The sequence below is a fragment of the Pseudomonas phenolilytica genome, from assembly GCF_021432765.1.
Taxonomy (GTDB): Bacteria; Pseudomonadota; Gammaproteobacteria; order Pseudomonadales; family Pseudomonadaceae; genus Stutzerimonas; species Stutzerimonas phenolilytica.
Map to the genome: position 1 here is coordinate 2,834,094 of NZ_CP058908.1, position 57,125 is coordinate 2,891,218.

Below are 57,125 nucleotides of genomic sequence, written 5' to 3' on the forward strand. Positions count from 1 at the left end.
CGCCAGCACCGCGCAGAGCGCGGGGATGAGCAGGCAGCCGTCGGGCTGAATTTCGATGCCATGCGCACGCAGGTGCAGCAGGCCTTCACGTTGCAGCTGTTCCAGCAGCGGTTGCAGCGTTGCGTAGCGTTCCTGGAACACGACGCCGGCGCGTGCCTGCAGGCTGACGAAGTCCAGATAGCCATCGCACAGCAGTTGTTCGGTGATCGCCCGCAGCCCACGATCGACACTGGCAGGCAGCAAGCCGCGGTCGGTAGGAAGCTGGGCCTGGGCGAGTGCCTGCCGGTAATCCGCGATCGACGTGTGATTGCGCACATAGAGATCGCCGACCCGGCTGACCGCACCGGCGCCCAGACCGAGATGGTCGAACTGCGCGAGCGTGGTGTAGCCGCCGACATCATGGCGAAGACAGCCAAGCTCTTGCGCCATCGTCAGTTCGTCGTGGGGAAGGGCAAAGTGGCCCAGACCGATGAAGCGGTAGCCGGCCGCGGCGAGACGCTCGATACCGCAACGGTGCAAGACCTGGCTGACATCGGCGGGCGCAAGGCTGAGGCGCCGCGAGGCGGGGGCCGGCAGTTGCCGGTAATCGAACATCGAGACGCGGTCGGGTTGCAGCTCGATGATCGAATCGAGCTTGCGGGCGAAGCTGGTCGGTGTCTGCCAGGAACGGCCGTAGCCGAGGTCAACGTTCACCGAGAGGTAGTGCAGCGTGCGTGCCGCCTCGATCAGCGCGCGAATGCGGCTGGTGCTCTGGAAGTACTCGACGGAATTGCCCAGATCGGCATGCAAATCGGGGACGCTGACGCTCAACTGGTTGAAGCCCAGTTCACGCAGGACGCCGACCAGCGGCCAGTCGGCATGGGCGAGTTCGACCTCGACGCTGAATTCGTTCGGCTCATGAGGGTTGAGCTCGAAGCGCGATTGCACATGGCCGATCAGCCGACGCAACTGGTCGAGACTGGCGCGGCCGGCGTTGAGCTGCAGACGTTCGACGCGAGGATGCTCGCCGAGGTGGCAGGCGTGCAGGTCGATTTCGCGCTCCAGATCGGCGATGTAGAGCGTCAGCTCGTCGTGCGGCAGCAGCGGCAGCTGTACGGCGAGGGAAAGGGGGCGCTGTGCCTTGCGGCTGTCGCGCAACGCGCGCAGCAGGTCGAGCGGTGCGATTGCGGTGGTGAAATCGGCGGTTCGCGGGTAGCCGCACTGATGCGGGTCAAGTTGCCCGTAGCGTTGCATCAAGTGGTCGTTCCAGCGTACAGAGCCAAACATTTGAGCCTCCGAACGGCGCGTATGTATTGGCAATGTGGTCATAGAAGCCTCTTGGAGCGTTGATAAGGGTCAAGACCTAGTTGATTAGTGGGTTAAGGGGTGACGCAATGCACCAAAGGCAGTCGTCGCGGCCAAGCAAGCTGCCTTTGGCGTTGGGTGTTACTTCTGGCTCAGCACCCACTCGGCGAGAATCTTCGCCTCTTCGTCGGTTACCGCGTTTGGCGGCATCGGGATCGGGCCCCAGGTGCCCTGAGAGCCGTTCTTGATCTTGCCGGCGAGCATGGTGGCGGCGTCCGCCTGGCCTGCGTACTTGGCGGCGACTTCCTTGTAGGCCGGGCCGACCAGCTTGGCGTCGATCGAATGACAGGCCGCGCAGGCCTTGCTCTTGAACAGCGATTCGCCGTCCTGCGCCAGCGCCGGCTGCAGAGCCAGAGCGCCGCCGAGGGCGAGCATGGAGATCACGATTTTTTTCATGGGTATTTCCTTTGGGTTATGACGGTCGCGATTTCGCTGACTCAGCGAAATCGCGACGACTCCCAGGTCAGGCACCTGGGAGCCTCGCTGCAATTGTCCGTCGCGCTTTAAGTGATATCTAATGAATACAAATGCAGCTTGATAACAATATCGTTGAATCATTGTGGCTATTTGTCGCACCACAACGGTGCAGGCCCGCGAAGCGCACGACCGTTCCTCTCGCCAGCCGCCCGCGGTCGTGAAAAAATCTTACTATATCAATGACATACATCTCATCGGATCTCGCATGCTGGCTGCCGTGAAGCGCTACACCCTGCTCGTTGCTGGAACGCTGGCGCGCTGCTTCCCACGTACAGCGGCACATCTGCGCAACGAGGACGAGCTGGTATTTCGCCGCTGGGGCAAACCGGTCGCAGCACCGGCCGGTGGCAAGGCAGGGAAAGCACGCAAGGGGAAAGGCAAGCAGGACGCAGGCAAACCTGCGAAGAGTCCGCCGGCACGCCAACGAAGCGCGCGGCCAGTGGCTGCCGATGGTATCTACGCGTCCGGTGAGCTGCCGGTCAGCGCGGCGCAGATCGAGGCTATGCGCGAACAGGTTGCCCGCGCGGTGGCGGCCGGCGTCATCAACATGCCGTCGGATGAGCAGTGGGCGATGATTCTCTGCCGCAGCCCGCTGACGCGGATATTCGCCGGGGCGGGTTCGGGCAAGTCCACCACGCTGGTACTGCGGGTCGTGTTCATGCTCTGTCATCTGGGCATCGAACCGGCGCGGTTGACGGTGATTTCCTTCACCAATGCCTCCTGCGCAGAGCTACGCGAACAATTGCTCAAGCTGCTCGGGTTCTGGGGATTTCCTTCCGATGCCGGGCAGGCGCGCGAATGCGTCCGTACCTTCCATGCCGCGATGGGCATGCTGGCGCGCGAGGTGCTGGGCCGCCAGCAGTGGTTCGAGCAGCTTGACGACAAGGCCGCGTCGGCCGACCAGCCGGACAATCCGTTGGCCGCCGCGCGCCTGCGTCCTGCGCAGCAGCGGCTGCTGAAGCAGGCCTACCAGCGCTGTTACAGCGCCGAGGAGGCATTTCGTCGCCAGGTGCATGAGCTGCTCGGGCTGCCGGCTCCCGCCGAGCCGGCCAACGGCAAGCGTGCGACCGCGAGGGCACCACTGGATGGCTTCAAGCTGGCGGGAGAATTTCGCGCGTTACCGCTGTACGAGGCGTTCCACGTGCAAACGGGCTTCATCGAAAGCATCGGCTTGCGCATCGACCGGCTGCAACCTGGCGCGCTGCAGTGCGCGCCGCGCGAGCGGCTGTTCATCGAGGCATTGATGGCCTTCCATCGGCATTTCGAGGCCTGCTTGGCCGAACAGGGCCTGCAGACGTTCAATGGTGCCTTCGTGCAACTCAGCGAGCGCCTGACCAGCGGCGAAGGCATCGCAGCGGAGCAGCTGGCGCCATTCACGCACCTGTTGATCGACGAGTTCCAGGACATCTCCCCGCAGATCGTCCAGTGGCTGCAGGCGCTGCATCGCCGGGTCGCGCGCGACGGCAAGGCACCGAGCCTGATGGCCATCGGTGACGACTGGCAGTCGATCTATGGCTGGCGCGGCAGCTCGCCGGAGCTGTTCATGGACTTCGACAAGTATTTCCCGCGCCGCGGCAGGGCGAAGGGCAGCAAGACGCTGCTGCTGGACACCAACTATCGCTCCATCGAGCCGGTGATTCGCGATGCCGAGGCCGTGCTGGCGGGCGTCGCGTTCAAACAGGCCAAGGCCAGTAAGGCGGCCAGACCGATGCAGCCGGGCGATCACGGAGTGAAATTGGTGCCGCGCTTCGACCTCAACAAGGGCTTGGCGCAGCTGATCGAGCAGATCAACGCGCAGTGTGCCCATGCGGCAGAACGCCAGAGCCGCGAGCGCACCGCGGTGCTGCTGCTCAGCCGGCGCAACGAGCCGCTGCGGCAGATCCAGGCGCAGCTGGACCGCAAGCTGCCGGTTAAGGCCTACACCATTCACCGCGCCAAGGGTTTGCAGGCCGAAGTCGCGATCATCGTCGACGATTGCCTGCCCGCGGAGAAACACCCGCTGCGCAACGCGCTGTATGCCGCGTCCGGCTTCTTTCGCAACAGTTACGACCAGGCGCAGGCCGATGAGAGCCTGCGTCTCGCGTACGTGGCGATCACCCGCGGCGTCAGCCGGGTGTTCTGGTACACGCGCAAGCCCCAGGGCGCCACGACACTGTTGCGCCAGCGCGGCTAGCGCAACAGCAGCGCAACTACTGTACCGGCCAGCAGCAGTGACAGGCCTTTCCAGAACAGCAACGGGTTGCGTTCCAACAGCGGCGGGCGGGCGCGGTTGAGAAAGGCCGGGTTGGGCTGGCGCAGCTCGAAGACGAACTCCGACAGCTCGGCATAGCGCCGCGCCGGATCGGGATGCAGCGCCTTGCCCAGCACTTCGTCGATCCACGCCGGGATATCGCGCTGCGCATGGCGCAGCGGCTGATAGCGCAGGCGCCGCTGTACTGCGCGGCTGCGTGCCCTGGCGACGTCGGCGCCGTAGGGCAGGCGGCCGCTGAGCAGCTGATAGGCAATCACCGCCAGCGAATACTGATCCGAACGCGGCGTGCCGGCCTCGCCGAGAAAGTATTCCGGGGCGGTATAGGCGGCGGTGCCGAGCAGGTTGTCCTGCGTGCCCGGCGCATTGCGCTCGGCCAGCCCGGCGACGCGGGTCGAGCCGAAATCGATGATCTTCAGCGTGCCGGTGGCGTCGATCATCAGGTTCTGCGGGCGCAAGTCCTGATGCAGCATCTCCAGGCGGTGGAAGGCGCGCAGGCCGCGGGCGATCTGCTCGACGATGCCGCGCACGGTTTCCAGGTCCGGCTGTGGATGGTCGAGCATCCACTGCGCCAGCGTCTGGCCATCGATGAATTCGCTCACCGTGTACAGGTAGCGGCGCTGCCGCGGTGGCGGACAGGCCTTGACCACATGAGGATTGTCCAGGCGGCGGGCGATCCACTCCTCCAGCAGGAAGCGCTCCAGATAGGCCGCGTCGCCCCGCAGATCCATCGACGGCGTCTTCAGCACCACTTTGGCGCCGCTGGCTTCTTCGACGGCCAGGTGCACATGGCTGCGGCTGCTGATGTGCAGCTCGCGAACGATGCGATAGCCGTCGAACTGCATGCGCGGCTCCAGCAAGGGCGGCAGCGCCAGTTCGCCGAGTTGCCGCTGCACGTCGTCGACGGCCTGCTCCGGCAGGCTGTCGATGCGTACCAGCTGTGCGGTGAGGTTGTCGTCGCTGCCGTTGGCCAGTGCCCGCTCGACGATCCGGCGCGCCGCCAGGTCGAGGTCGTCGCCATGCTCGGCGACGAGCTGCGCTACCTCCCGTGCGCCGATGTGCTCGTAGACGCCATCGGTGGCGAGCAGGAACAGATCGCCGACCGCCAGCGGCAGGGTGCGGTAGTCGATCTCCAGGTGCCGGTCGATGCCCAGCGCGCGGCCGAGGTAGCTGGTATCCGCCGACACACGCACGCGGTGATCCTCGGTCAGCTGTTCCAGGTTGCCGTCGCGCAGTCGATAGATGCGCGCATCGCCGACGTGGAACAGGTGCGCGCTGGCGGACTTGAGCACCAGCGCGCTGAAGGTGCAGACATAGCCGCGGTCGCGGTCATAGCGGTGCGGGCTGTGGCGGGTCTGCGCATGCAGCCAGGAATTGATCGCCACCAGTACCCGCTGCGCCGACTGCTTCACCGACCAGGCGTCGGAGGTACAGAAGTAGTCGGAAAGAAAGCTCGCCACCGCGGTTTCGCTGGCGATATGGCTGACCTCGCTGCTGCTGATGCCATCGGCCAGCGCGATGGCGATGCCCTTGCTGGCGAGCAGGGCGTCAGCGGGCACGCAGGCGCCGTGAAAGTCCTGGTTGGCCGGTTTGCGTCCGGCATCCGAATGCTGGCCGAGGGAAATGGCGAGTTGGCTGGGCATCTTCATCTGCGCAAAAGCCCCGGCGCGCATGCGAGCCGGGGCCTTCGTTCACTCCAGGGTCAGTAGACGGTGCGCTTGGGTGCGGTGCGCACGTGGGTGGTATAGAGCGTCAGGCCGGTGAAGGCCAAGCCGCCGACCAGGTTGCCCAAAGCGGTGGGGATTTCGTTCCAGAGCATGTAATCCATCACCGAGAAGTCGCCGCCCATGATCATCGCCGAGGGGAACAGAAACATGTTCACCACCGAATGCTCGAAGCCCATGAAGAAGAACAGCATGATCGGCATCCACATGGCGATGACCTTGCCGCTGACCGAGGTGGAGATCATCGCGCCGACGACACCCATCGACACCATCCAGTTGCACAGCATGCCGCGCAGGAAGATGGTCGCCCAGCCTGCCGCGCCGAACTCGGCGTAGCCCAGGGTGCGTGCCTCGCCGATATGCGAGATTTTCTCGCCGATCGGCCCTGGCTCCGTGGAAAAGCCCATGGTGAAGACGAAGGCCATCATGAAGGCCACGGTCAGCGCACCGCCGAAGTTGCCGAGGAACACCCAGCCCCAGTTGCGCAGCACACCGCCGACGGTTACCCCGGGGCGACGGTCGAGCAGGGCCAGCGGGGTGAGCATGAACACCCCGGTCAGCAGGTCGAAGCCCATCAGGTAAAGCATGACGAAGCCGACGGGAAAGAGCATGGCGCCGATCAGCGGTGAACCGGTCTGCACGGTGATGGTCACCGCGAACACCGCGGCGAGGGCGAGGATCGCCCCGGCCATGAAGGCGCGGATCAGGGTGTCGCGGGTAGACATGAAGATCTTCGATTCACCGGCGTCCACCATCTTGGTGGCGAACTCCGAAGGGATTATGTAGGACATGGCGGATGCTCTCGAGTAGTGGGCAGAAACTTGCAGGTTGTGGGTTGTGCCGCGTCGCCGGCGGCGGATTCAGGCGACGGCGATCTCCACGGCATCGCCATTGAGGCGCACCGGCCATACCCGCAGGCTTTGTTCGGGGTATTCCAGGCAGCTGCCATCGGCCAGGCGGAAGTGCTGCTTGTACAGCGGCGAGGCGATCACCAGCTCGCCCTTGAGGCTGCCGACGATGCCGCGGCCGATGACGTTGGCGCCGGACTTGGGGTCGCGGTTGTCGATGGCGAACAACTGCTCGCCTTCGGCGTTGTCAGGCAGGTGGAACAGTGCCACCTGGGCGCCTTCGTGCCAGGCCACTACACCGGAATTGGCGACCAGATCGGCGCGGCTGCACAGTGCCTGCCAGGCCGCCGGGGCTGCGGAACGGGAGTCGAGACGAACGACGTTGGACTGGCTCATCAGAGCACCTCCTGGGTAAGTGGGATGAGGTGAAGTTCGCTGGCGCGTACCGGCCGACGCTGGCCGCGCTCCTTGACGAAGTGGATGTCGGGGTCGGCGCGGCCGTCGTTGACGAAGGTGCGGAAGCGCTTGAGCTTTTCCGGGTCGCTGATGGCGTTGGCCCATTCGCACTGGTAGCTGTCGACCACGTGCTGCATCTGGCTCTCCAGCTCGGCGGCCAGCCCCAGGCTGTCGTCGAGGATCACGGCCTTGAGGTAATCGAGGCCGCCTTCCAGGCTCTCGCGCCAGACCGAGGTGCGCTGCAGCTTGTCCGCGGTACGCACGTAGAACATCAGTACGCGGTCGATGGTGCGGATCAGCGCCTCGTCGTCGAGGTCGGTGGCGAACAGCTCGGCGTGCCGCGGGCGCATGCCGCCGTTGCCGCAGATGTAGAGGTTCCAGCCTTTGTCGGTGGCGATCACGCCGATGTCCTTGCTCTGCGCCTCGGCGCATTCGCGGGTGCAGCCGGAGACGGCGAACTTGATCTTGTGCGGCGCGCGCAACCCCTTGTAGCGGTCCTCCAGGCGCAGCGCCATGCCGACGCTGTCCTGCACGCCGTAGCGGCACCAGGTGCTGCCGACGCAGGACTTCACCGTGCGTAGGCTCTTGCCGTAGGCGTGACCGGTTTCGAAGCCGGCGGCGATCAGCTCGCCCCAGATGTCCGGCAGCTCGTGCAGCTGGGCGCCGAACAGGTCGATGCGCTGGCCGCCGGTGATCTTGGTGTAGAGGTCGTATTTCTTCGCCACCTGGCCGATGGCGATCAGCCCCTCCGGGGTGATCTCGCCGCCCGGGATGCGCGGTACCACCGAGTAGGTGCCGTTCTTCTGCATGTTGGCCATGAAGGTGTCGTTGGTGTCCTGCAGCGGAATCAGCGCCGGATCGGTGATCGGCTGGTTCCAGCACGAGGCCAGGATCGAACCCACCGTCGGCTTGCAGATGTCGCAGCCGACATGGCCGCGGCCGTGTTTGGCCAGCAGTTCGGCGAAGCTCTGGATGCCCTCGACACGGACGATGCCGTAGAGCTCCTGGCGGGTGTAGGCGAAGTGCTCGCACAGGCTCTTGTCCACCGCCACGCCGCGCGCGGCCAGCTCGGCGTCGAACACCAGTTTGAGCAGGGCGCTGCAGCCGCCGCAGCCGGTGGCCGCCTTGGTGATGGCTTTCAATTCGCCGAGGTCGGTGACGCCGGCGTCGACCTGGCAGCACACCGCGCCCTTGCTGACGTTGTGACAGGAGCAGATGGTCGCGCTGGCCGGCAGGGCGTCCGGGCCAAGGGTCGGAGCGCCCTCGGTCTGCGGCAGGATCAGCGCGGACGGATCGGCCGGCAGCTTGATGCCGTTCTGCGCGTACTGCAGCAGGGTGTCGTAGTAGCTGTTGTCGCCTACCAGCACCGCGCCGAGCACGGTCTTGCCATCGGCGGATACCACCAGGCGGCGGTAGCTGGCGCTGGCCTCATCGATGAAGCGGTAGCTGCGCGAGCCCGGCGTTGCGCCGTGGGCATCGCCGATGGAGCCGACATCCACGCCGAGCAGCTTGAGCTTGGTCGACATGTCGGCGCCGTAGAAGGGCTCGTGCGGTTCTTCGGCCAGCTGAGCGGCGACACTGCGCGCCATGCTGTAGCCCGGGGCGACCAGGCCGAACACGCTGCCGTTCCAGCTGGCGCATTCGCCGATGGCGAAGATCGCCGGGTCCGAGGTGCGGCATTCGCTGTCGATGACGATGCCGCCGCGCGGGGCAATCTCTAGCTCCGCGACTCGGCCGAGCGCGTCCTGCGGGCGGATGCCGGCGGAAAACACGATCAGGTCGGTTTCGAGAAATTCGCCGTCGGTGAAGTTCATCCGCCAGGCGTAGTTCTCGCCGGCGACGATCTCCTGGGTGGCGCGCGACAGGTGCACGCCGACGCCCAGCGCCTCGATGCGCGCCTTGAGTGCGGCACCGCCTTCGCCGTCCAGTTGCACTGGCATCAGGCGCGGAGCGAATTCGACGACATGGGCTTCCAGACCGAGCGACTTCAGCGCGTTGGCCGCTTCCAGGCCGAGCAGACCGCCACCGACCACCACACCGCGCCTGGCGCTGCTGGCGGCCGCACGAATCGCATCGAGGTCGTCGAGGGTGCGGTAGACCAGTCGCGCACTGCCTTCGGCGCCAGTGATCGGCGGCACGAAGGGGTAGGAGCCGGTGGCCAGGATCAGTTGGTCGTAGGGCTGGCGGCCGGCGCTGGTGACGACTTCCTTGCGCTCACGGTCGATGCCCAGCACCTGAACGCCCAGATGGGTGTAGACGCCGTGGCTGCTGTAGTAGTCGGCATCGCACATGGCCAGCGACTCGGCGTCGCGGCCGCCGAAGTATTCGGACAGGTGCACGCGGTCGTAGGCACGCTGGCGCTCCTCGCCGAACACATGCAGTTCGTAGCGGGAGAGGGCGCCGCGCTCGATCAGCTGTTCGATGCAGTGGTGGCCGACCATGCCGTTGCCGACGATGACCAGTTTTTTGTGCGTGAGCGGAGTGACGGTAGAACTCATGGCCTTTCCTCAGTCGAGCTGCTGCGGCACTGGGCCGGCAAAACGCAAAAAGGCGCCTGGAGCTGGTATCAGCTCCAGGCGCCTTTGCCTGGTTTTCGTGAAGTTCTTGGGGGTAGTGGATCAGGCGTCGTTGCCTGCCGTTACCCGGTCCCACGCCTGCTGGCGGGCGGTCGCCGCTGACCGCCTGGGACGACCTGCCTGATTCGGGCAGGTGTTGCCTGGGTATTTGCAGCTAGCGTGCCAAGTCATCTGAAACCGCGCTCCGGCGCTGGCGCAGTGCCGGAAAGTGCGGTTCAGCGGGGTGCGCGGCCACTTCGCTGCGCGGGCGGAGGAGTGGCCGGCGAGATTGCACGCCGGCAGCGCGTTGAACCAGAAGGGTGCGGCGCGGTGCACGCATTCCCCGCTTTGGGGCGATGGTGACGGCTCGGCTGCGCAGGTGCGGGGCGACGGTCGGGAAACGTGGCTCAGCGCGGTGTTGCGCTTTCCGGCTGTCGGCTTGCCGGGCGCGCCTGCGGCTTGGCCAGCAGCAATTGCGCTGTGCCGATGCTGCGTTCGAGGAAGCCGCCCTCGCAGTAGCAGAGGTAGAACTCCCAGAGCCGGTAGAACTGCTCGTCGTAGCCCAGCGTTTCCAGCTCGCTGCGCGCGCGGCGGAAGTTCTCGTGCCACAGGCGCAGGGTGCGCGCGTAGTGCCAGCCGATGTCTTCCAGGTGCAGCAGGTTCATGTCGGTTTCGCGGCCGACCAGCTCGGTCATCCGCTGTACCGAGGGCAGCGCGCCACCGGGAAAGATGTAGCGTTGGATGAAGTCGACGCTGCGCCGCGCCCGCTCGTAGCGCTGGTCGCGGATGGTGATGGCCTGCAGCAGCATCAGCCCGTCGGGCTTGAGCAGGCGCGCGCACTGACGGAAGTAGGTCGGCAGGAAGCCGTGGCCGACGGCCTCGATCATCTCGATGGACACCAGCTTGTCGTACTGGCCGTCGAGGTCGCGGTAGTCCCTGAGCAGCAGGGTGACGCGCTCCTGCAGGCCTTCCTTCTCGATGCGCGCCTGGGTGTAGGCGAACTGCTCGCGCGACAGCGTGGTGGTGGTCACCCGGCAGCCATAGTTGATGGCGGCGTACAGCGCCATGCTGCCCCAGCCGGTTCCGATCTCCAGCAGATGATCGGTTGGCTTGAGTTCGAGCTTGTCGCAGATGCGCTCCAGCTTGTTCAGCTGGGCCTGCTCCAGGCTGTCGTCGGCGTGCTCGAACAGCGCGGCGGAATACATCATGGTCGGGTCGAGAAAACGCTCGAACAGCGCGTTGCCCAGATCGTAGTGCGCCGCAATGTTGCGCTGCGAGCCGGCGCGGTTGTTGCGGTTGAGCCAGTGCAGGCCCTTGAGCAGCGGACGACCGAGCAGTGCCAGGCCGCCTTCCAGGCCATCGAGCACCTCGAGGTTGGCGACGAACAGACGGACCACGGCGGTCAGGTCCGGGCTGCTCCAGTAACCATGGATATAGGCTTCGCCGGCGCCGATGGAGCCATTGCTGGCGATCAGGCCCCAGGCGGCGCCGTCATGCACGTGGATTTCGGCATGGATGCCGCTTCCGGCGCCGAAAATCAGGCAATCGTCACCCTCGAACACGTTCAACTGGCCGTGACGCAACTGCGCCAGCTGGCGCAGCACGCTGCGACGCAGCAGACCGCCGGCCAGTCCCAGGGCGGTCGCCGGTGTGGCTTTGACGCTCAGGCTAGAGCTTTTCATGGCGAGACTCCTTGGCCGCGACGGTGGCCACGGCATAACGGCCGGTGGTGGGGTGGTGGGCAAAGAACGGGGTGCGCTTGATCGCCAGCCGCAGCGCCTGCCAGTAGATGGCGAGCAGCGTCTTGCCGGTCATCCACGGGAAGCGCAGCAGGTAGCGATGCACGGCGGCGCGCGAGAGTGCCTCGCGCTTGAGGCCGAGGGTGGCGTCGAACAGCTTGTGCTCGTCCTGCCAGTCCTCCATGTGTACGCCGATGGCCTCACCCGGTGGGTTGAAGCGCATGCGGTATTCGAGGTTGCCGGGCAGGAACGGCGACACGTGAAAGGTCTTCGCCACGTTGCAGCGCAGGTTGGCATTGCCGCTGGCCGGCAGCACATAGTGATAGCGCTCGCGCCAGGGCGTGTTGCTGACTTCGCAGAGGATCGCCGCCAGCTGCTGCTGCTCGTCGAAGCAGTAGAAGAAGCTCACCGGATTGAAACTCAGGCCCCAGCTGCGCGGCTGGGTCAGCAGGCGTACCGGCCCGTTGATCGCGCGCCCCAGCGCCTCGCTGACACGTTGGCGCACCGCATCGGCCAGCGGCATGCCGCGCCGGGTGAACTCCGGCAGGTAGTCGGTTTCGCGGAAGGCGAACGCAGCGAAACGACCGCGGCCGCACAGCGCGGACAGCCCGAGCACCGCGTCCTGCTCGGCAAGGTCCAGATAGAGCAGGCCCATGCGGTAGTGAAAGGCATGCGCGCGCGGGGCGAAGCGGCGGTGCTGCACCCAGCCGTGGTACAGCGCGCTGTAGACGATGGCGCCGCTCATAACGCTTCACCGAAGGCCGCCGCCACGCGCAACGCGCTGACCACGCCGTCTTCGTGGAAACCGTTGCCCCAGTACGCGCCGCAGTAATAGCTGTGCTGCGCACCGAGCAGCTCGTCGGCACGCGCCTGTGCGGCGATGCCGTCGAGGCTGAATTGCGGGTGGGCATAGGTGAAACGCGCGAGCACCTGCTCCGGGTCGATGGCGGCGGTCTGGTTAAGGCTGACGCAGAAGGTTTCCGGCGCCTCGATGCCCTGCAGGATGTTCATGTTGTAGGTCACCGCGGCCGGCTGCTCGCTCGGGCCGCCGAGCCGGTAGTTCCAGCTCGCCCAGGCGCGCTTGCGGCGTGGCAGCAGGCGGGTGTCGGTGTGCAGCACCACGTCGTTGTCGGCGTAGCGCAGCGCACCGAGCACGGCATGCTCGGTCGCCGTCGGCGCGCTGAGCAGACGCAGGGCCTGGTCGCTGTGGCAGGCAAATACCACCTTGTCGAAGCGCTCGGCGCCGGTCCAGGTGTGGATCGTCACGCCCTGCGCATCGCGCTGCACCGAATCCACCGGGCAGTTGAGGCGAATGCGCTCACTGAATGCGCGCGTCAGCGGTTCGATGTAGGCGCTCGAGCCGCCCTCGACCACGTACCACTGCGGGCGCCGGCTGACCGACAGCAGGCCGTGGTTCTTGAAGAAACGCACGAAGAACTGCAGCGGGAATTCGAGCATGTCGCTCAGCGACATCGACCAGATCGCCGCCCCCATCGGCACGATGTAATGGTCGATGAAGCGCTGGCTGTAGCGCCCCAGGCGCAGGTAATCGCCGAGGGAGACGTGCGCGCCGATGCGACCGCTCTGGTAGTCGTCCAGCGCTTCGCGGTTGAAGCGCAGGATGTCACGGAGCATGCCCCAGAAGGGCGGCGAAAGCAGGTTGCTACGCTGGGCGAACAGCGTATCGAGATCGTGGCCGTTGTACTCCAGGTCACGCCGGGGATCGCATACCGAAAAACTCATTTCGGTCGGCTTGTAGGCCACGCCGAGCTGGTCCAGCAGGCGGATGAAGTTGGGGTAGGTCCAGTCGTTGAAGACGATGAAGCCGGTGTCCACCGCGTAGTCCTGGCCTTCCAGGCGCACGTCCACGGTATGCGTATGGCCGCCGATCCAGCTGGCGGCCTCGAACACGCTGATGTCGTGCTGGCGATTGAGCAGGTGGGCACAGGTCAGGCCAGCGATGCCGCTGCCGATGATGGCGATCTTCATGATGGTCTTATCCGTGATGGTCCGTGCGCGCCATGCGCTGGCCCAGGGCGTACTGCAGGCGTGCGGGCAGGAGGGACAGCAGGCGCAGTCCGGCAATGAACGGCGCGGGGAACTGGATGTGCAGCGGCCGATGCTCCAGCCGGTCGGCGATGTAGCGCGCGGCCTTCTCCGCAGGCCAGCGCAGCGGCATGGGGAAATCGTTGCGACGGGTCAGCGGCGTGTCGACGAAGCCCGGGCTGACCAGCGTGACGTCGATGCGCTCGGCGGCCAGGTCCAGGCGCAACGATTCGAGCAGGTAGCGCAGGCCGGCCTTGGATGCGCCATAGGCGCCGGCGCGCGGCAGTGGCAACCAGGTCACCGAACTGCCGACGCCCACCAGCAGGGGGCGCTCACCGCGGCGCAGCAACGGCAGCGCTGCCTCGATGCAGTAGCCGGGTGCGATCAGGTTGGCGCGCAGCACGCGCTCGAGCAGATCGGCCTCGAAATGCCGCACGTCGATGTACTCGCAGGTGCCGGCATTGAGGATCACGCTGTCCAGCGCGCCCCAGTGCGCGCCGATTTCGGCGGCGATGGTGCGCACCGGCGTCGCGTCGGTCAGGTCGCCCGGCAGCACCAGCACCTGCTCGGGGTACTGCCGGGCAAGGGCATGCAGCGGCTCGCTGCTGCGCGCCGACAGCGCCAGCCGATGCCCCTGCGCCAGCAGCAGACGCGCCAGTTCATGACCGATGCCACTGCTGGCGCCAGTCAGCCAGATACGCCGCATGGCGGTCATGCCAGCCTCCGCTGCAGCCAGCGGATCGCCGGACCGAGCAGCGGCACGTGCTCGTAGAGCAGGGCGCCGGCATCGAAGAAGTCGCGGTGCCGCTCCACCTTGCCCTCGGCATTCCAACGCAGCAGCGAGCAGCCTTCGAGGCTGATCAGGCGGCCGCGCTTGAGGCTGGGATGGCGGTAGCTCATCACCCAGCGCAGATAGCCTTCGCCGTCGCGCACGGGGTCGAAACCGATGAACTCGAAGTCCAACTGCTCTACATTGGCGTACAGCGCGGCGAAGTAGTCCTGCAGCGCGTCGAGACCGATGACTTCGTGCAGCGGATCGGTGAAGTGCACGTCGCTGGTGTACAGCTCGCCCAGACGATGCAGGTTCCCGGCATCGAGACCGGCGAAACGGCGGGCGAAATCGTGCAGGAAGTCGCTCATGGCTGCACCTGCGGCAGATCGCGGAACGCCGCCAGTACCCGCGCGCGACTCTCACCGAGATCGACGATGGGCGTCGGGTAGTTCGCCGGTGCGAACAGCCCGCCGAGCGCGGACGGGTTGTGGATGTCGCGGCGGCTGAGCCCTTGCAGCTCGGGCAGCCAGTGCCGCAGGAAGCGGCCCTCGGGATCGAAGCGCTGCGACTGGCTGATCGGGTTGAACAGGCGGAAGTAGGGCACCGCGTCGGTCCCGGTGGAGGCGCTCCACTGCCAGCCGCCGTTGTTGGCGGCCAGATCGCCGTCGATCAGCTGGCGCATGAACCAGCGCTCGCCTTCGCGCCAGTCGATCAGCAGGTTCTTGCTGAGAAACATTGCCGTGATCATGCGCAGGCGGTTGTGCATCCAGCCGGTTTCGCGCAGCTGGCGCATGGCCGCGTCGACGATGGGAAAGCCGGTACGGCCTTCCTGCCAGGCGGCGAGGTCATCGGGCGCGTGGCGCCACGGCAACGCTTCGGTTTCGGCGCGGAATGCGCGGTGCATCGAGACGCGCGGATAGCCGACCAGGATGTGCGTGTAGAACTCGCGCCAGAGCAGTTCATTGATCCAGGTGACGGCGCCGCTGCTGCCGCTGTCCAGTTCGCCCCGGTTGCCGGCGAGTGCGGCGTGCAGGCACTGGCGGATCGAGATCACGCCGGCCGCGAGGTACGGCGACAGCTGGCTGGTGCCGGCTTCGGCGGGCAAGTCGCGGCGCTGCTGGTAGTCATCCAGCGCCTCGTCGATGAAGCTCGTCAGACGCTGGTGAGCGTGGGCTTCGCCAGCCGGCCAGCGTGCCTGGAGCGTGCTGGACGGCGCGGCGAAGCCCGGTACGGCGGATGGCCGCGGATCGCCCGTCATTGCCAGCGGCGCCTGCGGCGCGAGCGGCGGCAGGCACGGCGGCAGCGACAGGTGCAGGCGTGCCAGGCAGGTCTTGCGGAACTGGCCGAACACCTTGAAGTAGCCGCCGCTTTGCGTCAGCAGCGTGCCCGGGGCGAACAGCAGGCGGTCGAGATAGCGCTGGGTGACGATGCCGTCCCGATGCAAGGCTTCGCTCACCGTGTGGTCGCGGCGCTGCTCGTCGACGCCGTAATCGTCGTTGAAATGCACGGCGCGCACCGCGTGCTCGTGGCATACCTGCCGTAACGCGTCGGGGACGGTTTGCCAGTCATCGGCGTGGCGAATCAGCAGCGGCACGTTGAGGCGGCGCAGCTCGGTGGCCAGCTCGGCAAGGTTGCGCAGCCAGAAGTCCACCTTGCACGGCGCATCGTCGTGGATACGCCATTGTCCCGGTGTGAGCAGGAACAGCGCGATGGTCGGCCCTGCGGCCATGGCGGCGCTCAGGGCGGTGTTGTCGCTCACGCGCAGGTCGCGGCGCAGCCAGATCAATTGGGTCATGCGTCGTTCTCCGTGGCGTCAGGCAGGAGCCCGTCTGCTTGCAGCTGGTGCAGCGCCGCCAGTGGATCGCCGGCCAGACGCAGGGCGCCATGCTGGCTCAGCGACTCGGCGTGGATGTGCACGGCCGGGCCGACCAACAGCGCGTCGGCATGCTGCGCCAGCAGCCGCGGCAGATGGCGCTGCAGGCAATCGGCATCCAGGCTGTGCGCGGCGTGCAGCAGCAGGACGCGTGGGGCGATGCGTTCCACGGCGAGGCTGAGTTCGGCCAGCGGTACCTTCCATTCGACCAGCTCCACCGGGCAGCCGCTGCTGGACACCAGCCAGGCGGTCAGCCACAGGCCGGCATCGAACGGCTCGTCACCGAGCGTCGCCAGCAGCAGCGGGGCGCCGGCGTGCTGGCGATTGTTGAAATAGATGCGGGTGGCCAGTTTGCTGCGCAGCCAGCTATCGAACAGCGCGCGCTCCAGCGCGGCGCCAAACTGGCCGTGCCAACGTTGGCTCAGTCGCGCCTGCAGCGGCAACACCAGGTGCTGGCAGAGCGTGAGCGGCGGGTAAATGCTCAAGGCGCGGTTGAAGGCATCGTCGAGTTGCCGTTCGTTGAGCCGCTCGACCGCCGTGAGTAGCTCGTCCTGCAGATCGGTCCAGAGGTTCTGCTCGACCGGAGCGGCCGCGCGGCCGGCAGTCAGCAGCTGTTTGATCTGGCTGACGGCCACGCCACGGTCGAGCCAGGTGAGGATGTCGCGGATGCGCTGGACATGGCCGTCGTCATAGAGCCGGTGGCCCTTGGCGGTGCGGCGCGGCACGATCAGCCCGTAGCGACGCTCCCAGGCGCGCAGCGTCACGGGGTTCACGCCGGTCAGCCGGGCAACGTCGCGGATCGGCCGCCAGCCCGGCTCGAGGTCGGCCGGAGTGTTGTCGAACGCATCGCTCATGATCAGATTCCGTTACGCAGGCTGAGGTCTTCCGGGTGCGGCTGCAGGTAGGCCTGGCGCTCGATGTAGTGATGCGGGTGGCGGCGGAAGTGGTGCTTGAGCAGCGTCAGCGGCACCACCAGCGGGACGATGCCGGCGCGGTACTGGTCGATCAGCCGGCGCATCTCGCGGCGATCCTCCGGCGCAAGCGCGTTCTTCAGATAGCCGCTCAGGTGCTGCAACACATTGCTGTGGGTGCCGCGGGTGGCCGGACGCTTGAGCGCCTGCATGAACTGGCTGAAATAGCCGGGCGCGAACTCCTGCACCGAGCAGTCACGCAGGTTTGCCACCATCCGCCCCAGCGCGCGGTACTGCTGCGGGTGCGCAGCCATCAGCTGGTATTTGTAGCGTGAGTGGAAATCGACGATGGCCTTGCGCGTCAGGCCGGTCTGCACCAGACGCTGCCATTGCGCATAGGCGTAGACGCGGGTGAGGAAGTTCTCGCGCAGCACCGGGTCGTTCAGGCGGCCGTCTTCCTCGACCGGCAGGTCGGGACGCGCCTCCATCAGCGCGCGGGCGAAGATACCGGTGCCGCCGCCGGGTACTGTGTGGCCGTTGTCACGATAGACCTTGACCCGCTCCATGCCGCAGGACGGCGACTTCTGCATGAGGATGTAGCCGCTGATATCGTCCAGCTGCGTCGCCATTTGCCGGCCGTAGGCGGCCAATGCGTCGGTGACGTCCAGTTCGCTGCGCACGGTGCCGCGGGCCCGGGGATTATCCGGCTCGCCGACCAGGCGGATCGGTTCGCGCGGTGTACCGAGGCCGATGGCGACCTCCGGGCACAGCGGGACGAACTCGACATGCCGGGCCAGCACGTCGCTGCACAGCGACGATTGCTTGTGGCCGCCGTTGAAGCGCACCGGATTACCGAGCAAGCAGGCACTGATGCCGATCTTGGGCGTGGCGACGGAGCTGAGCATGGGATGACCTCGTCTTGTACAAGCAGTGGATCTGTACAACCTGAGGTCATCATAGATATTGAGTTGTACAAGTCAAGCGATCTTGTATAAGTAATTACAAGCTGTGTATAGGTTCGGCGCAGGCCGGCGGCGCTCAATGCCAGCCCATGCGCCAGCTCAGGTCGTCGCGCAGCTGGCGCCAGTCGATCCATTCGCTGCGCAGGCTGTACACCGCCTGCAGTTCGACCTGCTGCAGCACGCCGGCGTCGTCGTACTGCAGATCGATGACGAGGAAGTGCTTTTCGCGGTTGCGCGGCTCGCAGGCCGTCCATTTGGACAGCCTGAGCTTGGCTGGATTGAAGCGGTTCACAGGCTGGCCAGCAGCAACTGTGCGGCGCGTGCTCCGCTGCGCCAGGCGCCTTCGACCGTGCCGTCCAGGCACCAGTCGCCACAGGCGAACAGGCCTCCTTGCGAGTCGGCCAATGCGCCCCAGTCATTACGCCGGGCCGGGTAGGCGTACAGCCAGCGGTGGGCGATGGCAAACTCGGCTGGCGGCAAGCACTGGCCCAAGCGCTCAGCGAAGGCGTGGGCGAGGTGGTCGATAACGGCTTCTTTCGGCAGATCCAGATGCTGGCGCGTCCAGCCGGCAGTCGCGTGCAGCACCCAGCTGTCGAGCCGGTTGTCGCGGCCTGGTTTGGCACTGTCGTGCGTTGCTTGGCGCAGGATTTCGTCGTCGAACCGGAGGGTGTGGCGCACACATGGCAGCGCCTCGGCAAAACCGAGCGCCACCGCCCACACCGGCTCCATGACGACGCTGGCGGCGCGCGCGGCGAGCACTGGCGCGGAGCTCAGCAGGGCTGCGGCCTGCGGAGCCGGTACCGCGACGATGACGTGGCTGAACGGCCCATGGCTAACGCCCTCGGTATCGAGCAGCTGCCAGTGGTGCTCGCCGCGAAACACCTCGCTGATCCGGCAGGAAAAGGCGGCCGGCAGGTCGCCGAGCAAGCCACGGCTGATCGCGCTCATGCGCGGCGTGCCCACCCAGTATGGTTGCGGGTTGTCGACGGCAGCCCAGCTCGCACAGGAACCTGCGGAGGTCCATTCAACGAGCATCGTACGCAACGCAGGGTCGTGCGCGAGGAATCCGGGCGTGCCGAGGTCCAGCGCGCCGATCTCGCTGCGCTTGCTGGAGATGCGGCCGCCGCTGCCACGGCTCTTGTCGAACAGCTGTAAAGGCAGGCCGGCCTGACGCAGCGCATGGGCTGCCGAAAGGCCAGCCATGCCGGCTCCGATGATGGCGATCTTCTGGGACATCGTTCACCTCCCGTTGGGTCGGGCAGGCTACGCGAGCGTAAAAACTTATACAATAAAATCATCGCGTACAGGTGTATGCTGAGATCAGCAAACAATCCGCACGTGCTACGAGGAGACCCGCATGAACATCCTGCTCACTGGCGGTACCGGCTTGATCGGTCGGGCACTGTGTCGGCACTGGACCGCGCAGGGACACAATCTCTGGGTCTGGAGCCGTACACCGCAGCGTGTCGCGCAGCTGTGCGGGCCACAGGTACGCGGTATCGGCGAGCTGCGCGAACTCGATTCACAGGCACTGGATGCGGTGGTCAACCTGGCCGGCGCGCCCATTGCCGACCGACCCTGGACCAAGGCGCGCCGCGCACTGTTGTGGCAAAGCCGGGTGCGCCTGACCGAACAACTGGTGACCTGGCTGGGGCAGCGCGAGCCCAAGCCGCAGGTGCTGATCTCCGGTTCCGCAGTCGGTTGGTATGGCGATGGCGGTGAGCACACGCTGACCGAGGATAGCCAGGTGGTCACGGGCGACTTCGCCAGCCAGCTCTGCGGCGCCTGGGAAGAAACCGCGCGCGAGGCCGAGTCGCTCGGTATTCGCGTGGTACTGGTGCGCACCGGTCTGGTGCTGGCCGCCGATGGCGGATTCCTGCAGCGGCTGCTGCCGCCGTTCCGTCTGGGGCTGGGTGGGCGCATCGGCAGTGGCCGGCAGTGGATGCCCTGGATTCACATCGATGACCAAATCGGCCTGATAGATTTTCTTCTGCATCAGCCACAGGCGCGCGGCCCCTACAATGCCTGCGCGCCACAGCCGGTGCGCAACGCCGATTTTGCCCGTGCCCTGGGCCGGGCGTTGCATCGTCCGGCGCTGCTGCCGGTGCCGGCGGCGGTGCTCAAGCTGAGCCTTGGCGAATTGTCCGGTCTGCTGCTCGGCGGCCAGCGGGCGTTGCCGGCGCGGGCGCAGGCGGAGGGCTTCGTCTTTCACTTCGACAGCCTCGATGCCGCGCTGGCTGATCTGTTGACGCAGCCCGGCTCCCAGCGCCTGCGCCATGTGTGAAAATACCGCGCCGCGTGCAGCATGGCGGCGCGCCCCCCAAACCGTAGTCAGGAATGTTGCATGACAGAGCAGGCGTTGTTGTTGGTCAACCTGGGTTCGCCAGCCTCCACCGAAGTCGCCGATGTGCGCCGCTATCTCAACCAGTTCCTCATGGACCCGTATGTCATCGACCTGCCCTGGCCGCTGCGGCGCCTGCTGGTATCGCTGATCCTGATCAAACGGCCGGAGCAGTCGGCGCATGCCTATGCGTCGATCTGGTGGCCGGAGGGCTCGCCATTGGTGGTGCTGAGCCGGCAGTTGCAGGAAGCGGTGCGGCCGCACTGGACGCAGGGGCCGGTCGAGCTGGCGATGCGTTACGGCGAGCCGTCCATCGAAACCCGGTTGGTCGAGCTGGCCGGGCAGGGCATCCAGCGGGTCACCCTGGCACCGCTTTATCCGCAGTTCGCCGACAGCACGACGACCACGGTCATCGAGGAGGCCCGGCGGGTGATCCGCGCGCATGGGCTGCAATTGCAGCTGTCGATCCTGCAGCCGTTCTACGATCAGCCCGAATACCTCGATGCGCTGACCGCCAGTGCCGCGCCCTTTCTGCAACAGGACTTCGATCATCTGCTGCTGAGCTTCCACGGCCTGCCCGAGCGCCACCTGCACAAGAGCGATCCGACCGGAGCGCACTGCCTCAAGGGTGACGATTGCTGCCAGCGCGCCGAGGGCGAGGTGCTCGCCAGCTGCTATCGCGCGCAGTGCATGCGCACCGCTGCGGGTTTCGCCGCGCGTGCCGGATTGCGTGACGATCAGTGGTCAGTGTCGTTCCAGTCACGGCTGGGCCGGGCCAAGTGGATCGAACCCTATACCGAAACGCGTCTGGATGAACTGGCCCAGCGCGGCGTGAAGAAACTGCTGGTGATGTGTCCGGCGTTCGTTGCCGACTGCATCGAAACGCTGGAGGAAATCGGCGATCGCGGCCGCGAGCAATTCATCGAGGCCGGCGGCGAGGATCTGCTGCTGGTGCCGTGCCTGAACACCCACGAGGATTGGGTGCAGGCGCTGGTCGCACTGTGCCGCCGGGCGCCGCAGGAACTGTGAATCGCCGCGCTCAGCCGCTGGCGCTGGCGCGCTGCGGCTGAGCGACGACCAGTCGTTCAAATTCTTCCACCGGCATGGGCTTGCCGAACAGATAGCCCTGATAGCGGTGACAGCCGTTGGCGAGCAACGCCGTGCGCTGTTCTTCGCTTTCCACCCCTTCGGCGATGACCTCAAGACCCAGACCGGCCGCCAGTGCGCAGGTGGCGCGCACGATGGTCTGGCTGCTGGCATCGTCCGGCAGGCCGCGGACGAAGGCCTGGTCGATCTTCAGCTGATCCAGCGGTAACTGCTGCAGGTAACTCATGGACGAATAGCCGGTGCCGAAGTCGTCGATGGAGAAGCGGATGCCGTGCGCCTTCAGCTGGTTCATCCGCGCGATGGCCTCGGGCATGTTGTCCAGCAGCAGCGTTTCGGTGAGCTCCAGCTTGAGTCGCTGGGGGTTGGCGCCGCTGGCTTGCAGCAGCTGCAGCAGCAGGGTGATGAAGTCGTCCTGATACACCAGGTGCGCGCTGATGTTGACCGCCAGCGTCAGTTCGTCGAATCCGGCGCGGCCGGACCATTGCGCGAGCTGCAGGCACGCCTGTCGCAGCATCAGCACATCCAGCTCCTGGACGAGACCTGCGCGCTCGGCCTGGACGATGAACTCCGCCGGCGACAGCAGGCCTCGCTGCGGATGCCGCCAGCGCACCAGCGCCTCGGCGCCGGTCAGGCCCCTGGTCTGTTCTACCTGTGCCTGCAAATAGAGAAAGAATTCGCCCGTCAGCACGCCGCGGCGGATTTCTTCCTCCAGGCGCAGACGCTCCTGCACGGCCTGCTGCATGCGCGGGTCGAAGAAGCGCAGGGCGTTCTTGCCTGACAGCTTGGCTTCGTACATCGACATGTCGGCGCGCTTCATCAGCTCGTCGCTGGTGCTGTCGTCCTCGCCGAACAGCACCACGCCGATGCTGGCGCTGCTGTGCAGGTTCAGCTCGTTCAGGCGATAGGCGCCATCCAGCGAGCTGAGCAGCTTCATGCCGACATGCTCGGCCTGGCTGCCGGCCAGTACGGCATCGCTGGCCAGGCCTTCGAGCATCACCACGAACTCGTCGCCGCCGAGCCGCGCCACGGTATCGCTGGCGCGGATGTTGGCCGACAGCCGCCCAGCCGCCAGACGCAGCACCTCGTCGCCGGTCTGGTGCCCGTGCAGGTCGTTGATGTTCTTGAAGTTGTCCAGGTCGATGAACATCAGTGCGCCCAATTGGCCGGTGCGCCGGCTGGATGCCATCACCTGCTGCAGGCGATCGAGCAGCAGCCGGCGGTTGGGCAGACCGGTCAGCGGGTCATAGAAGGCCAGATGGTGGATGCGCTGTTCGGCGAGCTTGCGGTCGGTGATGTCGGAGAAGGCCGCCACGTAGTGGCTGATCTTGCCCTGCGCATCCTTCACCGCACTGATGGTCAGCCACTCGGGATACACCTCGCCGTTCTTGCGTCGGTTCCATATCTCGCCGATCCAGGTGCCGGTCGTGCCGATGCTTTCCCACATCGCCCGGTAGAAGTCCGCGTCGTGCTTGCCGGACGCCAGCAGGCGGGTGGTCTGGCCGATGGCTTCCTCGCTGGTGAAACCGCTGATCTGGCTGAAGGCCTTGTTCACCCGCAGGATGCGGTTGTCCGCGTCGGTGATGAGCATGCCCTGTTGCGATTCGAAGGCGATCGCAGCGATGCGCTGTTCCAGCTCGGCATTGGTGCGTTCGGTGATGTCGCGGCTGAGCCAGACCACCGCGCGCTTTTCCATGTCGGGAATATCCAGCGCCAGGGCGCGTCCCTCGAAAACCCGCCGGCCGCCGAGCGTCTGCATCGTGTATTCGAGCAGCTGCGGGGTATCGCTGCGCAGCGTTTCATGAATGAAATCGAGGAAGCGCTGCTCCTCTGCCGGTGGCATGACGTCGTGCAGGCGGCGACCGATCAGGCGCGAGGGATCGTCGTAGAGCAGGCTGCGTTCGGAGCAGATGATGTCCAGGTAGCGCCCGTCCTCGTCGATCACCAACAGCAGATCGGGCAGTGCCTGGGTGATGGCACGCAGCCGCGCCTCGCTGATCTTGAGCGCCTGCTCGGTGTTGTTGCGTTTGATCAGGTCCTTGATCAGCAGGCCGAGGGCCGTCGTGCCCAGCGGCAGTGCCACCAGCAGCGTCGCGGCGACTTCGCGAAAGGCCGTCAGCACCACGGCGGTCGGCAGCAGCAGCGCGACCAGCCCCAGCACCCCAAAATGCAGGAGCAGGCCGAATGCCAGCAGCTGCCAGCAACCGATGCGCACCAGGCCGCGCTGATGGCAGTAGCGATAGGCGAGCCCGAGCACGATGGGCAACAGCACGTTGCCCAGGCCCGTCAGCATCCCGATGCCGCCGAGCCAGATGCGATAGGCCGCGGCCAGCGCGCCGGCGATGCCGGCCACCAGCGGCCCGCCGAACAGGGCGGCCATGCTCAGCACGACGGTGCGCGCATCGAAGACCAGGCCGGCCTGAATGGCGTTGGGGATCATCATGCCGATGATGCAGGCAATGCCGAACCAGGTACCGGCTGCACATTGCGCCACGGGGCGGTCTTTTCTCGTCCAACTGCTTGAGTAGAAGGAGAGCGGCCAGCACAACGCGAACAGAATGACCGTGTTTTCTACGAGGACGTTGGTAATCAACGAGCGTCATCCAAGGGCGCAATGCGCCCGACTGCAGGAAGGGAATGGCGGAGTGCCATTATGCCATGAAACGTCCATGACAACCTTTGCAGTCAGCGTCAGCCGGGCGTTTGCGGGTATCTTGGCGCGCTCACGAGGCGTTCGCTCAGGCGTTGCGCTCGGCCAGTTGCGCTTCGAGCTGACGCACCCGCGCTTCCAGCTCCTCGACCCGCTGCAAGGCATCGACTTCGGCGGTGACATCCTTCTGGATGCCGATGAAGTAGGTCAGCTGGTCGCCTTCGTTGAATACCGGCGTGATCGACAGCTCGTTCCAGAACGGCGAGCCGTCCTTGCGGTAGTTGCGGATCACCTGACGGCACGGCTGGTTGCTCTTCACCGCCTCACGGATCGCCTGCAGGCCCGGCTGGTCGCGATCTTCGCCCTGCAGGAAGCGACAGTCGCGGTAGAGAATGTCATCCACGGCATAGCCCGTGAGCCGTTCGAAGGCCGGGTTGGCGTAGATCAGGATGTTGTCGTCGCCTTCCTGCTCGGCAACCACGATTCCGTCGTTGGAGGCTTCGATTACCAGTTGCAACAGCTTGGCATTGATCATGGCGCGGGATCCTGAAGGGGCGTGCGGCGCATTCTAGAACAACTGCGCCCGGCCAAGCGCTTACAGCACACGCAGGAGCGCTGCGAGCGATGTGCTAGTCGACCTGCTTGCGAAAGAACAGCGTGACCTGGCCCAGTTCGACGCCGAATTTGCTCATGAAGGAACGGTTGGCCAGGGTGTTCTCGTCGATCAGGTACATCCAGTCGTCGAAGTCCACCTGATAGACGCTGCCATCCACCGGCAGGCTGAGCACATAGCGCCAGCGCAGCGCATTGCCGGCCACTTCGCCGCGGGCTTCGCCGATCACGTCGGCGGCCGTGCCGCGCCACTGGCCGGGGCTGTCTTCGGTGAGCGTCCAGACGCGTTGTTGGGTGGTACCGTCGCTGTAGCGAAAGCGCTCGTCGAGGATCAGTTTGTCGCCGTCGCGGCTGCCGGTGATTTCGACATGGAAGCGCTTGACCACCTCGCCGGAGCGCTTCTGGAACATGCCCCAAGCATCGACGCGCCCGACGAAGAACGCACGCAGGTCCAGCCGCGGTTCTTCGTTGCGGTAATGCTCGACCTCCACGGCCGTACAGCTGACAAGCAGCAGGCACAGCATCAGCATCAGGGTTCTTTTCATGGCGTTGGATCTCCGCAGGGCAGGGACGTGAGCAGGCGGTCCGCTAGCAGCTTCAACAGGCAGGGCAGCCCGGCATAGACCAGGGCCAGGTTCCAGCCGGCCGGGGAGCCGGGCTGATAGCCGACCCAGGCCAGCAAGGGCAGCGCAAGGCCGGCCAGCGCCAAGGCGAGCTTGGCAAGAAGGCTCCACAGGCCGAAGTAGGCGGCAGTCGAGTCGCGTTGCTTGGCGGGGATGATGTCGGCCAGCAGCGCCGGTGGCAGCGCCAGATCGGCGCCCAGGGCGAGGCCGGACAATACGCATACACCGGCATAGGCCCAGGCGGACCCCGGCTCCAATAACACCGCCCAGATGAAGGCTGCGCAACCGGTGAGCATGCCGAGCCGCCAGCTGCGCCGCTTGCCCAGTCGATCGGCCAGTCGGGTCCAGATCGGTAGCCCGAGCGCACCGCTGACGAAGTACAGCGCCAGGAACAGCCCGGTCAGCGTTGCCAGCTGCAGGCGATCGGCGATGAAGAACAGCGCCAGCGTGGCCGGAATGGCCACCGCTACCGCGTTGATGAAGTACACACCGGCGAGCCGTCGGAACGCCCCGTTGCTTAGCGGCAGGCGCCAGCTTTGTGCATCGCTGCGCGCGACCCGCTGCGGGCGCGGCGCAGCGCGCAGGAGCATCGCGCCACCGAGGCACAGCAGCACGGCGAACGTCAGCGCGAACACGCCGAGCGCGGTCGACATGCCGTACCGCGTCGCCAGCGCAGTGGGCAGCACACTGGCCAGCACCACACCGATCAGCCCGGCGCCTTCGCGCCAGGCCGCCACACGCGTGCGGATTTCAGGCTGGTCGGAAAGCCGCGCACCCCAGGCCAGATAAGTAATGTTGATCAGGCTGTGCAAGGTGTAGGTGAGCGCCAGCAGTGCGCCCAGCCAGCCCGCCAGGGCGAACCTGCCGAGGCTGTCGGGCGGGATCAGCAACGCGGCCATCGCCGCGCTCAGCAGCACGGCCGAACCAGCGAGCAGCAGATTCCAGCCGCGTGCGGAGCGGCGGTCGATCAGCCGACCGAGCCAGGGGTCCTGGACGGTATCGAGCAGCCGGGCGAGAAACAGCACCGTACCGGTCAGCGTCAGGCCCAGACCGAGGTCGGCCGCATAGAAGTTCGGCACCAGCACGTAGATCGGCAGCATCGCCATCGCCAGCGGCAGACCGAGCAGCGCATAGGCGGCGAGCGCCGGGGCTTTCATCGTTCGCCCAGCAGGCTGCGCCGCAGGGCCTGATCGCGGCTGCGCGGGTCGAGCCAGATAGCGAAGAAGGCCTCGGCGAACGCCGGATCGGCGACTTCGTGCTGCAGTCGATCGTTGACGTAGAAGCGACAGCCGCGGCCGGGCAGATAGACGCCGGTGATGCGCTCGCCAGGCTGTACATCGACGAAGGCCTTGTGCATCTGCGCGCGCCAATCGCGCAGGCGTGAGGAGTCTTCCGGTATGCCGGACAGCCGTGCGATTTCCTCCAAGCTGGTACGCACGAAGTCATCGCGGCTGATGGCGCGATGGTAGGTCAGCTCCAGCGCGAACGGCGTCTGCGCTTGCAGTGGCGCTGTCGTGCTCCAGAGGCGCGCGTCGTAGATACGAAATCCGAAGAAGCGCAGTTCTCCCTGGCCAACCAGTCGTGCCTCGGGCACCGCCTCGCGCCAGCTGGCCGAGGCGCCGAGCGGGACAAGCCCGAGCAGGCAGACGAGGAGGAGGCGGCTGACCATGGCCGGCAGCTCAGCGACAGCCAGCCAGCGTGATCGATACCGAGTCGGCGAAGCGCAGCGCGTGGGGCTTGTCGACTTCGACCTCGGCATGGCTGACCGCCGGATGCGCCATCACCAGATCGAGGATTTCCTGGGTCAGGCGTTCGAGCAGGGCGAAACGGTTCTGCTCGACATGCTGGATGATCGCTTTGGTGATGGTGCGGTAGTTCAGCGCGCGGTCGATATCGTTGTCACGCACCGCAGCGACGGCCGGGTAGAGCACGGTCAGGTTGATCAGTACATCCTGGCGGTTAAGGACTTCATCCTCGTTGATGCCGATGTAGGTACGCAGGCGCAGGTCCTTCACCCGGATACGCGCCATGCCGGGTTCCAGCCGCGGCATCACTGCGACCTGCCGATCAGCTGGAGGAATTCCATCCGCGTGTTGCAGGAGTTGCGGAAGGCTCCGAGCATCACCGAGGTGTTCATCACCGAATTCTGCTTCTCGACGCCGCGCATCATCATGCACATGTGCTTGGCCTCGATGACCACCGCGACGCCCGCGGCACCGGTGACTTCCTGGATGGCTTCGGCGATCTGCCGCGTCAGGTTTTCCTGAATCTGCAGCCGGCGGGCGTACATGTCGACGATTCGCGCGACCTTGGACAGGCCAAGCACGCGCCCGGTCGGGATGTAGGCCACGTGGGCCTTGCCGATGAAGGGCAGCAGGTGGTGCTCGCACAGCGAGTACAGCTCGATGTCCTTGACGATGACCATCTCGTCATTGTCGGAAGCGAACAGCGCACCGTTGACGATCTCTTCCAGGCTGCGCTGGTAGCCGCCACACAGGTATTGCATGGCCTTGGCCGCGCGTAGCGGCGTGTCGCGCAGGCCCTCGCGTTCGGGGTCTTCACCCACTCCAAGCAGTATTTGGCGGTAGTGGCCGGGCAGGTCGTTCATGGTGGTTCCTTCAGTCGCCGCTGGCGACGGCAGTGCGCTGACGTACGCGCCAGCGGTATGTGAGTAAACCTATACGAATATTTTTATTTGTACAATAATTTGTACGGCAGATGATTTTTGTACAGGTGCTGGGATGTCGAGAAAGCGAATGTCCTGCGCGGACTTGCGCTTCGCCATGCGTCGCGGTCAGGTCGAGCAGGTCGAACTGCATGGTTTGCGCTGCTGTGGTTACAGTGCGTGGATCGTCGACCGAACTGGTCGGCGTGCGGCGTTTGCCGATGGCGGGCGGACGATCTGGAGCGACCAGGGCAGTCTCAAGCGATTGCTGCGCGGCTGCGGGGTACGCGAGGTGTACTGGTGCCAGCCGGTCAGCCACGACGAAATGATCGGTCGGCCGAGCTGCCTGGAAGCGGAACTTGGGCTGCGGTTGCCGCTTTACGCTGACGACTGAACTTCAGGAGGCCGGCGGTTTTTGCCTGATCGCGCATTGCGCACCGCAACGGCTGGCGCCCTCGGGATGCGGTAGCCACTCCAGGTGCGGTCGGAGTGTGGCAAACAGCGTGTAGGCCAGCCGCAACAGCGGCCGCAGCGGTTTCCAGCCCAAGGGCGCGGCCCATGTGCCGTGTCCGGCGAGGCGCCAGCTCCAGTAGGTGGCATCCACGCCAGTCAGCCAGACGCCACTGGCGCTGCGCGCATGCAGGCGGCGGCGCAGCTGCGACAGATCCTTGCCCAACCCGGCGCAGGAGAAGTCGGCCGCGCTGACATCCACCAGCAGCAGTCGCGCAGGGTCGGCCGTACGCTCCAGCCAGCGGATCTCACGCGCGCAGAGCGGGCAGGCGCGATCGACAAACAGCGTCAACGGCAGATCGGGCGGCATTTCATCGACTCCTGCGTTTGTACAACCTTTGTAGAGGGTATCTGGCGAAATGCTGGGTTACAATCGCAACACTCTTTCCGACCGAGCCGCCCCATGACCGATTCCCACGGCGCTTCGACACTGGCCCCGAGCACGTTCGAGCAACAGGAGCTGTTCCCCATCCGCGAGGTGTGCCGACTGACCGGGATAAATCCGGTCACGCTGCGCGCCTGGGAACGCCGTTACGGGCTGATCCAGCCGACGCGTACCGACAGCGGCCATCGGCTCTATTCGCTGGCGGACATCGAGGCGGTGCGCAACATCCTCGCCTGGACCGAGCGCGGTGTGGCAGTGAGCAAGGTCGGCAGCATCCTCGAGCGCAGCGCCGCGACTCGCGCGGCCGGCGAGGGGCAGCGCCCGACGGCGGTCCAGGAATCGCTCGACGCCGATCGTGGCGAGTGGCAGGGACAGCTGCGCCAGGCGATCAGCGATTTCGACAGCGTTCGGCTCGAACAGCTGTACGGCCAGATCTTTTCCACCTATCCGTTGACGACCGTATTCCACGACGTGCTCCTGCCGGTGTGGCAGGAGTGGCTGTTGCGCCATGAGGAGTTCGGTCGTACCAGCGAATGGCTGTTCCTCGATGCCTTTCTACGCAGTCGCGTGTTGCAGCGCCTGCAGCTCGGGCAGACGGCGGGCGCGCCGGTCGTGCTGCTTGCCGCATTGTCCGCTCAGTGTCGCGAACTGGAGCTGCTGGTGGCCGGCCTGCTGCTTGGCAGCGACAGCCTGACAGTGCGGGTGCTGCCCAGCGGCCAACCGTTGGAGGAGCTGACCCTGGTGTGCGAAAAGGTCCGTCCGCAGGCACTGGTGCTGTACGCCAATGTGCCGCCGAGCGGCGCGCAGGTGCGCCAGCTGAATCGCCTGACATTGCGTCTGGATTGTCCGCTCGCGGTCGCTGGCGAGGGCGCGGCGCTCGCGGAGGACAGCCTGCGCGGCTCGCCGATTGCCAGCCTGGGCAGTGGCGGCCGGCAGATGCAGCAGCGCTTGCAGCAGTTTCTGGCGGGCCGTCTGGATACCTGAAGCGGCGAAGCCGGCTGTACGCAAAAGGCGCCCCGGCTGCTAGTGCGCAAGCAGCATTGTGCTGAGCCGCGAATTCCGCCGATGCTGTGCGTCCTGCGAACTGTTTGCCGACGACATGCCCATGGCCCACCTGCGCTTCGAACCGACCGCTGCACCGCAATGCTTCTCCACTGCCGAAGGGCTGCGGGTGCGTCTGTTGCAGTTGCCTGCCGGGAGTCAGGCGGCAGCGCTGGTGCGAGTGCATGCCGGCGCGCACGATGCGCCGGCAGCCTATCCGGGGCTGGCGCATTTCCTCGAGCACCTGCTGTTTCTAGGTAGCGCTGGCTATCCAGTAGAGGACAGCCTGATGGCCTTCGTGCAGGGTTGCGGCGGCCAGCTCAACGCATCGACCCGCGAGCGGCATACCGATTTCTTCTTTCAGCTGTCGGCCGAGACCTTTTCGGACGGATTGCAGCGTCTGTTCGACATGCTCGCGCGACCGTTGCTCGACCCGGCCGCGCAGCTGCGCGAGCGCGAGGTACTGCAGGCTGAATTCCTCGCTCGCGCGCAGGACAGCGAGACGCTGTGCGATGCCGCGCACGGTATGGCGCTGGATACCGCGCATCCATTCGCCGCCTTTCACGCCGGCAATCGCGCCAGCCTGCCGGTGGAGAGTGCGGCCTTCCAGCAGGCGCTGCGGGCGTATCACCAGCAGTTCTATCACGCCGGTGCGCTCGAACTGCTGGTCGCCGCGCCGCTCGAACCCGCTGCGCTGCTCCGCCTGCTGAAGGCGCCGTACTGCCGGATCGAGGCGCGCGCGCAGCCGTCACGCAGCCTGCCGCCGCTGCATGCGGTGGCACGCAGCGCGCGCTTGCAGCTCGCCAATGGCCGGCCGCGGCTGGAGGCGGCGTTCTGTCTCGACGGCATGCCGCTTGGCAGCGCGGCGGCGCTGGATGCGCTCGCCAGCAGCCTACAGGCCGAGGCGCCGGGTAGCCTGTTCGCGTTGCTGCGCGACCGCGCCTGGATCGATCGTCTGCGCTTGCGCGTGCCGTACTGGCACGCCGACCAGGGCGTGGTGGTGATCGAGTTCGGCCTGACTGCAGAGGGTCTGGCGGCGCGGGCAGGCATCATCGATGCACTGCACAGCTGGCTGTGTTTCCTTGGTCAGGACGCGGTGCTCACGCACCACTGGGGCGAGTACCGGCGCGTGCGCGAGCGCAGCCTGCAGGTAATGCCGCCGCTGGCGCGGCTGCGCCATTGGGTCGAGCCGGAGGCGCTGCTGGCGCATGAGCAGCCGGATACCGTCTATCAGGCGCTACGCGAGGTTGTGGTCCGGTTGCAGAGCGCACCGGCGGTCCTGACGGCAGACCCGCGCCCGGCACCGGCCATCGAAACCGCCGGCTTTGCGCTGCGTATGGCTGCCGAGGAGCTGCCGCCCATTGCGCCGCCGAGCTGGCACTGGGCTCTGCCGGCGGGCAATCCATGGTTATGTGCCCGACCGCTGCCATCGCCGGCGCAAAACGAACCGGCGCTGCGCTGCGTCGGCCCGCTGGATGCCAACGGGCAGGGCGCGCTGTACCTGCACTGGCGCTTCGACGGGGAAAGTCCAGGCGGGTTGTGGCATGTGCTGGACAGCGCGTTGCGCCCGGCGATCCAGGCGGCGCAGCAGGCCGGCGTCGAGCTGCGTTTCGAGGATTTCGGCAATGGCTGGTGCCTGAGCCTGTTCGGCTATGCCGCCGCGTTGCCGGTCATCGCGGACGATCTGCTCAAGCTGCTGAGCGAGCCGCCAGTCGGCGCCTATGTCGACGGCGGCAGGCAGTTCGGCGAAGCCGCGCGGTTGCACGGCGAGGAATTGCTCATTCGCCAGCTGATCGGTCGCCTGCCACGGCTGCTGGGCAGCGCCGATGCTGCCATGTCGGTGCCGCTCGATAAGGCTGCACTGTCCGCTGCCTGGGCGCGGGCGCACTGGCAGGCGCTGGCGGTCGGTCTCGCCCCCGAGCTGAACGACGCGCTGCATGCGGTGCTGGGCGACACGCCCGGCCGGCCTCTGCGCGAGCCGGCTGACGCCACGCAGCCGTGGTACGCAGGGCGCCGCCTCTGGTGGTGTCTGGGCGAGCCTGCCGCAGAGACGGCCGTGCTGCTGTTCTGCCCGCTGCCGACGCGCGACGCCCGCCAGGAAGCCGCTTGGCGGGCGCTGGCGCGGGCCATGGAGAGTGGCTTCTTCCGGCGTCTGCGCAGCGAGCTACAGCTGGGTTATGCGGTGTTCTGCGGCTTTCGCCAGTTCGGCGAGCACGCGGGCATCCTTTTCGCGGTGCAGTCACCCAGTGCCTCGGCGGGGCAGATCGTTGCGCATATCGAGGAGTTCCTCGCACGGCTGAGCGAAAGTCTGGATTCGGACGCCGCGCAAGTGCCGGGCGACAGCGCCCTGGACGATCCGCGTCAGCGCGCCGAGCGCATCTGGCAGGCCTGCCTGGCCGGCCAGGCCACTGACCATCCTGCTCAAGTGGCCGCGGCCATGCGCGAGTTGCGGCCTGAAGCACTGCGTGCCGCGCTCGCCACGCTGCGCAATGCACAGGGTGGCTGGTGCTGCCTGGCCAACGCAGCGGTAGCCGATGCCGACTGGCAGGCGCGCTGACCCTAGGCAATCGCTCTCACTTCAGTAAATGCCTTGCGCCCGAGCCACCGCTCGGGCGCGGCGGCGTGCGCCCGCAACCGGCATGCCAGCACTGACCAGTACCTCCAGCTGCTTTGGGTTTACGACCTAAGCGCTGTTTTCGGGGAGCGGGGGAGCAGTGCTTTGAGACCGAGCCTCGATCCGCGGCCAAAGTACTAGCGTTTCGCCGCTATGGCAGCGTATGTGGCCCCTGATGGCCTTTCGATAATCGCTCCGTCACGACTGCTTGTCGTCAATACAGCGGAGAGCGCCATGCACAACAACAAGAAAGCCGTTTCAACCCTGCTGCCCCTGGCCCTGGCCAGCGCCGTAGCCATGACCATGAGCCAATCGGCCGTCGCCGAAATCGTGCTCTACGATCAAGATGACACCAAGTTTTCCACCGATGGCTACTTCAACACCTTCTACGTCAACAGCGACGTGGATCGTGACGGCGAGCAGTTCGATCGCCGCCAGTCGCGGGTCAAGATGGGCTTCCTGCCCAACTGGATCGGGTTCAACTTCACCAAGCAGGTCGGCGATCTGAAGCTGGGCGGCCGCTCCTCGTTCTGGGTGACGATCAACGACAGCGACACCAACGGCACCGAAACCGGCATCGACGTTCGTCAGTTCTACGCCACCGCCGCCAACGAGCAGTGGGGTGAGGTGCTGTTCGGTAAAGACTTCGGTCTGTTCTCCCGTTCCAACATCCTGCTCGACGAGATGCTCAGCGGTTACGGGCAGGTCAGCGATGTGCTGGGTCTGGTCGACGGCGGCGGCGTGTCCTTCGGCAACATCGGTACCGGCTACCCGTATCCGTTCCCGACCTCGCAGATCACCTATCGCTCGCCTGAGATGAACGGCCTGCGTATCGCCGCTGGCATCATGGATCCGGTGGACACCACCGAGGACACCAGCAAGGCGCTCAGCAAGGCCTATCAGGAAGCGCCGCGCTTCGAGACCGAGGTCACCTACCAGTTCGATCTGGGCGGCACCAAGTTCTACACCTGGATCAACGGCATGCAGCAGAGCTCGGACAACACCGATAGCACCGTTGAAGAAGTTGATTCCAAGGGGCTGGGTTACGGTATCCAAGCCAAGATGGGCAACCTCTCGCTGACCGCATCCGGCTTCCAGGCCGAGGGTATCAACCCGTTCTTCACCAACAACGCTGGCGAAGCGCTGCTGCGCGAAGTCGACAGCGACGGTTACCTGCTGCAGGGTTCCTACCGCTTCGGCAAGAACCGCTTGGCCCTGTCCTATGGCAAGACCAAGGACGACGGCAACGGTCTGGGTAGCGAAGCCGAGTACGAAACCCGCGGCGTGGCGCTGTTCCACAGCATCAACGACAACCTGACGCTGGTTGCCGAGCTGAACCAGTTCGAGATCGCCGGCAAGGATGATCCGACTCTGGACGAAGACACCCGCACCTTCGCGGTCGGTGCTGCACTGAGCTTCTAAATGCAGGATCAGGGTGCGAATGACAGTCGAACCGTAGGTCGCTCCATTCGTTGCATGGCAGTGGGCTCGTCGTCGAGCGTACGACCCACGCCCTGACGGTACGGCGTCACGTCGCTACCGACAATAAGGCTGGTACCCACGCAGGGGCCGGCCTTTTTGCTGATCGGCGCGGCAACTTCGCGCCTCAGCCGCAAGTGCCAGTCTGCCGCACGGGCCACTCGATGCATCCGCCGCAACGCGCTGCGTTGTTTCGCCGCGCTGCTACCTAGGCAGGCCTTTTCCGGTACTCAAGTAGCATTTTCGTACCCAAAGCCCTACCCAAGAATGGGGTCAATCCGATTCGGTGGTGCGGGAGTGTGGTGCGTGAGTGAACAGCAGACGGAGGTGATTCGCACGGCGATGTCCGAAGCCTGCCAGGCCGAGACGGTCGCGCAGGACCTGGCACGCCAGCTGATGCATCCGCATCTGGGCTTCGTGCTGTTCTTCTGCTCGGCCGAATACGACCTGCCGGCGCTGGGCGATGCGCTGCGCCAGTACTTCGGCGGGGTGCGCCTGGTCGGCTGCACCACGGCCGGGGAAATCACCGCTCAGGGCTACAACCGCAGCTGTGTCAGCGCCATCGGCTTCGATCACCGCAATTTCTCCATCGCCTGCGAATTGATCGACGAGATGGAGCGCTTCGGCTTGGTCGAGGCGCAGCAGCTGGTGGAGCGCCTCGGCAGCGATTGTCGCAGCAATTCGCTGGCTCCGATCAAGGACCACAGCTTCGCCCTGACGCTGCTGGACGGCCTGTCGAGTCGCGAAGAAGTGGTGCTTGCCGCACTCAGTGCCGCATTCGGCAGCATTCCGCATTTCGGTGGCTCGGCCGGCGACGACAACCATCTGACCGACACCCACGTCTACTACGACGGCAAGTTCCACAGCGGCGCGGCGATCGTGGTCCTGATCAACACCTGGCTGGATTTCGAGGTGTTCACCACCCATCACATCCTGCCGCGCAGCGAGAAGCTGGTGGTGACGCGCGCCGACAGCCACGGCCGGCGCGTGTACGAGCTGAATGCCGAGCCGGCCGCCGAGGAGTATGCGCGGCTGATCGGCGTGAACGTCGCCGATCTCGACCATCGTCTGTTCGCCGCGCATCCGCTGGCGGTGCGCATCAACGATCAGTATTACGTGCGCGCCATCCAGAAGGTCAACGACGACCTCAGTCTGACCTTCTACTGCGCCGTGGAGAACGGCATCGTGCTCACCGCCATGCAGCCCGGGCCGCTGATGCCGAACCTGGAGGCGCTGTTCCAGCGGCTGGAGCAGCGGCTCGGGCCACCGTTGCTGACCATCGGTTGCGATTGCTTCCTGCGGCGTCTGGAGATCGAGGCCGCCGGCACCAGTGAAGAGACTTCGGCTTTTCTCCGACGCCAGCAGGTGATCGGCTTCAACACCTACGGAGAGCAGTTCAATGGCATGCACATCAACCAGACCTTCACCGGTGTCGCCATTGGCCGCCCCGGCGGACGGGGCGGTCGCTGAGCTGCTGAGCCGGCAGGCCGAGCTCGAACGGGAAAACCTCAAGCTCAAGCGCATCAACGCCGCGCTGATCGAGCGCGTCGAATCCGGCGGCGCGGGACGCGATGCCTCCTATGCGGCATTCCAGCATTCGGTGGAGCTGGCCGAGCAGGTGCGCGAACGCACCGATGCGTTGAATCAGGCGATGGCCGAGCTCAAGGGCAGCAACCAGTTGCTCAGCGATGCGCGATTGCGCGCCGAAACTGCCCACCAGAACCTGGTCGACGCCATCGAAAGCATCTCCGACGCCTTCGTGCTGTTCGACAAGGACCAGCGCATCGTCCTGTTCAATCGCCGTTTCAAGTCGCTGTGGAGCCGCACCCGTGCGCGCATCAACGCTGGCACCCGTCTGGCCGAGGTGCGGCGGATGGCGGAAAGCACCGGGTTGATCGTCGAGGAGCATCGCGGCAAGGGTGACGAACCCACCGTCTATCGGCTGCACAACGGACGCTGGGTGCAGGTCAGCGAGCGACCGACCCGCGAGGGCGGCCTGGTGATGCTCTACACCGATATCACCGAGGTGAAGGTCAGCGAGACCATGCGCCGCGAGCAGGCGCTGGCGCAGAAGTCGCGGCTGCTGCAGCGCGCGGTGGACAATCTGTCCCAGGGCGTGGCGATGGTCAGCGCAGAGGGGGCGCTGGAGCTGTGGAACCGGCGTTTCCTGGAAGTCTGCGGGCTGGCGCCGATCGAGGCGCATCGACCGTTCGAGGAGGTGATGGCCGACAGCGAGCTGCGCCTGCTGACGCCCAACACGCGCGATGCCAACGGCCGGCCGATGCGCGAGCTGGAGCAGCGCATGTTCGACGGTCGCATGCTGGAAATCCGTACCCATGCGCTGCCCACCGGCGGCTTCGTCAACACCTTCACCGACATCACCGAGCGCTATCGCCACGCCGAGGCGCTGCGCCAGAGCGAGCGCTGGATTCGCCTGATCACCGACCACGTGCCGGCGCTGATCGCCTACGTCTCCTCCGACCTGACCTACGAGTTCACCAACAAGGTCTACGAGGAATGGTACCGCTGGCCCAGCGACGGCATGCTCGGTCAGTGCCTGCGTGAGGTGCACAGCGGCGAGCACTGGCGCCAACTGGAGCCGTACATCGACCGCGCGCTGTCCGGCGAGAGCGTCAGCTTCGAGATGGCCGAGCGCAACCACGCCGGCCAGCAGCGCTACATGCTGCGCTCCTACGTGCCGAACCGGCTGGCCAGCGGCGAGGTGGCCGGTATCTTCGTGCTGATCCAGGACATCACCGACCGCCGGCGTACTGCCGAGGCGCTGCACCAGGCCTACCAGAACCTCGAACAGCGGGTGCGCGAGCGTACCGCCGAGCTGACCAGCCTCAACGACCAGCTGTTGCGCGAGATCGAGGAGCGCAGCCAGGTCGAGGCGCGCCTGCGCGAGGCCAAACGCGAGGCGGAGCTGGCCAACCTGTCGAAGACCAAGTTCCTCGCTGCGGTCAGCCACGACCTGCTGCAACCGCTGAATGCCGCGCGGCTGTTCACCAGCGCGCTGCTGGAGCAGCCGACGACGTCCAGCGGCGGGCTGATCCGCAACATCAGCAACTCCCTGGAGGACGTGGAGAACCTGCTGGGCACGCTGGTGGATATTTCCAAGCTGGATGCCGGCGTGATCAAACCGGATATCGCGCCGTTCGCCGTCAGCGAGCTGTTGGAAAACCTCGCCCTGGAGTTTCGCCAGCTGGCCGGTTGCGAACAGCTGCAGCTGGATTTCATTCCCTGCTCGGCGCTGGTACGCAGCGACATCCAGCTGCTGGCGCGCATCCTGCGCAACCTGCTGACCAATGCCATCCGCTACACGCCGCAAGGGCGGGTGCTGCTCGGCTGCCGTCGGCGGCGCCAGAGCCTGTCGATCGAGGTTTGGGACACCGGCGTCGGCATCGCCGAAGACAAGCTCGAGGAGATATTCCAGGAGTTCAAGCGTGGCGACGGCGTGCGGCCGAATCAGGATCGCGGCCTTGGTTTAGGTCTGGCCATCGTCGAGAAGATTGCGCGCATGCTTGGCCATCGTATTCAGGTGGGCTCGCGGCTCGGACATGGCTCGCGCTTTGCCATCGAGGTTCCTTTGGCGCGTCGCGCGCCCAAGGCGCGGCCCGAGCCGAGCACCGCGGAGCTGGCCCTGGAGCGCTTGCAGGGCGCGCGCGTGTGGGTGCTCGACAACGACACGGCGATTTGCGCCGGCATGCGCACGCTGCTCGAAGGCTGGGGTTGCGTGGTCACCACGGCGCTGTCCGAGGAGGACCTGGCGCGCCAGGTGGACAACTTCCACGCCGAGGCCGACCTGCTGATCGCCGATTACCACCTGGACAACGGCCACACCGGCATCGACGTGGTCACCACGGTCAACGACCGTCGCGCCAGCCCGCTGCCGGCGCTGATGATCACCGCCAACTACAGCAACGACCTCAAACAGCAGGTGCGCGAACTGGGCTACATGCTGATGCACAAGCCGGTGCGGCCGATGAAGCTAAAGACCGCCATGTGCCACATGCTGGAGCACGGCCAGGCCGGGTGATTACAACGGCTGGGCGGCGCCGCCGCACCGCCGATCCTCCATGTCTGCAGCGCACCCTCGCGGTGTTCTGCTGTCAGTTGCACGGGGCGCCGAAAAACCGGGCGTCCATGTGCAGCAGCCGAGGACCGTTTCATGTTCGGATTGGAAGCACTCGACCTTGCGCGAATCCAGTTCGCCTTCACCATCTCGTTCCACATCATTTTTCCTGCGATCACCATCGGCCTGGCCAGCTACCTGGCGGTGCTGGAAGGGCTGTGGCTGAAGACCCGGCGCGAGGTCTATCGCGACCTGTACCACTTCTGGCTGAAGATCTTCGCCGTCAACTTCGGCATGGGCGTGGTTTCCGGCATCGTCATGGCCTACCAGTTCGGCACCAACTGGAGCGCCTTTTCGGAGTTCGCCGGCAGCGTCACCGGGCCCTTGCTGACTTACGAGGTGCTGACGGCCTTCTTTCTCGAGGCGGGCTTCCTCGGCGTGATGCTGTTCGGCTGGAACCGCGTCGGTCCGGGGCTGCACTTCTTCTCGACGGTGATGGTGGCGCTCGGCACGCTGATCTCGACGTTCTGGATTCTCGCGTCCAACAGCTGGATGCACACGCCGCAGGGGCACGAGATCATCGACGGCATCGTGGTGCCGGTGGACTGGCTGGCGATCATCTTCAATCCCTCATTTCCGTACCGCCTGGCGCATATGGCCACGGCCGCATTCCTCGCCACGGCATTCTTCGTCGGCGCCTCCGCCGCCTGGCACCTGCTGCGCGGGCGCGACAATCCGGCGATCCGCACGATGCTTTCGATGGCGATGTGGATGGCTCTGCTGGTGGCGCCCCTGCAGGCGGTGATCGGCGATCTGCACGGCCTTAATACGCTGGAACATCAGCCGGCGAAGATCGCCGCGATGGAGGGCCATTGGGATAACTCCTCCGGCGAACCGACGCCGCTGCTGCTGTTCGGCTGGCCGGACATGGAAGCCGAAGAAACCCGCTACAAGGTCGAGATTCCCTACCTCGGCAGTCTGATCCTGAAACACAGCCTGACCGAGCCGATCCCGGCGCTGAAGGACTTTGCGCCCGAGGATCGCCCGAACTCGACGGTGGTGTTCTGGTCGTTCCGCATCATGGTTGCGCTGGGGCTGCTGATGATTCTCACGGGTATCTGGAGCCTGCTGCTGCGCCGCGGTGATCGCCTCTATCACTCGCGGGCGTTCCTGCGGCTGGTGTTGTGGATGGGCGCGTCCGGTCTGCTGGCATTGCTCGCCGGCTGGTTCACGACCGAAATCGGCCGTCAGCCGTGGGTGATCTACGGGCTGATGCGAACTGCCGATGCGGTGTCCGCGCACAGCGCCGGGCAGCTGGGGTTCACCCTGGCGTTGTTCGTCGTGGTGTATTTCGCGGTGTTTGGCGTGGGCATCGTCTACGTGCTGCGACTGGTCGCCAAGGGCCCAGAGGTCAACGAGGGGCGCGAGCAGGGCATCGGCGGCGCGGGCCAGCCGCGCACGCCGATGCGGCCGATCTCGGCGGCCGACGAGGCGCTGGACGAACAGGGCGGCGATCAACTGGGGCAGGGGAATTGAGATGGGTATCGATCTTTCACTGATCTGGGCGGTGATCATCATCTTCGGGATCATGATGTACGTGGTGATGGATGGCTTCGACCTGGGCGTCGGTATTCTCTTTCCGTTCGTGCCCGGGCGCCGCGATCGCGACGTGATGATGAACACCGTGGCGCCCGTATGGGACGGCAACGAAACCTGGCTGGTACTCGGTGGCGCCGGGCTGTTCGCGGCGTTTCCGATGGCCTATGCGGTGGTGCTGTCGGCGCTGTACCTGCCGATCATCCTGATGCTGATGGGGCTGATCTTCCGTGGCGTCGCCTTCGAGTTTCGCTTCAAGGCCAGCGAACGCCGCCAGCACATTTGGGATAAGGCTTTCATCGGCGGCTCGCTGACGGCGACCTTCTTCCAGGGTGTGGTGCTGGGCGCATTCATCAGCGGGCTGCCGGTGGAGGGGCGTGCATTCGCCGGCGGCGCGTGGGACTGGTTGACGCCGTTCTCGCTGTTCTGCGGGCTGGCGCTGATCGTCGCCTACGCCTTGCTCGGCTGCACCTGGCTGATGATGCGCACCGGAGGTGAGCTGCAAAAACGCATGCACGACCTGGGCGTGCCGCTGGTGTGGGCGGTACTCGCGGTTACCGGCATCGTCAGCCTGTGGACGCCGCTGACCCACCCGGACATTGCCGAGCGCTGGTTCAGCCTGCCCAATCTGTTCTGGTTCATGCCGGTGCCGATCCTCGTGCTGCTCTGTGCCTTCGGCCTGCTGCGCGCGATCCGCCGCTACGCCAGTTTCACGCCGTTCCTGCTCACGCTGGCGCTGATCTTCCTGGGCTATAGCGGCTTGGGCATCAGCCTGTGGCCGAACATTATTCCGCCGTCGGTGAGTATCTGGGACGCCGCCGCGCCGCCACAGAGCCAGGGCTTCACGCTGGTCGGCGCGCTGCTGATCATCCCGCTGATCCTGATGTACACGGCCTGGAGCTACTACGTGTTCCGCGGCAAGGTCAGTGCCGAGGACGGTTATCACTAGGAGGTGGTCATGTCTGGTATGGAGCAGAAGACGTTGTGGCGGCGTCTGGCCTGGCTGGTGCTGCTCTGGAGCGGCAGCGTGTTGGCGCTGGCGGTGGTCGCCTGGCTGTTGCGCCAGGCGATGCAGGCGGCCGGTTTGAGTGCGTGAGCGAAGGCCTGTGCACTTCGTCGGTGCGGGCAGCACCCCGCGCGGACGTCATCGTTCCTTCATCTGCGGCTTATAGCTTGGTTGGCACGAGGCTTGATGCGAATCCGCATGAGCCATTTCTGCAGACTGGAGCCAGAACGATGGACGACTACCAGGACGAACTACTCGAATTGCGTGCCGCCGAACAGGATTGCCCAGACGCCAGTGAAGACGCCGTCGAGCTCTGATCAGGGCAGCTGACGCTGGGCGCGGCGGTACGCGCCGGGCGTCTGCCCGGTCCAGCGGCGAAACGCGCGCTGAAAGGCTTCGGCCGAGGAAAAGCCGAGCAGCCAGGCTATTTCGCCGAACGCCGAATCGGTGTCGCGGATATAGGCCATCGCCAGATCGCGCCGCGTGTCGTTGAGAATGTCGCGGTAGCGGGTGCCTTCCTCGTGCAGCTTGCGCCGTAGCGTCCAACTGGGCAGCTGCAGACGGTTGGCGATCTGCTGCAGGTCCGGCTCCTGACCCTTGAGCAGTGGGCCGAGCACCTGGGTGACGCGCTCGCGCAGGCTGCGCGTGCGCGTAAGGCGCGTCAGTTCGGCCTCGCAGAAGGCCAGCAATTGCCGCCAGGTTGCCGGGCAATGCTCCGGGTTGCGCAGGGCGAGCGCCGCCTGATCCAGATGCAGTTCGTTAGCACTGGCGCCGAACGCCACGGCGCGGCCGAAGAGCGCCTCGTAGCAGGCGGCGTAATCGGGGGCGGGAAATTCGATATGCACGGCGGTGGGCAACAGGCGCTCGCCGGCCAGCCTTTGCAGCTGGGTCAACCAGCTGGCCAGGACGGTGTCGACCACGAAGCGGTTGAACGCGTTGTACGGACTGATCGAATAGAAGCGCAGCCAGGCGCCGCTGGCGTCTTCGTGAAAACTGGAGCTGCCGCGGTAGTTGGATGCGTACAACGGTTCGAAGCGGATCAGCGTGCGCGCCGCTTCACGCACGTTCGGCGCCTGGGCCGCGGTGATGCCGGCCAGACCGAGGTGGCTCGGCAGGCGCAAGCGACCCATGTCCAGACCGAGCGCTGCATCGCCGGCCAGCTGGATGGCCGCGTGACCGAGGCGCATGTAGCGCGGAATCGACAGCCGCCCCTGTGGCTCGGCGAGGCGCTCGGCGTCCAGTCCGTACCCAGCGAGCAGCAGTCGCGGGTCCAGGCCGCGCTCGCGTAGGGCTTCGCCCAGACTCAGCGTGAAGCTGACCGAGAGATCGCCCAGCCGCACCGGCTGTGCTTTGAGCGTCACCGTTGCAACCACAGATTGGTCAGCTGCACCGGCGTGCCGTGCAGGTTACGCGCCGGCTTGCGCGGCGAGCCGAGCAGGTTCCACGGCACGCCGAGCGTGCGCACCGCCATGTAGGGGCGCTGGTCCGCGGCGATGCCGGGGGCCTCGGAGCAGGCTTCGGCCCAGTCGTCGCGTGCGCCGGGCACAGCGAGCAGCACAGCGTCTGCCGGCGGAGCCTCGTGATAGGCGTCGCAGCCGATCAGCACCGCCAGCGGGCCGGCCGGCGTAGCCAGCGTCTGCCGCTGGATATGATCCGGCGCCGCGCTGTAGCGCCGTTCGTAGCGACCCAGTGCGCGCTTGTATTGCAACGGGCCGATCGGCTGGCCGGAACGGTCGAACGTCAGGCTGATCTGGCGCAGCGGACCCTCGCCGACTCGCAAGCGGCCCTGTTCCAGCCGCGGTTCCGGCAACACGATGGAACCGGCCACCAGGGTGACGCCGTAGTGCGCCGCCAGCTCGCCGAAGATCGTCTGATAGGCCTCGGCCATCCGTTTCGCCTTGAGCAGCAGCACCGCCTCGGTGCGCCGGTCATCCCTCTGCCGGTTGCCGGTCAGCGCGCGCAGGTAGCGGCCAGGATTGCTCAGCGCCGTCCACTGCATGGCATCTCGCAGCGTGCGCGCCTGCTGCACTTCGGGCTTTTCACCGAGCGCGAACAGGCCGGTGCCGACATGCTCGGGCAGCACGACGATGGTTCGTGGATTGAGCAGGCCGGCGTCGCGCGCCTGATCGAGGTAGGTGGCGAACTTCAGCCGCAGCCGCTGCGGGCTCTGATAGTCGGCCGGCTGCAGCCGCGTCTCGATGCCGAGCAGGTTGCCGTGGTCACCCGGCACGCCGACGCTGTGGATCGGCAGTGTGCGCAGGTCGGAGAGCAGCGGGCCGCTGCGCCGGTCGCCGGTCCAGTTCAGGTAGAGGGCCAGGCCGGTCAGGGCGAGCAGCAGAAGTACCAGCAATTTCAGATAGACGCGCATGAGTCGGATCGGCTTGGGGCAGGCGATCAGACTAGGCAAGGCTGCCGGGCTTGCCAACCCTTTTGCGCGAAGTGATCAGGAACTTGTCACTTTTGATCATTGAGCGGGTGAATGGCTGTGGTTATCGTCGCTGCACATCGACTGCGTCCCACGAGGCGCGGCAATTGCCATGAGGAACGACCATGACCGCCTACCCGCATCTGCTGGCTCCGCTCGACCTGGGCTTCACCACGCTGCGCAATCGCACCCTGATGGGTTCCATGCACACCGGCCTGGAGGAAATGCCCAATGGCTTCCAGCGCATGGCCGCCTTTTTTGCCGAGCGCGCCCGTGGCGGTGTCGGGCTGATCGTCACCGGCGGCGTCGGACCGAACGAGGAAGGCTCGGTACGTGCTGGCGCGGCCAAGCTGTCGACGGTCGAGGAGGCCGAAGAGCACAAGATCGTCACCCAGGCGGTACACGAGGCAGGCGGCAAGATCTGCATGCAGATCCTGCACGCCGGGCGCTACGCCTACAGTCCCAAGCTGGTAGCGCCGAGCGCGATTCAGGCACCGATCAACCCGTTCACGCCGCGCGAGCTGGACGAGGAGGGGATCGAGAAGCAGATTCAGGACTTCGTCAACTGCGCCCGGCTGGCCCAGCAGGCCGGCTACGACGGCGTCGAGATCATGGGTTCGGAAGGCTACTTCATCAACCAGTTCCTGGTTGCGCACACCAACCACCGCACCGATCGCTGGGGCGGCAGCTACGAGAATCGCATGCGCCTGCCGGTGGAGATCGTCACGCGCGTGCGTGATGCGGTCGGGCCGAACTTCATCATCATCTACCGGCTGTCGATGCTCGACCTGATCGAGGGCGGCAGCGAATGGAGCGAGGTGGTGACGCTGGCCAAGGCCATTGAACAGGCCGGCGCCACGCTGATCAACACCGGCATCGGCTGGCACGAGGCACGGATTCCGACCATCGCCACCAAGGTGCCGCGTGCCGCTTTCACCAAGGTCACCGCCAAGCTGCGCGGCGAGGTGAAGATTCCGCTGATCACCACCAACCGGATCAACACGCCAGAGGTTGCCGAACAGGTGCTGGCCGAGGGCGATGCCGACATGGTGTCGATGGCTCGACCGTTCCTGGCCGATCCGGAATTCGTCAATAAGGCGGCCGCCGGTCATGGCGAGACGATCAACACCTGCATCGGCTGCAACCAGGCCTGCCTGGACCACACTTTCAGCGGCAAGCTGACCAGCTGTCTGGTCAACCCGCGCGCCTGCCACGAGACCGAGCTGAACTACATTCCCACTAGCACGGTGAAGAAGATCGCGGTGGTCGGTGCCGGTCCCGCCGGCCTCGCCGCAGCAACGGTCGCCGCCGAGCGCGGCCACGATGTGACGCTGTTCGACTCGGCCGGCGAGATCGGGGGGCAGTTCAATGTCGCCAAGCGCGTGCCGGGCAAGGAAGAGTTCTATGAGACGCTGCGCTACTTTGGCAATCGACTGCAGGAAACCGGCGTCACGCTGCGTCTGAACACCCGCGTCGGGGTGAACGAGTTGCTCGCCGGCGGTTTCGATGAGGTTGTCCTGGCCACCGGGATCGTTCCGCGCACGCCGGACATTCCGGGTGTCGATCATCCGAAGGTGATCGGCTACCTGGATGCAATTCTCGAGCGCAAGCCGGTCGGGCAGAAGGTCGCGGTGATCGGCGCGGGCGGCATCGGCTTCGATGTCTCCGAATACATTACCCATGATGGCGAGTCCACCAGCCTCGATCGCGAGGCGTTCTGGAAGGAGTGGGGCATCGATCTCGGTCTGCAGGCGCGCGGCGGCGTGGCTGGGGTGAAGCCGGCACCGCATGCGGCGAAGCGGCAGGTCTATCTGCTGCAGCGCAAGAAATCCAAGGTCGGCAACGGCCTGGGCAAGACCACCGGCTGGATTCATCGCACCGGGCTGAAGAACAAGCACGTGCAGATGATCAGCGCGGTCGAATACCTGCAGATCGACGACGCCGGCCTGCACATCCGCGTCGCCGAAGGCGAGCCGGTGGTGCTGCCGGTGGACACGGTGATTCTCTGCGCCGGGCAGGAGCCGCTGCGCGAGCTGCAGAATGGCCTGCAAGCGGCCGGTGTGTCGGTACACCTGATCGGTGGTGCGGATGTGGCCGCCGAGCTGGATGCCAAGCGTGCCATCGATCAAGGTTGCCGGTTGGCGGCGAGCCTCTGATGTTGCGTGCTGCGGCCCGGTGCAATGCCGGGTCGCAGCGTTTGCTTTAGCCAAACCCATCGCAAATAAAACCGGCTGGCGTGCCTGCGCCATCTGAGCGGCCGGGTCGCTGCCAACCCAGTCACATTGCCCCCGCAATCGTTTCCCCTAAACTTGCGCAACCCGCGAGATAGCCGCGCGCGCTGATGGCGATGCGCTATCTGCCGACTACCATTGCCTTGCTTGCGAGCGAAAAGGGACATCGACAATGCAGATCAAACCGCAGATGGTCGAGGCCGTGCTGTTCTTTAACGAAGGCGGCATCTGCAAGGAAATGCTGTTTCCCGAATTCGAGGCCGTGCTCGATGGCGTGGTGAATCTGCGCGAGTTCGCCGACCAGCAAATGCGCGCGGCCTATGTGCTGATCGATCCGCGGCTGCTGATTCGCGCGGCCGTGTTGTTCTACATCGATTTCAACGATGACGGCTCAGCCGACAAGGGCTGGAACATCCCGCTGCGCAACCTGGCCGAGCGTACCGGGCGCGGGCCCGATCTGGGCGCGGGGCCGATCCGTCTCGCTTGCCGCAGCCAGTGCCCGGTGACGTGGCACCAGATGCATCTGTGGGACCCTAATCAGGACGGCGAAACCAGTAAGGTCTTTTCGCTGCTGGTCGAACGGGTGAAGCGCAATCAGCTCGGCCTGCTGGTGGAAGAAGAAGCACCGACCGCAGTGCCGGCCGAACGTCTGCAGATGGTGGCCGAGGATGCCTGGTATCCACGCGAGGCGGCCAAGGGCGAAGTCGGCAAGCGTTCGGAAGCCACCGCGCTGGAGCAGCGGCAAAAGGCCGCGCTGCTGATCAAACAGCAGCGCCAGCGCATCGCCAATCTGGAGCGCCAGCGGGATGAGGATCTCGCCAGACTGCGTGAAGCGGCACAGGCTCAGCTTCGCCAGTTGCAAGGCGAGCTGGCCGACCTGCAGTTGCGTCTGCAGCAGCAGGTCGATCTGAACGCCAGCTTGCACGCGCAGGTCGTCGAGCAGGCTCAGGCCTTTCAGAGCGCGCGCGAGGAAATGAGCCGGCAGCTGCGCACACTGGAAAAGAACGGTCGAATCGAAGTCACTGCGGCGCGTGATCAGTTCGAGCAGGAAGCGCAGGCGCGCATCGCTGCGGCCGTCGCCGAGTACAAGGAGCAGGTCGCCATCCGCGATGTGGAGCTGGCCTACCGCAACGAGCTGGACGCGCAGTTCGAGGAGGAGGTACGCCGTCTGACCGCCGAGCGCGACGAGTTGGCCGCCCGCAAGGATGATCGGATTCTCGAGCAGCTGGCACGCCAGGGCGTGCAGTTCATGGCTTACCATCCTGGGGCTGGGCATCTCACCATCGCCCTGCAGGACATGGTCCGCTACCAGGCCAACCCGCAGGCCTATGCCGCCGCCAAGTGCTCCGTTTCCGAGGAGCAGTACCGCCAGTGGCTGGAGCATTATCAACAGCCCGCCTGCGTGGGGCGTCTGCCGAGCGGCGAGCGCTGCGCCATTCCCCTCGACAAGATCGACACCCCGAGCCGTTTCGTCATCGGTCAATCCAATTGCTGTTCGCGCCATCGCGCCGAGAGCCGCGAACGTACCGGCAGCTGATGGTCGTCGTGGATTCTTTCGCAGCCGGCGTGGTGTTGCACGAGCTACGATTCGACTGGTTGCGTGGCGTGCGTCTGGCGGTGCTGCGTCTGGATCTGGTCGATCCGGAGCTGTCGGGCAACAAGTGGTTCAAGCTCTCGCATCATCTTGCCGCTGCCCACGCGGCACAGGCTCCCGGCCTGATCAGCCTCGGCGGCGCGCACTCCAACCATCTGCACGCACTGGCGGCGGCCGGGCAGCGCTTTGGATTGGCGACCGTAGGCCTGCTGCGCGGCACCGAGCAGGACACGCCCACCGTGCGCGACCTGCAGCGTTTCGGCATGCGGCTGCACTGGCTGGGCTACGGTGGCTACCGTGCACGCCATCAGCCGCAGTTCTGGGACGCCTGGCGGGCGCTCTATCCGAATTATCACTGTGTACCCGAGGGCGGCGGCGGGCTGGCCGGCGCCTTGGGCTGCGTGACGCTGGTGGCGCAGATTCGCGCGCGGCTGGGCGAGATCGGCTGGGATGACTATGAAGCGCTTTGGCTGGCGGTCGGTACCGGGACGACGCTTGCTGGCTTGGTGATCGGCGAGGCTGGGAACCATCCGGTGATCGGTGCGCTGGCCGGTCCACCGGCACATGCAGTGCCGGACAACGTGCGGCGGCTGCTGGACGAGGCCGGTCGGGCGGATGCCGGGTACCGACTGGTAGATGCCAGTCGCGGCGGGTTCGGCCGTTTCGATGGCGAGCTCGCCAAGTTCATCCTGCAGGCCGAGCGCGACAGCGGACTGCCGCTGGATCCGGTGTATACCGCCAAGGCGCTGCTGGCGTTGCGCACGCGCATCGAAGCGGGCGAGTGGGGCGCCGGCAGCCGGCTGGTGTTCGTCCATACCGGCGGGCTGCAAGGGCGTCGCGCCGCCGAGGAACAGTTATTGCGCTTGCGTTGCTGAGCAGCCTGGTCGCGCGTTGCGCCGGTTGCCTAGACGTGGTCAGCCGGTGAGACCGAGCAGCCAGCCGCCGATACCACCTGCCGCCACGACCAGCCAGGGCGGCAGCTTCCAGACCATCAGCGCCGCGAGCGCCAGCAGGGCGGCAGCGAAGTCGGTGGGGCCACCGATGGCGCTGGTCCACACCGGATCGTAGAGCGCGGCAAGCAGCAGACCGACGACCGCCGCATTGATCCCGCCCAGCGCCGCCTGGGTGCGCGAACTCTGGCGCAGCTGCTGCCAGAACGGCAGGGCCCCGATGACTAGCAGAAACGACGGCACGAACAGCGCCAGCAGGCAGACGGTTGCGCCCAGCCAGCCGCTGGGTGCGATGTTCATCGAGGCACCGAGGAATGCCGCAAAGGTGAACAACGGGCCGGGCACGGCCTGCGCTGCGCCGTAGCCGGCGAGGAAAGCGTCCTGATCGACCCAGCCGGCCGGCACCACTTCGGCCTGCAGCAATGGCAGCACCACGTGACCGCCGCCGAACACCAGCGAGCCGGTGCGATAGAACGCATCGACCATCGCCAGCAGGGAGTTCGAGGACGCTTGCGCAAGCAGCGGCAGGCCGAGCAGTAAGGTGAGGAACAGCGCCAGCAAGACCAATCCGCTGCGCCGCCCGACCGTGACCCTCAGCTCAGTGGTAGCCGGTGCGCTGTTGGTGCGGAACCAGCAGAGACCGAGCAGGCCGGCCACGACAATCACCGCCACCTGTGTCCAGGCCGAGGGCAACGCCAGCAGCGTGATTGCCGCAAGAACGCTGATGCCGATGCGCAGGCGGTCGGTACACAGGCTGCGGCTCATGCCCCACACGGCCTGGGCCACCACCGCGACGGCGACGATCTTCAGGCCCTGTAGCGCACCGCTGGGTAACGCATCGCCCCAGGAACGGATGCCGATGGCAAACAGGGCGAGGGCGATGGCCGAAGGCAGAGTGAAACCCGCCCAGGCCGCCAGGGCGCCGCGATAGCCGCCGCGCAGCAGACCGACGGCCAGACCGACCTGACTGCTCGCCGGACCTGGCAGGAACTGGCACAGCGCGACCAGATCGGCGTAGCTGCGTTCGTCCAGCCAGCGGCGGCGTTCGACGAATTCGTTGCGGAAGAAGCCAAGATGCGCAACCGGTCCACCGAACGAGGTCAGGCCCAGGCGCAGGAACACTAGAAAGATCGCCCAGATACTGGATTGCGAGGTCGCGGCAGGGCGATGCGGAGCAGTCATGATCGGTCCGTTGGCAGGTACGCGAAGAGTGTTGCACGCTGGCGGTCGGCCAGCTTAGTCGGACTTCATGACAAGCTGAAGTACCTCAGTGCGCCAGGTTTGGCCAGTCATCGCTTACCAGGAACAGGCGCTCCTGTTCGACCCAAGCATTCGCATCGGCTTCCAGGCGTACCAGCAATCGGGGCTGCGTTGCGACTGGAGCGTTGGCGAGCCAGGCGGCAAAGTCCGCAGCCGTCCATAGCTGCCCCGCGTCGATGCGCGCCGGTGCCAGCCAGCGCTGGCGTGCCAGCGGTTGCCACTGGGTGGCTGGTTGCGAATGCAGGAGTTCGGGCCATTGCGCCTGACGGAGCCAGCGCCCGTGCAGGTGTTGCGGATTGCAGTCGGCAGGTTGCGCGCAGCCGGAGGGCCATGGTCGGAACAGATAGCCGCCTAGCCAGAAACTGCTGTGGACCGGCTGGCAGGTCAGTTCGCGCAGCAGCGCGGTGGCGGGTTCCGCACCTGCCAGCGGCAACTGGTGCTCGCGCAGATGCGCCAGTTTAAGGTCCAGTCGATCGAGGCTGCCCGGCCCCAGCCAGTGATCGTGCCGATGTCCTTCAGCCCGATCGAGGCCGAGGTAGAACTTCACGGCCAGTTCGAGGTGGTGCACGCCTTCGACGTCGCGCAGCAGCAGGTCCAGCTCGCCCAGCGTGTGCCCGGCCTGGCGGATCGGCAGGTTCGCTGCCAGCAGTTCGACATCCGGCACCTGGCAGAGCACGAATTGCCAGAGCCGCTCGTAATACAGCCCGAGCCGGCGAATGCTGCGGCTGGCAAGCCAGCCATGCAGCGCCGAAGGATCGCGGTCCTGGCGCAACAGCCAGTCGGCCAGCAGCTCCGGCTGGGCCAGCCAACGGCTCGCCGCCAGCGGATGGCGCTGCGCCTTGGTGTCGCCGTCGAGGAGCGGCGGTGAGACGATGGCCCAGGCGAGGTCGCGCACCTGCGGGTCCAGGAGGCGTGCCGGCAAGTCGTACAGACTGGGAATAGACATGCCAAGCAGCATAGCCGAGGTTGGTTTGCCGCTGGTTCGCGGTTTCGCCCATAATCGCCGCGCCGGTGGATCACATGCGCCTGCGCGTGTTCATAAGCGATGTGAGTCCGTGCCCGCCGCTTGCTTCGCCGGCACTGTTCGCCTGCCCCGTCCCGCCATGCACACCTGGGAGCCTCAATGGAGCAATTTCGCAATATCGGCATCATCGGCCGCCTGGGCAGTTCCCAGGTGCTGGATACCATCCGCCGGCTGAAGAAGTTTCTCGTCGAGCGCCACCTGCACGTGATCCTCGAGGAAAACATCGCCGAGGTACTGCCCGGTCACGGTATGCAGACCTCCTCGCGCCAGCGGCTGGGCGAGGCCTGCGATCTGGTGATCGTGGTCGGCGGCGACGGCAGCCTGCTCGGTGCCGCACGGGCGATGGCCAAGCATCGCGTGCCGGTGCTGGGGATCAACCGCGGCAGTCTGGGCTTTCTCACCGACATCAAGCCGGACGAGCTGGAAGAGAAGGTCGCCGAGGTGCTCAGCGGGCAGTACACGCTGGAGAACCGCTTCCTGCTCGAAGCCCAGGCGCGGCGCTTCGAGGAAACCATCGGGGCGGGCGATGCGCTCAACGATGTGGTGCTGCACCCGGGCAAGTCGACACGGATGATCGAGTTCGAGCTGTTCATCGACGGCCAGTTCGTCTGCAGCCAGAAGGCCGACGGCCTGATCGTCGCTACGCCGACCGGCTCTACCGCCTACGCGCTCTCGGCCGGCGGGCCGATCATGCATCCGCGCCTGGACGCCATCGTCATCGTGCCGATGTACCCGCACACGCTGTCCAGCCGGCCCATCGTGGTGGACGGCAACAGCGAGCTGAAGATCGTCGTCTCGTCGAACATGCAGATCTATCCGCAGGTGTCCTGCGACGGGCAGAACCATTTCACCTGCGCGCCGGGCGATACCGTCACCGTGCGCAAGAAATCGCAGAAGCTGCACCTGATCCACCCGCTGGATCACAACTACTACGAAGTCTGCCGGACTAAGCTCGGCTGGGGCAGTCGCCTCGGCGGAGGCGATTGATGGAGCTCGATCCCGAACGCGGTTACGACCTGATCGGCGACGTTCACGGCTGCGCTCATGCGCTGGGACGCCTGCTGGATGGGCTCGGGTATCGCCTGCAGGGCGGTGTCTGGCGACATCCGCGCCGACAGGCGATCTTCCTCGGCGACATCATCGACCGCGGGCCGCATATCCGCGAGGCGCTGCATCTGGTGCACGACATGGTCGATCACCAGCAGGCGCACTGCATCATGGGCAACCACGAGTTCAATGCGCTGGGCTGGTACATGAGGGCGCCGCCGGGCAGCGGCCGGGAGTTCGTGCGTGATCGCTCGCCGCGCTTCGCTCGCCTGCTGCAGGAAACCTTCCAGCAGTTCGAACACCACGCCGCCGAATGGCAGGCCTTTCGTGACTGGTTCTACGAGCTGCCGCTGTATCTGGAGACCGAGCGTTTCCGCGCGGTGCACGCGTGCTGGGATACCGATGTGATCGCCCGCCTGCAACCGTTCCTCAACCAAGGGCGGATCAACCCGGCGCTTCTGCGCGAAGCGGGGCTGCCCGGCAGTTTCATCTGTCAGGCGCTGGACCGGCTGCTGCGCGGTACCGACATGCCGCTGCCGCACGGCATGACGCTGACCAGTGAGGAAGGTTTCGTGCGCACCTTCTTCCGCACCAAGTTCTGGGAGGAAAACCCGCAGACCTACGGCGATGTGGTGTTTCAGCCCGGGGGCCTGCCGGAGCATGCGGCGCGTCTGCCGCTGTCACCGCAGCAGAAGAGCCGGCTGTTCCTCTACGGGCCGGACGAACCCTTGCTGTTCGTCGGCCACTATTGGCGGCGCGGGCAGCCGGGGCCGCTGCGTGACAACCTGGCCTGCCTGGATTACAGCGCGGTTAAGAAGGGCAAGCTGGTGGCGTATCGGCTGGATCAGGAAACTCGACTGGACCCGGCGAAGTTCGCCTGGGTCGACGTTTGCGCGGTGTTCCGTACATGAGTGTCGTGGTCGAGGCCCTGCGCCTGCCGTTGTCGCAGGATCTGAGTGGATTCATCGGGCTGCTGCACCATCTAAGGGTGCCGTGCCGGGTCTCGGTGGAGGGCGACCAGCAGGTGTTGCGGGTGCCGGACGCAGCGGTCGAGCAGGTGCGTGAACTCTATGCGCGCTATCCCGACGGCGGCGCCGTGCCGGTGGCCGATCAGCCGCGGCGGCGCGGTGGTTTCATGGCAGCCTTGCGTGCCAGCCCGCTCACGGCGTCGGTACTGGTTGTCACGCTGCTGGCCGCGTTGATTACCCAGCTCGGCGACAACTTCGCGGCCATCCGCTGGTTGAACTTCGTCGATTTTCGCATCGACGGCGAGTACGTCTATTTCGCCACGCTGGAGCAGACGCTGGCGGCGGGACAGTGGTGGCGGCTGCTCACACCGATGTTCGTGCACTTTGGCATCCTCCACCTGGCGATGAACGGCATGTGGTTCTGGGAGCTGGGGCGGCGGATCGAAGCCCGTCAGCGCGCCTGGATGCTGCTGGTCCTGACCGTGCTGTTCGGCTTGGTGTCCAACTTCGCGCAGTACCTGTTCGGTGGACCGGGCATCTTCGGCGGCCTGTCCGGTGTGCTCTACGGCCTGCTCGGCCATTGCTGGCTGTTCCAGCGCCTCGCGCCGAACGCGGCCTACCGGTTGCCACCGGGCGTGGTAGGGCTGATGCTGGTCTGGTTGGTGATCTGCCTGAGCGGCGTCATCGATGTATTGAGCTTCGGCACCCTGGCTATCGCCAACGCTGCGCATGTCGGCGGCCTGGTAGCTGGGTGCGCCACCGGTGTTGTCGGTGGGCTGCTGGCGCGCAGCAGGCGGTAACTGCGGCTGCTGTCGGGTCGCCAGCGGCCAATTCCGGTAGAATGCCCGCTCGTTTCCCTGGGAGCTGGCCATGTCGTCCTTTATCCAAACCGCCGAAAACATCACCCCCGAAATCTACACAAGCCTCAAACAGGCCATTGAGCTCGGCAAATGGGCTGACGGCCGCAAGCTGACTCCCGAGCAGAAGGAAACCTGCATGCAGGCGATCATCGCCTGGGAGATGAAGAACCTTCCCGAGGAAGAGCGCACCGGTTACATGGGCGGGCAGGAGTGCGGCTCCAAGAGCAAGAAGGCCGAGGCCCCCATCGATACCAGCCTGTTTGCCCCGGCTTCGGGAACCCGCCACTGATGCGGGAACTCGGACGCGGCGCGCTGGAGAAGATGGCGGTCCAGCTCGAATCCGGCGTGCCGGTGCAGTATGCATTTCGCCTCGGTGAAGGGCTGGTGCCGGTCAACCCGCTGATCGGCCGGCAGATTCGCCTGGAATACCTGGGCGCCATCCACTGCACTCATTGCGGGCGCAAGACCAACAAGAGCTTCAGCCAGGGCTACTGCTATCCCTGCTTCAAGAAACTGCCGCAGTGCGACACTTGCATCGTCAGCCCCGAGAGGTGCCACCACGAACTGGGCACCTGTCGCGACCCGGACTGGGGTACGCAGTTCTGCATGACCGATCATGTGGTCTATCTGGCGAACTCCTCGGGCATCAAGGTCGGTATCACCCGCGCCACGCAGCTACCGACGCGCTGGCTCGACCAGGGTGCGAGCCAGGCGCTGCCGATCATGCGCGTCGCCACTCGCCAGCAATCGGGCCTGGTCGAAGACCTGCTGCGCAGCCAGGTTGCCGACCGCACCAACTGGCGAGCACTGCTCAAAGGCGATGCCGAGCCGCTCGACCTGATCCAGACGCGCGAGCACATCTTCGATGCCTGCGCCGAAGGGCTGCGGTATCTGCAGCAGCGTTTCGGTCTGCAGGCGATTCAGCCGCTGGCCGACGCGGAAGTGGTGGAAATCCGCTATCCGATAGACGCCTACCCGACCAAGGTGGTCAGCCTCGATCTGGACAAGACGCCGGTGGTCGAGGGCACGCTCAAGGGCATCAAGGGCCAGTACCTGATTCTCGACACCGGCGTGATCAACATCCGCAAGTTCACGGCCTATCAGGTGGCCGCCAGCGCCGCTGCGTAGGTGGAGAATGCCCCAAGCGCTTTTCCACCGCTTGGCGCCGGTTGCCCATGCCCCGCTCAAGGATGAGTAGGACGGAGCAGTCGCATGGAAAAGGCTGGGCCGTTTTCCACCCTACAAGTCCGCTGCGACAGACGCTAAGCTCGGACTCATCCACAGCCCGGTCTCCCGGGCTGGCATACATTGCACATTCCCGCTTGAAGCGTGCCGCTTGAAGCTCAGCCGACGAGGTTTCCATGCGTACCGAACAACCGAAAGTCATTCATCTGAAGGATTACCAGGCGCCTGAGTACCTGATCGATGAAACTCACCTGACCTTCGAGCTGTACGAGGACCGTACCCTGGTACACGCTCAGTTGGTGATGCGCCGCAATCCCGAGCGTCCGGCCGGCAAGTTGCCACCGCTGGAGCTGCACGGTCAGCAACTCGAGCTGCTGTCCATTGCGCTGAATGACCGCGAGCTGGACGCGGGCGACTACCAGATCGGCGCAGAGTGCCTGACCCTGCAGCCGGACAGCGAAAGCTTCGTCATCGACAGTTCGGTGGTCATACATCCGGAAACCAACACCGCGCTGGAAGGGCTGTACAAGTCAGGCGGCATGTTCTGCACCCAGTGCGAGGCCGAGGGCTTTCGCAAGATTACGTATTACCTCGACCGTCCGGATGTGATGAGCAAGTTCACCACCACCGTGAGCGCCGAGCAGAAGGCCTATCCGGTGTTGCTGTCCAACGGCAACCCGATTGCCAGTGGCAGCGAGGACAACGGTCGTCATTGGGCAACCTGGGAAGACCCGTTCAAGAAGCCGGCCTACCTGTTCGCCCTGGTGGCCGGCGACCTCTGGTGCGTCGAGGACAGCTTCACCACCATGAGCGGGCGCAACGTGGCGCTGCGCATCTACGTCGAGCCGGAAAACATCGACAAGTGCCAGCACGCCATGGACAGCTTGAAGAAGTCGATGAAGTGGGACGAAGAGACCTACGGCCGCGAGTACGACCTGGACATCTTCATGATCGTCGCGGTCAACGACTTCAACATGGGGGCGATGGAGAACAAGGGCCTCAATATTTTCAATTCCAGCGCCGTGCTGGCCCGCGCCGAAACTGCCACCGATGCCGCGCACCAGCGCGTCGAGGCGATCGTCGCTCACGAGTATTTCCACAACTGGTCGGGCAACCGGGTGACCTGCCGCGACTGGTTCCAGCTCTCGCTCAAGGAAGGTTTCACCGTCTTCCGCGATGCGCAGTTTTCCTCCGATATGAACTCGGCGACGGTCAAGCGTATCGAGGATGTAGCCTACCTGCGCACCCACCAGTTCGCCGAAGACGCCGGCCCCATGGCCCACTCGGTGCGCCCGGAATCGTTCATCGAGATTTCCAACTTCTACACCCTGACGGTCTACGAGAAGGGTGCCGAAGTGGTACGCATGATTCAGACGCTGCTCGGCAAAGACGGTTTCCGCAAGGGCAGCGACCTGTACTTCGAGCGCCACGACGGCCAGGCGGTGACCGTCGATGATTTCGTCAAGGCGATGGAGGACGCCAACGGCGCCGACCTGTCGCAGTTCAAGCGCTGGTACAGCCAGGCCGGCACTCCGCGACTGTCGGTCAGTGAACACTACGATGCGGCGGCGCAGACCTATCGCCTCACCTTCCGCCAGAGCTGCCCGCCGACTCCGGGCCAGCCGACCAAGCAACCTTTCCTGATCCCGGTGGAGCTGGGGCTGCTGACTGCCGATGGCGCGGACATGCCGCTGCGTCTCGAAGGCGAGGCACAGGCCGTGGGCACCAGCCGGGTGCTGGCGGTTACCGAGGCCGAGCAGAGCTTCACCTTCGTCGACGTGGCCGAACGCCCGCTGCCGTCGCTGCTGCGCGGCTTCTCCGCGCCGGTGAAGCTGGAGTTTCCCTACAGCCGCGATCAGCTGATGTTCCTCATGCAGCACGATTCCGACGGCTTCAACCGCTGGGAAGCGGGCCAACAGTTGTCGGTGCAGGTGCTGCAGGAGCTGATCGGTCAGCACCAGCGCGGCGAGGCACTGGCGATGGACGAGCGTCTGGTCGAGGCGCTGCGTAGTGTGTTGCAGAACGACGCTCTCGATCCGGCGATGGTCGCCGAGATGCTTTCGCTGCCGGGCGAGGCCTACCTTACCGAGATCAGCGAAGTGGCGGATGTCGATGCCATCCATGCGGCACGCGAGTTTGCCCGCCGGGAAATCGGCAGCCGCTTGTTCGAACCGTTCTACCAGCGCTACATGAACCACCGCGAAGTTTCGCGGCAGACACCCTACGTGGCTTCGGCGGAGCATTTCGCGCGCCGCGCGCTGCAGAACATCGCGCTCGCCTATCTGATGTTCAGCGAGCGTGCGGATATCCTCTCGCTGTGCCTGGACCAGTTTGATAATGCCGACAACATGACCGAGCGCCTGTCGGCGCTGGCCTCGCTGACCCACTCGCCGTTCGAGGAGAAGCGCGCCAAGGCTCTGGAGGTATTTGCCGAGCACTTCCACGATAACCCGCTGGTGATGGACCAGTGGTTCAGCGTGCAGGCGGCCAGCCCGTTGCCCGGCGGCCTGGAGCGGGTGCAGACGCTGATGCAGCACCCGGCCTTCACCTTGAAGAACCCGAACAAGGTGCGCGCATTGATCGGTGCCTTCGCCAACCAGAACCTGGTGAACTTCCACCGCGCCGATGGCGCCGGCTACCGCTTCCTCGCCGACCAGGTGATCACCCTCAACGCGATGAACCCGCAGATCGCCTCGCGTCTGCTGGCGCCGCTGACCCGCTGGCGCAAGTACGACGACGCGCGCCAGGCGCTGATGAAGGGCGAGCTGGAGCGCATCCTGGCGTCCGGCGAGCTGTCCAGCGATGTATACGAAGTGGTGAGCAAGAGCCTCGCCTGAGGCCAAGCATGGTGGAAGCGCGCTGGCGACCGCGTGACTTCCACCCATCGTCGTCTGCAACGGGCGGCCAGAAATGCCTCTTGGAAGG

The 57,125-nt window shown here is 65.7% G+C and carries 50 protein-coding genes (1 of these 50 only partly in view); 22 read left to right on the plus strand and 28 right to left on the minus strand.

All coding sequences use genetic code 11. From position 1 onward, the window contains the following. Together HU825_RS13665 and HU825_RS13670 are read right to left on the minus strand one after the other, a co-directional pair. Positions 1-1,266 carry the 5' portion of an oxygen-independent coproporphyrinogen III oxidase gene (locus HU825_RS13665; RefSeq protein WP_234302238.1) on the minus strand. The gene continues 72 nt to the left of window position 1, outside the view, so only the first 1,266 of its 1,338 coding nucleotides appear in the window; its start codon is at positions 1,264-1,266; the stop codon falls past the left edge of the window. Positions 1,267-1,425: 159 nt separating this feature from the next. Then, on the minus strand, positions 1,426-1,740 hold the full coding sequence (locus HU825_RS13670) for a c-type cytochrome (RefSeq protein WP_043298443.1): 315 nt from the start codon (positions 1,738-1,740) through the stop codon (positions 1,426-1,428). 286 nt (positions 1,741-2,026) lie between these two features. Here HU825_RS13670 and HU825_RS13675 point away from each other — a divergent pair, with 286 nt between their 5' ends. Further along, positions 2,027-3,994, plus strand: a complete 1,968-nt coding sequence (locus HU825_RS13675; RefSeq protein WP_234302239.1) for a DEAD/DEAH box helicase — start codon at positions 2,027-2,029, stop codon at positions 3,992-3,994. On the opposite strand, the gene HU825_RS13680 is transcribed toward HU825_RS13675, so the two are convergent. The 14 genes from HU825_RS13680 to HU825_RS13745 form a co-directional block, all read right to left on the minus strand. Further along, positions 3,991-5,712 carry a bifunctional protein-serine/threonine kinase/phosphatase gene (locus HU825_RS13680; RefSeq protein WP_234302240.1) on the minus strand — a complete coding sequence of 574 codons (1,722 nt, stop codon included), beginning with the start codon at positions 5,710-5,712 and terminating at the stop codon, positions 3,991-3,993. The genes HU825_RS13675 and HU825_RS13680 overlap by 4 nt on opposite strands. 59 nt (positions 5,713-5,771) lie before the next feature. Beyond that, positions 5,772-6,584 carry a formate/nitrite transporter family protein gene (locus HU825_RS13685; protein ID WP_043298448.1) on the minus strand — a complete coding sequence of 271 codons (813 nt, stop codon included), beginning with the start codon at positions 6,582-6,584 and terminating at the stop codon, positions 5,772-5,774. A gap of 69 nt (positions 6,585-6,653) precedes the next feature. Beyond that, positions 6,654-7,037 (minus strand): nitrite reductase small subunit NirD, encoded by a 384-nt coding sequence (gene nirD, locus HU825_RS13690; RefSeq protein WP_054094951.1) that lies wholly within the window; start codon positions 7,035-7,037, stop codon positions 6,654-6,656. Then, positions 7,037-9,595: a nitrite reductase large subunit NirB gene (nirB, locus tag HU825_RS13695; protein ID WP_234302241.1), complete on the minus strand. Its 2,559-nt coding sequence runs from the start codon at positions 9,593-9,595 to the stop codon at positions 7,037-7,039. Before nirB ends, nirD begins: the two co-directional genes overlap by 1 nt. 464 nt (positions 9,596-10,059) lie before the next feature. Then, positions 10,060-11,334 (minus strand): SAM-dependent methyltransferase, encoded by a 1,275-nt coding sequence (locus tag HU825_RS13700; protein WP_234302242.1) that lies wholly within the window; start codon positions 11,332-11,334, stop codon positions 10,060-10,062. Then, on the minus strand, positions 11,321-12,136 hold the full coding sequence (locus HU825_RS13705) for a DUF1365 domain-containing protein (protein WP_234302243.1): 816 nt from the start codon (positions 12,134-12,136) through the stop codon (positions 11,321-11,323). Before HU825_RS13705 ends, HU825_RS13700 begins: the two co-directional genes overlap by 14 nt. Next, positions 12,133-13,380 (minus strand): NAD(P)/FAD-dependent oxidoreductase, encoded by a 1,248-nt coding sequence (locus HU825_RS13710; RefSeq protein ID WP_234302244.1) that lies wholly within the window; start codon positions 13,378-13,380, stop codon positions 12,133-12,135. Before HU825_RS13710 ends, HU825_RS13705 begins: the two co-directional genes overlap by 4 nt. Before the next feature lie 7 nt (positions 13,381-13,387). Beyond that, positions 13,388-14,152 (minus strand): SDR family NAD(P)-dependent oxidoreductase, encoded by a 765-nt coding sequence (locus tag HU825_RS13715; RefSeq protein WP_234302245.1) that lies wholly within the window; start codon positions 14,150-14,152, stop codon positions 13,388-13,390. After that, on the minus strand, positions 14,149-14,577 hold the full coding sequence (locus tag HU825_RS13720) for a nuclear transport factor 2 family protein (RefSeq protein ID WP_234302246.1): 429 nt from the start codon (positions 14,575-14,577) through the stop codon (positions 14,149-14,151). The genes HU825_RS13715 and HU825_RS13720 overlap by 4 nt, the downstream gene beginning before the upstream one ends. Beyond that, a complete protein-coding gene (gene phrB, locus HU825_RS13725) occupies positions 14,574-16,004 on the minus strand; it encodes a deoxyribodipyrimidine photo-lyase (RefSeq protein WP_234302247.1) in 1,431 nt (476 codons plus the stop codon). The genes HU825_RS13720 and phrB overlap by 4 nt, the downstream gene beginning before the upstream one ends. Then, complete coding sequence (locus HU825_RS13730; RefSeq protein WP_234302248.1) at positions 16,001-16,936, minus strand: MerR family transcriptional regulator; 936 nt, start codon at positions 16,934-16,936, stop codon at positions 16,001-16,003. Before HU825_RS13730 ends, phrB begins: the two co-directional genes overlap by 4 nt. Positions 16,937-16,938: 2 nt before the next feature. After that, the gene (locus tag HU825_RS13735; protein ID WP_043298466.1) at positions 16,939-17,898 is read right to left on the minus strand and encodes a YbgA family protein; all 960 of its coding nucleotides are present in this window, start codon (positions 17,896-17,898) and stop codon (positions 16,939-16,941) included. Between the two features lie 133 nt (positions 17,899-18,031). Further along, entirely contained in the window at positions 18,032-18,247 is a 216-nt protein-coding gene (locus HU825_RS13740; RefSeq protein ID WP_043298468.1) for a TIGR02450 family Trp-rich protein, read from the minus strand. Beyond that, positions 18,244-19,191 (minus strand): NAD(P)/FAD-dependent oxidoreductase, encoded by a 948-nt coding sequence (locus tag HU825_RS13745; RefSeq protein WP_234302249.1) that lies wholly within the window; start codon positions 19,189-19,191, stop codon positions 18,244-18,246. Before HU825_RS13745 ends, HU825_RS13740 begins: the two co-directional genes overlap by 4 nt. A 121-nt stretch (positions 19,192-19,312) precedes the next feature. On the opposite strand from HU825_RS13745, the gene HU825_RS13750 reads away from it, so the two are divergent. Beyond that, positions 19,313-20,239: a TIGR01777 family oxidoreductase gene (locus HU825_RS13750; RefSeq protein WP_077683329.1), complete on the plus strand. Its 927-nt coding sequence runs from the start codon at positions 19,313-19,315 to the stop codon at positions 20,237-20,239. A gap of 60 nt (positions 20,240-20,299) precedes the next feature. Continuing rightward, positions 20,300-21,325, plus strand: coding sequence for a ferrochelatase (gene hemH / locus HU825_RS13755; RefSeq protein ID WP_234302250.1), 1,026 nt, complete (start codon positions 20,300-20,302; stop codon positions 21,323-21,325). Between the two features lie 10 nt (positions 21,326-21,335). Here hemH and HU825_RS13760 read toward each other — a convergent pair whose 3' ends face one another. The 7 genes from HU825_RS13760 to folE form a co-directional block, all read right to left on the minus strand. Then, complete coding sequence (locus HU825_RS13760) at positions 21,336-23,993, minus strand: EAL domain-containing protein (protein ID WP_234302251.1); 2,658 nt, start codon at positions 23,991-23,993, stop codon at positions 21,336-21,338. A 145-nt stretch (positions 23,994-24,138) separates the two neighbouring features. Next, positions 24,139-24,585, minus strand: a complete 447-nt coding sequence (locus HU825_RS13765) for a PAS domain-containing protein (protein ID WP_234302252.1) — start codon at positions 24,583-24,585, stop codon at positions 24,139-24,141. A 94-nt stretch (positions 24,586-24,679) separates the two neighbouring features. Further along, the gene (locus HU825_RS13770; protein ID WP_102828525.1) at positions 24,680-25,207 is read right to left on the minus strand and encodes a DUF3833 domain-containing protein; all 528 of its coding nucleotides are present in this window, start codon (positions 25,205-25,207) and stop codon (positions 24,680-24,682) included. Beyond that, positions 25,204-26,442, minus strand: coding sequence for an MFS transporter (locus tag HU825_RS13775; RefSeq protein WP_234302253.1), 1,239 nt, complete (start codon positions 26,440-26,442; stop codon positions 25,204-25,206). The genes HU825_RS13770 and HU825_RS13775 overlap by 4 nt, the downstream gene beginning before the upstream one ends. Then, the gene (locus HU825_RS13780; RefSeq protein WP_043298479.1) at positions 26,439-26,954 is read right to left on the minus strand and encodes a chalcone isomerase family protein; all 516 of its coding nucleotides are present in this window, start codon (positions 26,952-26,954) and stop codon (positions 26,439-26,441) included. The genes HU825_RS13775 and HU825_RS13780 overlap by 4 nt, the downstream gene beginning before the upstream one ends. A 10-nt stretch (positions 26,955-26,964) precedes the next feature. Further along, positions 26,965-27,336: a dihydroneopterin triphosphate 2'-epimerase gene (gene folX, locus HU825_RS13785; RefSeq protein ID WP_234302254.1), complete on the minus strand. Its 372-nt coding sequence runs from the start codon at positions 27,334-27,336 to the stop codon at positions 26,965-26,967. Beyond that, positions 27,336-27,893, minus strand: a complete 558-nt coding sequence (gene folE / locus HU825_RS13790) for a GTP cyclohydrolase I FolE (RefSeq protein WP_008568790.1) — start codon at positions 27,891-27,893, stop codon at positions 27,336-27,338. The genes folX and folE overlap by 1 nt, the downstream gene beginning before the upstream one ends. Positions 27,894-28,041: 148 nt before the next feature. Between folE and HU825_RS13795 the strand changes: the two genes are divergently transcribed. Next, on the plus strand, positions 28,042-28,344 hold the full coding sequence (locus tag HU825_RS13795) for a DUF6482 family protein (protein WP_175415031.1): 303 nt from the start codon (positions 28,042-28,044) through the stop codon (positions 28,342-28,344). 3 nt (positions 28,345-28,347) lie between these two features. Here HU825_RS13795 and HU825_RS13800 read toward each other — a convergent pair whose 3' ends face one another. Next, positions 28,348-28,770, minus strand: coding sequence for a thiol-disulfide oxidoreductase DCC family protein (locus HU825_RS13800; RefSeq protein ID WP_234302255.1), 423 nt, complete (start codon positions 28,768-28,770; stop codon positions 28,348-28,350). Positions 28,771-28,863: 93 nt separating this feature from the next. Here HU825_RS13800 and HU825_RS13805 point away from each other — a divergent pair, with 93 nt between their 5' ends. The 9 genes from HU825_RS13805 to HU825_RS13845 all read left to right on the plus strand — a co-directional run bounded on the left by HU825_RS13805 (position 28,864) and on the right by HU825_RS13845 (position 40,973). After that, positions 28,864-29,829: a MerR family transcriptional regulator gene (locus HU825_RS13805; RefSeq protein ID WP_043298484.1), complete on the plus strand. Its 966-nt coding sequence runs from the start codon at positions 28,864-28,866 to the stop codon at positions 29,827-29,829. 121 nt (positions 29,830-29,950) lie between these two features. Then, positions 29,951-32,443 (plus strand): pyrroloquinoline quinone biosynthesis protein PqqF, encoded by a 2,493-nt coding sequence (pqqF, locus tag HU825_RS13810; protein ID WP_234302256.1) that lies wholly within the window; start codon positions 29,951-29,953, stop codon positions 32,441-32,443. A gap of 291 nt (positions 32,444-32,734) precedes the next feature. Beyond that, positions 32,735-33,922 (plus strand): porin, encoded by a 1,188-nt coding sequence (locus HU825_RS13815; protein WP_234302257.1) that lies wholly within the window; start codon positions 32,735-32,737, stop codon positions 33,920-33,922. Positions 33,923-34,285: 363 nt separating this feature from the next. Further along, positions 34,286-35,449, plus strand: coding sequence for a nitric oxide-sensing protein NosP (gene nosP, locus HU825_RS13820; protein ID WP_043298488.1), 1,164 nt, complete (start codon positions 34,286-34,288; stop codon positions 35,447-35,449). Then, a complete protein-coding gene (nahK, locus tag HU825_RS13825; RefSeq protein ID WP_077683321.1) occupies positions 35,379-38,018 on the plus strand; it encodes a hybrid sensor histidine kinase/response regulator NahK/ErcS' in 2,640 nt (879 codons plus the stop codon). The genes nosP and nahK overlap by 71 nt, the downstream gene beginning before the upstream one ends. Positions 38,019-38,150: 132 nt before the next feature. Next, positions 38,151-39,590 (plus strand): cytochrome ubiquinol oxidase subunit I, encoded by a 1,440-nt coding sequence (locus HU825_RS13830; protein WP_234302258.1) that lies wholly within the window; start codon positions 38,151-38,153, stop codon positions 39,588-39,590. 1 nt (position 39,591) lies between these two features. Next, positions 39,592-40,599 (plus strand): cytochrome d ubiquinol oxidase subunit II, encoded by a 1,008-nt coding sequence (cydB, locus tag HU825_RS13835; protein WP_234302259.1) that lies wholly within the window; start codon positions 39,592-39,594, stop codon positions 40,597-40,599. Positions 40,600-40,617: 18 nt separating this feature from the next. Beyond that, positions 40,618-40,746 carry a DUF2474 domain-containing protein gene (locus HU825_RS13840; protein ID WP_077683320.1) on the plus strand — a complete coding sequence of 43 codons (129 nt, stop codon included), beginning with the start codon at positions 40,618-40,620 and terminating at the stop codon, positions 40,744-40,746. Then, the gene (locus HU825_RS13845) at positions 40,743-40,973 is read left to right on the plus strand and encodes a hypothetical protein (RefSeq protein ID WP_156714362.1); all 231 of its coding nucleotides are present in this window, start codon (positions 40,743-40,745) and stop codon (positions 40,971-40,973) included. Before HU825_RS13840 ends, HU825_RS13845 begins: the two co-directional genes overlap by 4 nt. On the opposite strand, the gene HU825_RS13850 is transcribed toward HU825_RS13845, so the two are convergent. Together HU825_RS13850 and HU825_RS13855 are read right to left on the minus strand one after the other, a co-directional pair. After that, positions 40,974-42,017 carry an AraC family transcriptional regulator gene (locus HU825_RS13850; protein WP_234302260.1) on the minus strand — a complete coding sequence of 348 codons (1,044 nt, stop codon included), beginning with the start codon at positions 42,015-42,017 and terminating at the stop codon, positions 40,974-40,976. Continuing rightward, positions 42,014-43,024, minus strand: a complete 1,011-nt coding sequence (locus HU825_RS13855) for a carbon-nitrogen hydrolase family protein (RefSeq protein WP_234302261.1) — start codon at positions 43,022-43,024, stop codon at positions 42,014-42,016. The genes HU825_RS13850 and HU825_RS13855 overlap by 4 nt, the downstream gene beginning before the upstream one ends. Before the next feature lie 182 nt (positions 43,025-43,206). Here HU825_RS13855 and HU825_RS13860 point away from each other — a divergent pair, with 182 nt between their 5' ends. From HU825_RS13860 to HU825_RS13870, 3 genes are all read left to right on the plus strand, one after another. Next, a complete protein-coding gene (locus tag HU825_RS13860; RefSeq protein ID WP_234302262.1) occupies positions 43,207-45,237 on the plus strand; it encodes an NADPH-dependent 2,4-dienoyl-CoA reductase in 2,031 nt (676 codons plus the stop codon). A gap of 247 nt (positions 45,238-45,484) precedes the next feature. Further along, positions 45,485-46,849: a chromosome partitioning protein ParA gene (locus tag HU825_RS13865; protein ID WP_234302263.1), complete on the plus strand. Its 1,365-nt coding sequence runs from the start codon at positions 45,485-45,487 to the stop codon at positions 46,847-46,849. Next, positions 46,849-47,781, plus strand: coding sequence for a 1-aminocyclopropane-1-carboxylate deaminase/D-cysteine desulfhydrase (locus tag HU825_RS13870; RefSeq protein ID WP_234302264.1), 933 nt, complete (start codon positions 46,849-46,851; stop codon positions 47,779-47,781). The genes HU825_RS13865 and HU825_RS13870 overlap by 1 nt, the downstream gene beginning before the upstream one ends. 39 nt (positions 47,782-47,820) lie before the next feature. Here HU825_RS13870 and chrA read toward each other — a convergent pair whose 3' ends face one another. Together chrA and HU825_RS13880 are read right to left on the minus strand one after the other, a co-directional pair. After that, entirely contained in the window at positions 47,821-49,038 is a 1,218-nt protein-coding gene (gene chrA / locus HU825_RS13875) for a chromate efflux transporter (RefSeq protein ID WP_234302265.1), read from the minus strand. Positions 49,039-49,123: 85 nt separating this feature from the next. Then, positions 49,124-50,062, minus strand: a complete 939-nt coding sequence (locus tag HU825_RS13880; RefSeq protein ID WP_234302266.1) for a DUF1853 family protein — start codon at positions 50,060-50,062, stop codon at positions 49,124-49,126. 177 nt (positions 50,063-50,239) lie between these two features. Between HU825_RS13880 and HU825_RS13885 the strand changes: the two genes are divergently transcribed. The 6 genes from HU825_RS13885 (at position 50,240) to pepN (ending at position 57,037) form a co-directional block, all read left to right on the plus strand. After that, positions 50,240-51,127, plus strand: coding sequence for an NAD(+) kinase (locus HU825_RS13885; protein ID WP_008567101.1), 888 nt, complete (start codon positions 50,240-50,242; stop codon positions 51,125-51,127). After that, a complete protein-coding gene (locus HU825_RS13890) occupies positions 51,127-52,098 on the plus strand; it encodes a metallophosphoesterase (RefSeq protein WP_234302267.1) in 972 nt (323 codons plus the stop codon). The genes HU825_RS13885 and HU825_RS13890 overlap by 1 nt, the downstream gene beginning before the upstream one ends. Further along, positions 52,095-52,955: a rhomboid family intramembrane serine protease gene (locus HU825_RS13895; protein ID WP_234302268.1), complete on the plus strand. Its 861-nt coding sequence runs from the start codon at positions 52,095-52,097 to the stop codon at positions 52,953-52,955. The genes HU825_RS13890 and HU825_RS13895 overlap by 4 nt, the downstream gene beginning before the upstream one ends. A gap of 70 nt (positions 52,956-53,025) precedes the next feature. Beyond that, a complete protein-coding gene (locus tag HU825_RS13900) occupies positions 53,026-53,304 on the plus strand; it encodes a YeaC family protein (RefSeq protein WP_043298511.1) in 279 nt (92 codons plus the stop codon). Beyond that, positions 53,304-54,143 (plus strand): DUF2797 domain-containing protein, encoded by an 840-nt coding sequence (locus tag HU825_RS13905; RefSeq protein ID WP_043298514.1) that lies wholly within the window; start codon positions 53,304-53,306, stop codon positions 54,141-54,143. Before HU825_RS13900 ends, HU825_RS13905 begins: the two co-directional genes overlap by 1 nt. 233 nt (positions 54,144-54,376) lie before the next feature. Further along, positions 54,377-57,037 carry an aminopeptidase N gene (pepN, locus tag HU825_RS13910; protein WP_234302269.1) on the plus strand — a complete coding sequence of 887 codons (2,661 nt, stop codon included), beginning with the start codon at positions 54,377-54,379 and terminating at the stop codon, positions 57,035-57,037. Positions 57,038-57,125 lie beyond the last annotated feature (88 nt).

Bases quoted from the DNA above. Each gene is read 5' to 3' on its own strand.
- HU825_RS13685 (WP_043298448.1), bottom strand. From the start codon at position 6,584: ATGTCCTACATAATCCCTTCGGAGTTCGCCACCAAGATGGTGGACGCC.
- hemH (WP_234302250.1), top strand. From the start codon at position 20,300: ATGACAGAGCAGGCGTTGTTGTTGGTCAACCTGGGTTCGCCAGCCTCC.
- HU825_RS13795 (WP_175415031.1), top strand. From the start codon at position 28,042: ATGTCCTGCGCGGACTTGCGCTTCGCCATGCGTCGCGGTCAGGTCGAG.
- HU825_RS13805 (WP_043298484.1), top strand. From the start codon at position 28,864: ATGACCGATTCCCACGGCGCTTCGACACTGGCCCCGAGCACGTTCGAG.
- HU825_RS13865 (WP_234302263.1), top strand. From the start codon at position 45,485: ATGCAGATCAAACCGCAGATGGTCGAGGCCGTGCTGTTCTTTAACGAA.
- chrA (WP_234302265.1), bottom strand. From the start codon at position 49,038: ATGACTGCTCCGCATCGCCCTGCCGCGACCTCGCAATCCAGTATCTGG.
- HU825_RS13900 (WP_043298511.1), top strand. From the start codon at position 53,026: ATGTCGTCCTTTATCCAAACCGCCGAAAACATCACCCCCGAAATCTAC.
- phrB (WP_234302247.1), bottom strand. From the start codon at position 16,004: ATGACCCAATTGATCTGGCTGCGCCGCGACCTGCGCGTGAGCGACAAC.
- HU825_RS13720 (WP_234302246.1), bottom strand. From the start codon at position 14,577: ATGAGCGACTTCCTGCACGATTTCGCCCGCCGTTTCGCCGGTCTCGAT.
- nirD (WP_054094951.1), bottom strand. From the start codon at position 7,037: ATGAGCCAGTCCAACGTCGTTCGTCTCGACTCCCGTTCCGCAGCCCCG.
- cydB (WP_234302259.1), top strand. From the start codon at position 39,592: ATGGGTATCGATCTTTCACTGATCTGGGCGGTGATCATCATCTTCGGG.
- nahK (WP_077683321.1), top strand. From the start codon at position 35,379: ATGGCATGCACATCAACCAGACCTTCACCGGTGTCGCCATTGGCCGCC.
- HU825_RS13780 (WP_043298479.1), bottom strand. From the start codon at position 26,954: ATGGTCAGCCGCCTCCTCCTCGTCTGCCTGCTCGGGCTTGTCCCGCTC.
- HU825_RS13890 (WP_234302267.1), top strand. From the start codon at position 51,127: ATGGAGCTCGATCCCGAACGCGGTTACGACCTGATCGGCGACGTTCAC.
- pqqF (WP_234302256.1), top strand. From the start codon at position 29,951: ATGGCCCACCTGCGCTTCGAACCGACCGCTGCACCGCAATGCTTCTCC.
- HU825_RS13750 (WP_077683329.1), top strand. From the start codon at position 19,313: ATGAACATCCTGCTCACTGGCGGTACCGGCTTGATCGGTCGGGCACTG.
- HU825_RS13775 (WP_234302253.1), bottom strand. From the start codon at position 26,442: ATGAAAGCCCCGGCGCTCGCCGCCTATGCGCTGCTCGGTCTGCCGCTG.
- HU825_RS13895 (WP_234302268.1), top strand. From the start codon at position 52,095: ATGAGTGTCGTGGTCGAGGCCCTGCGCCTGCCGTTGTCGCAGGATCTG.
- HU825_RS13840 (WP_077683320.1), top strand. From the start codon at position 40,618: ATGGAGCAGAAGACGTTGTGGCGGCGTCTGGCCTGGCTGGTGCTGCTC.
- HU825_RS13705 (WP_234302243.1), bottom strand. From the start codon at position 12,136: ATGAGCGGCGCCATCGTCTACAGCGCGCTGTACCACGGCTGGGTGCAG.
- HU825_RS13670 (WP_043298443.1), bottom strand. From the start codon at position 1,740: ATGAAAAAAATCGTGATCTCCATGCTCGCCCTCGGCGGCGCTCTGGCT.
- pepN (WP_234302269.1), top strand. From the start codon at position 54,377: ATGCGTACCGAACAACCGAAAGTCATTCATCTGAAGGATTACCAGGCG.
- HU825_RS13715 (WP_234302245.1), bottom strand. From the start codon at position 14,152: ATGACCGCCATGCGGCGTATCTGGCTGACTGGCGCCAGCAGTGGCATC.
- HU825_RS13830 (WP_234302258.1), top strand. From the start codon at position 38,151: ATGTTCGGATTGGAAGCACTCGACCTTGCGCGAATCCAGTTCGCCTTC.
- HU825_RS13800 (WP_234302255.1), bottom strand. From the start codon at position 28,770: ATGCCGCCCGATCTGCCGTTGACGCTGTTTGTCGATCGCGCCTGCCCG.
- folX (WP_234302254.1), bottom strand. From the start codon at position 27,336: ATGCCGCGGCTGGAACCCGGCATGGCGCGTATCCGGGTGAAGGACCTG.
- HU825_RS13710 (WP_234302244.1), bottom strand. From the start codon at position 13,380: ATGAAGATCGCCATCATCGGCAGCGGCATCGCTGGCCTGACCTGTGCC.
- HU825_RS13880 (WP_234302266.1), bottom strand. From the start codon at position 50,062: ATGTCTATTCCCAGTCTGTACGACTTGCCGGCACGCCTCCTGGACCCG.
- HU825_RS13905 (WP_043298514.1), top strand. From the start codon at position 53,304: ATGCGGGAACTCGGACGCGGCGCGCTGGAGAAGATGGCGGTCCAGCTC.
- HU825_RS13745 (WP_234302249.1), bottom strand. From the start codon at position 19,191: ATGTCCCAGAAGATCGCCATCATCGGAGCCGGCATGGCTGGCCTTTCG.
- HU825_RS13860 (WP_234302262.1), top strand. From the start codon at position 43,207: ATGACCGCCTACCCGCATCTGCTGGCTCCGCTCGACCTGGGCTTCACC.
- HU825_RS13870 (WP_234302264.1), top strand. From the start codon at position 46,849: ATGGTCGTCGTGGATTCTTTCGCAGCCGGCGTGGTGTTGCACGAGCTA.
- HU825_RS13680 (WP_234302240.1), bottom strand. From the start codon at position 5,712: ATGCCCAGCCAACTCGCCATTTCCCTCGGCCAGCATTCGGATGCCGGA.
- HU825_RS13885 (WP_008567101.1), top strand. From the start codon at position 50,240: ATGGAGCAATTTCGCAATATCGGCATCATCGGCCGCCTGGGCAGTTCC.
- HU825_RS13675 (WP_234302239.1), top strand. From the start codon at position 2,027: ATGCTGGCTGCCGTGAAGCGCTACACCCTGCTCGTTGCTGGAACGCTG.
- HU825_RS13735 (WP_043298466.1), bottom strand. From the start codon at position 17,898: ATGCTCAGCTCCGTCGCCACGCCCAAGATCGGCATCAGTGCCTGCTTG.
- HU825_RS13770 (WP_102828525.1), bottom strand. From the start codon at position 25,207: ATGAAAAGAACCCTGATGCTGATGCTGTGCCTGCTGCTTGTCAGCTGT.
- HU825_RS13855 (WP_234302261.1), bottom strand. From the start codon at position 43,024: ATGCGCGTCTATCTGAAATTGCTGGTACTTCTGCTGCTCGCCCTGACC.
- HU825_RS13765 (WP_234302252.1), bottom strand. From the start codon at position 24,585: ATGATCAATGCCAAGCTGTTGCAACTGGTAATCGAAGCCTCCAACGAC.
- HU825_RS13730 (WP_234302248.1), bottom strand. From the start codon at position 16,936: ATGAGCGATGCGTTCGACAACACTCCGGCCGACCTCGAGCCGGGCTGG.
- folE (WP_008568790.1), bottom strand. From the start codon at position 27,893: ATGAACGACCTGCCCGGCCACTACCGCCAAATACTGCTTGGAGTGGGT.
- nirB (WP_234302241.1), bottom strand. From the start codon at position 9,595: ATGAGTTCTACCGTCACTCCGCTCACGCACAAAAAACTGGTCATCGTC.
- HU825_RS13700 (WP_234302242.1), bottom strand. From the start codon at position 11,334: ATGAAAAGCTCTAGCCTGAGCGTCAAAGCCACACCGGCGACCGCCCTG.
- HU825_RS13815 (WP_234302257.1), top strand. From the start codon at position 32,735: ATGCACAACAACAAGAAAGCCGTTTCAACCCTGCTGCCCCTGGCCCTG.